This window comes from Actinomycetota bacterium, from assembly GCA_035765775.1.
Classification (GTDB): Bacteria; Actinomycetota; CADDZG01; order JAHWKV01; family JAOPZY01; genus DASTWV01.
Genome location: DASTWV010000002.1, coordinates 1 through 55,477 on the forward strand (window position 1 = coordinate 1; position 55,477 = coordinate 55,477).

The following is a 55,477-nucleotide window of genomic DNA, read 5'->3' on the forward strand; positions in this document are numbered from 1 at the left end:
AGGCCAAAGCCCGCGCCCAGGTGGGGGCTCCAGTGAAGGAGGAGGTGATCGCTCCCGCCAAGCCCTGACCCCCGTAGATGCTCAGGAGGTGGGGACTTTTAGTTGGCCACCAGTGGGGCGCGCGACTTGGCCATTGACACGAGCTGACATGCAGCATCACGCAACCGCCGGTGCTGCCATCGACAGGCCCTGGTGAGCCCCTCCCGCGGGTCAGCCCATCGGACGGGCTATCATCTGAGGGCTTGCCCCAGTGGAGCAGTCTGGAGTGCTCGGGTCCCTGTCAAGGACCAGGTCGCCGGTTCAAGTCCGGTCTGGGGCGCGGGCGGTATTCTCCTCCCTCCCTCGATGGGCCCTGGGCGCTGGCGCATGCAGTGACCCGGGTTCGGGACAGGGCCAGGTAGCTCAGGTGGTAGAGCACTCGGCTGAAAACCGGGGTGTCGCTGGTTCGATTCCAGCCCTGGCCACGCAGGCAGAGCCACGCAGAGCCTGGTTACGTGACCTGGGTCACGTGCAGGATGGCGCTGGTCGGCTCGATGCGGACCGCCATGTTCCGGCCCATCCCCTCCACCGTGCCCCGCCCGTCCACAATGAGGGTGTAGTCCCCCGGCGTCGGCGGCGGCCACAGCAGGGCGACCGCGGCGTTGGTGTTGAGATTGGCCACGGTGCGCCGCCCCACGCCCGCCAGGATGGCGGAGCCCTCCCATTGCACCGACACCGACGTCGCCCGCGGGGTGGACTCGGCACTGACGCTCAGCAGGTAGGGATGAAAGCCGTAGCGCTCCAACACCTGGGGCAGGTCCTCCAGCTTCACGGGGATGGACATGGGACCCCTAGTTCGTCCGCTCGACCGCCCGGACCTGCTCCCACCACTCGCTGAGCTGCTGGTAGCGCCGCCAACTCTCGTCGGTGTCGCCCAGCTCCATCGCCTCCAGGCATGCCCAGATCTCGCCCGCCGAGCGGTCGGCCTCCAACACCTCGGGCGCCACGAGGTTGGCCAGGGTGGCGTAGTCCAGCTCGACGGTGGCGTCCCGGTGGAAGCCCTCCAGCCACTCGGCAAGTTCCTCCACCGGCTCGGAGATCGACTCGTCCATGCCGGCGCACTCCAGGATCCCGTGCGCCCGCCGCAGCCGGCTGACCGCCAGGGGTTGGTCGGTCTCGTACCGCACCCGCACCGCGGCCCGCGGGCGGGCGCCTGCCGGCGCGGGGCGCTCGACGGTCAGGATGCGCTCGGCGTCGTCGAAGGCGGCCAGCCAGCGGAAGGGGACATGCCACGCCGAGATCGCGATGTTGTCCTGGCGCCCCGGGCGCAGGGCTTCGAGACGGTCCAGCTCGCAGCTGGCGGCGCGGATATCCCGGGCGGAGACCAGCACCTCGGCCAGCTCCTCGGGGACCGCTTCGCCGAAGGCCAGGATGCCCCGCAGCACGCTGACCTCCACGCTGCACGGGCACACCAGCCAGGCCCCATGGGTCCGGCGCACATAGGCGTGGCCCGCCCGCAGCGGGTACAGCAGGCCGAGCCGGCCCGACTCCTCCGACGCCGAATCCCGGTAGTCCCAGGTCTCGGGGCGCCCGGCCTCCGCGGCGATGTAGCGCTCCCACCGGCTGCGCTCGGGGTCGGGGAAGGAGTCGAGCGGCTCGTAGACGCGGAGCTGGCTGGACGGGACCATGACCCACCATTCTTCCCGAGGTCGGGAAGTCCTGCATGGACCTACAATGCCGGGGTGGATGTCTTCGAAGCCACTGCCGGCGAGGACTACGAGCAGGTCGTCTTCTGCAACGACAGGGCCAGCGGCCTGCGGGCGATCATCGCCATCCACTCCACCGCGTTGGGCCCGGCCCTGGGCGGCACCCGGTACTGGCCCTTCGAATCTGAGGCTGAAGCCCTCACCGACGTCCTGCGGCTCTCCAAGGCGATGAGCTACAAGAACGCCGCCGCCGGGCTGGACCTCGGGGGCGGCAAGGCGGTGATCATGGCCCCGGAGCCCGGGAGCGGGCCGAAGTCCGAGGCCCTCCTGCGGGCCTACGGACGCTTCATCGACGCCCTGGGCGGGCGCTACATCACCGCCGAGGACGTGGGCACCACCGGGGCCGACATGGACATGATCCGGCGTGAGACCCGCTGGGTGACCGGGATCTCCCCCACCGACGGCGGCTCCGGCGACCCGTCGCCCGCCACCGCCTACGGCGTGATGCAGGGCCTGCGGGCTGTGGCCATCGAGCTGTGGGGCGAGCCCTCGTTGGCGGGCCGCCGGGCGGCCGTGCAGGGTGTGGGCAAGGTGGGCCACGCCCTGGTGGGGCACCTCAAGGAGGCGGGGGCCGAGGTGGTGGTCGCCGACGTCAACCCGGTGCACGTGGAGCAGGCGGTGGCCGACTACGGGGTCGAGGTGGAGGACACCGCCCGGATCCACGCCGTGGACTGCGACCTGTTCTGCCCGTGCGCCCTCGGCGGCGGGCTGAACGATCTGACCATCCCCGAGTTGCGCTGCGCGGCGGTGGCGGGGGCGGCCAACAACCAGCTGCTGCGGCCCCACCATGCCGATGCCCTGGCGCAGCGGGGCATCCTCTACGTCCCGGACTTCATCATCAACGCCGGGGGCGTGATCAACGTGGCCGACGAGCTGAACGGCTACGACGAGCGCCGGGCCCACCAGCGCATCGAGGGGATCTTCGGCAACGTCGCCCGGGTGCTGGAGACGGCGAGGAAGGAGAGCCTGACGCCGTCGGTGGCCGCCAACCGGGTCGCCGAGGAGCGGATCCGGTCGGTCGGGCGGGTGCGCCTGATCAGGGGGGCGCAGGCGGCTACCTTCTAGTCCCAGCCTCACCCGGAACCACGTGTTCCACCGTTTCTGACTCCCGCCGCGGTTTTAGACTCTCCCTATGGGCATCAGGCTCGGCGTGGGCAGGAGCCGCCTCCGGCAGGCTCTGGAATTGGCCGCTGCCGTGGCCCTCGCCGGGCTCGCGACGGTCCTGGCGTCCATCCCGGCGTTCAAGTCGGCCGGCAGCACCACCGACGCCGTCATGATCTACCTGCTGTCGGTGGTGGCGGCCACCCTCGTGGCCAGGCTGCCCGGGGGGCTGGTCGCCTCGGTGCTGTCGTTCCTCGGGCTCAACTTCTTCTTCACGCCCCCGCTCCGCACTTTCGCCGTGGCCAAGAGCGAGGATCTCCTGGCCCTGATCGTGTTCCTCGTGGTGGCGGTGCTGATCGCCACCCTGCTGACCAACACCGTGGCGCAGCGTTCCCGGGCTGAGCGGTCGGCCCGGGAAGCCCAGCTGCTCTACCGGATCTCGTCCCGACTCCTGGGCGGGGCACCGCTCGCCACCGCCCTCGACCTGTTCGTCCGGGACATGGTGGAGCTGTTCTCGCTGGCCGGCTGCGAGGTGGTCACCGAGGGACTCGGCGACCTCCAGCCGGGCGGCGAGCTGCGGGCGGTCGCCGGGGCGCCGCCCGGTCCCACCGCGGGGACGTCGCTGGAGCTGCGCACCGACCGCGGCCTGTTCGGCCACATCCGGGTGGCCCCGGGCGCGACCGGCCTGGGGGAGCCCGAGCTCGGCCTGGCCCGGGCCTTCGCCGGCCAGGTGGCCCTGGCGGTGGAGGCCACCGTGCTGGCCGAGCGCACCCGGCGCTCGCAGGCCGACGCCGAGGCCAGCCGGGTGCGGGCGGCCCTCTTCTCCTCGGTCACCCACGACCTCCGCACACCGCTGGCGGCCATCAAGGCCTCAGCCACCAGCCTGCTGGACGCCGGCGTGCACTTCGACAGCGTGCAGCGGGCCGACCTGCTGGCCACCATCGCCGAGGAGAGCGACCGCCTGAACCGGCTCATCGCCAACATCCTCAGCCTCTCCCGGCTGCGGGCCGGGGCGCTGGTGCTGGAGAAGACCGCGGCGCCGGTGGAGGATGTCATCGAGGCGGCCGTCGCCCGCCTGCGCCGGCGCTGGAAGGATCTGGCGATCCAGGTGCGGGCAGGCGATAGCATCCCGCCTGTGCCCATGGACCTGCTCCAGATCGACCAGGTGGTGTCCAACCTGGTGGAGAACGCGGTGCACTACGCCGGGGCGGCGCAGCCGGTCGAGGTCGGGGTGACCGCCACCCCCGGGTGGGTCGAGGTGCGGGTGGCGGACCACGGCCCCGGGATCCCCGCCGCCGACCGGGAGCGGGTCTTCGAGGAGTTCTACCGCCGGGACACCGCCCGCGGGCAGGGCGGTGTGGGCCTCGGCCTGGCCATCTCCCGGGCGATCGTCGAGGCGCACGGCGGGTCGATGTGGGCGGGCGAGACCCCGGGCGGCGGCGCCACCGTGGGGTTCCGGCTCCCGGTGGCAAGCGCCCCGCCCCCTGCCGAGGCGCCGTCGCCCCGGGTGCGGGTGGCGGAATGAAGGTCCTGGTCATCGAGGACGACCGCCAGATCGTGCGCACACTGCAGACCAGCCTGGAGGCCCGGGGCTACGACGTGGTCTCCGCCCGGGACGGCCAGAGCGGCCTGGGCGTGCTGCGTGGCGAGGGTGCCGACCTCGTCCTGCTCGACCTCGGCCTGCCGGACGTGGACGGCCTGAAGGTGCTGAGCAGCCTGCGCTCCTTCGCCGAGCAGCCGGTGATCGTGCTCACGGTGCGCGACTCCCAAGCGGAGAAGGTGGCCGCCCTGGACACCGGGGCGGACGACTACATCACGAAGCCCTTCGACATGGACGAGCTCCTGGCCCGGATGCGGGCGGCGCTGCGCCGGGTGACCCCCGAGGAGATCCGGCCTTCCGTGCGCACCTACGGCAAGGTGCAGGTCGACCTCGCCCGCCAGCTCGTCACCAAGGAGGGCCACCGGATCCACCTCACCCCGACGGAGTTCGTGCTCCTCCAGGCCTTCGTCCGCAACGCGGGCAAGCTGCTCACCCAGCGCTGGCTCCTGAAGACGGTGTGGGGCCCGGGCTACGAGGAGGAGACCAATGTGCGGGTGCACGTGGGCCACCTGCGGCGCAAGCTCGAGGACGACGCCACCAACCCCCGGCTGATCCTGACCGAGCCCGGGCTCGGCTACCGCTGGTCCGACGAGGCGGGGTAGCGAGTCGGGGGTGGCGGGTTGCGCACCGATCCCGCTACAGGCCCATCCGGTCCAGCACCCAGCCCAACAGGTGGTGCGCCCGGTCCCGCAGCGAGCGGGGCAGCGGGGCTTGGGGAAGCGCATTGGCCATGTCCTGCAGCTCGTCGGCCGGGGAGGCCCCCACCAGCGTGTCGGTATCCGGGCCCGCTTGCCAGGCCACCCCGCGGGGGAAGCCCGACCAGCTGTAGCCCGTGCCCTGGTTCAGGGCGACCGCCGCCGCTCCCGGGGGGAGCGACCGGCGGCCCAGGCGCCCGGGCTGCTGGAACAGGCTGACCTCTTCGAGGCCGTCGGAGAACACCAGCTGGGCGATGCCCGCCCGGCCGACCCGGAACGTGGTGGCCGACCGGAGGGTGTAGCCGTCGGGCAGCGAGGAGGGCAGGTGGACGCTGGCGGCGAAGGCGCCCAGCTGGCCGGCAGCCACCCACTGCTGCGCCGTGGCGGCGGACGGCGCCGGCGTGGCGGCGGGGACCAGGTCGGCTGCGGGCGGGGTGTAGGGCTCCCGGACCGCGGTGAAGGCGATGGAGCGCTCCACCTGCCCGGCGGTGTCGAAGACCTTCCGGGCCAGCAGGAGGCCGGTGGTGGCGTCGACGGTCCACTGCTCGGCCAGCCGGGCGTCCCGGTCCCGGAGGATGCGCAGCACCCAGGCCGGGTGGTCCAGCATTGACACCGCGCCATCCAGGACCACCCGGTACTTGGCCAGCATCTGGTGGACGTCGCTCTGGGGCTCGATGTCTGAGGTCAGGGCCGCCTGGCCGCGGGTTGCCGGCGAGCCGTTGGGGCTCATGGCCGCCCGCTGCGTGCCCTGCTGCTGCAGCACCCACCCGGTGGCGCCGCCGCCAGTCTGGACCTGGATCAGCAGGCGGTCGCCATCACCCCGGGCCACGTGCAGGGTGCCGGTCACCGTGCCCCGCTGGCCCCGGACCACGACCGACTGGGTGCCCTCGTAGTTCACCGAATGCGATCCGCTCACCGCCAGGTTGAGCACCGCCTCGGCGGTCAGGGTGGTTCCCCCCGCGGGACCGGGCAGGGGGGCGAGGAAGGGGCTTGCCGGGGGGCCACCGGCGGGAGTGCCCCCCGGGGAGCCGCCCACCTGGGCCCATACCGCGGCCGGCGCCATGCCGGTCACGGCGAAGAGGGTCAGCAGGGTCAGGACGGCCAGCGCCGCCGCGCGCACCCAGATCATGGCGACCCGGCGTCTACTACGTAGCTGATCTGGTCCGCCATGGGGGCGTCGATCTGTACCAGGTGCTGGCGCACCTCCTGCTGGAACGAGACCGGCGGAGCGGGCGCCGGCGCAATCCACAGGGCGATGCCCAGCATCCCGGTCGCGGTGGCCACCACGCCCAGGCGCCGGCGCAGGGCGTGCTGGGTGCGGTACGAGCGCCGCAGGGCCGCGGCCCGCTCGCCGGTCAACCGTTGGCGCAGCTCGGGCAACCAGGCGGCGGGCGGCTCCGGGGCGCCCAGCACACTCAGGGCTGTCTTGGCCGAGCGCAGCTCGGCCAGCCCGGCCCGGCAGGATGCGCACGCCGCCAGGTGGGCCTCCACAGCCGCAAGCTGGCCCGGCCCCAGTGCCCCGTCGAGGTACGCGCTGAGCTGCTGGCCCTCCGGATGGCCGGCGTGCGGCGTCACGGGCACTCTCCCTGCCCCGTACGAGCGGGCGGCCTCCTACTCGGCCGGGACCCCGACATACGGCCCCAGCCGGTCCCGGAGGAGCGCACGGCCACGGTGGATGCGCGACCGCACCGTCCCCAGCCGCCAGCCCATCGTGGAGCCGATCTCCTCATAGCTCATCTGGTACAGGTCGCACAGCAGCACCGCCACCCGGAACTGGTACGGCAGTTCGCTCAGTGCCTGCTCGACCACGGCCCGGAGCTCGCCCCGCAGGGCGCTGTCCTCGGGGGTGGGCAGCGACGACGCCGGCTCGGGCTCCCCGGATTCGCTCAGCTCGTCCAGCGGCTCGGTGGGGTGGCGGGACCGGTGCCGCATGCGGTCGTAGAAGAGGTTCGTAGTGATGCGCAGCAGCCAGCCCTCCAGCGATCCCGGCCGGTAGCGGGCAAGGGCGGTGCGCACCCGGAGTAGGACGTCCTGGGCAAGGTCCTCGGCATCGGCGGTGCTCCCGGTCAGCCGGTAGGCCAGCGAGTACACGAAGCGACCGTGCTCCGCAGCGACCTCTTCCCATGTCGGCACCCGCTCCGGCGCCGCAGCCTGCGACCCGGTCTTTGCTATCCGGCTTGAACTCATGGGAAACGCCGCCCCTTCCCGTGAGGTTCCCACGCTGCCTGACATTGTGCCTACCCGTGCCCTAGGCCCACGCCACTCACTCGTGGCCTATTTCCCGCTTGGGGTGGCGCAGGCGGTGCCAGAACGAGGTCTCGGCGTGCACCCGGGCCTCCTCCGGGTCCTCCTCCGGGTGCTCGGCTGCCTCCTCCGCCTCCTCGGCGTGTTCGACGGCAGCGGCCACCGGCGGGGGCGCCTGGGTCAGCTCCGGATGGTGCAGGAAGGCCCGGGCGGGGGCTGGCGCGAACTCCACGATGATGGCGTTCAGGGTCCCGGCGATCGGGATCGCCAGGATGGCCCCGGCCACCCCCATCAGCTCCGACCCGGCCAGCACCGCGACCATCACCAGCAGTGCGTTGAGGCGCACGGCCCGCCCCACGGCGATCGGGTACAGGACGTGGTTCTTGACCTGCTGGTAGGCGAACATCACGGCCACCACGATGATTCCCGACACGAGGTTGTGGGCGAAGGCGAAGAGGCCCGCCGGGACGATGCCGATCAGCCCACCGATGATGGGCAGCACGTCGGTCAGGCCGGCCCACACCGACAGCGACGAGATGAAGGGCGTCCCGGTCACCCACAGCACGGCGGCCGTGATGAGGCCATTGAGGATTGCCAGGGCCAGCACGCCCAGCGTGTAGCTGCTGACCACCCGGGAGGTGGTCTGGCCCACCAGGCGGGTCGATTCCCGGCGGCTCTCCGGGATGCCCGCCATGAATGCCGCGATCAACGTCGGTCCCTCGATGAGCATGAAGATGGCCAGGATGGCGACGATGGCCACCGAGAAGGCGGTGGACGCCGCCGAGCGCAGCACGCCGATGATCTGCGAGGGGACCTTGGACAGGATGCGCGAGATCGCCGGTCCCGCCTTGCTCAGCTGGTGCTCGAGGTGGAGCTTGCGGGCGAAGTCGGCCAGGGGTCCCTTGCCCTGCTGCGCCTGCCGGAGGTAGGCCGGGGCATGCTGGGCGAACTGCACCCCCTGGGTGGTGATGGGCGCAGCGATGAGGGCGATGAGGCCCAAGAAGAGCAGGAAGGAGACCGCTGCCACCGCCAGGATCGCCGGTCCCCGGTGCATGCCGGTGCGCTCCAGGCGCTTGACCGCCGGGTTGAGCACCAGGGCGACGAACGCCGCCAGGACCAGGTCGAAGATGAGGGCGCGCCACTCGTAGACCAGGGCGATCCCCGCGGCACTCGCCACGACCAGCCAGATCGAGGCCAGGATCGTGCGGTACGGAACGTTCCGTGGCTCGGTCACCTCGGCGAACCCTATATGCGTGGGGCGAACTCATATGGCGACTCGCAGTCCTTCGACTCGCCGTCCGCCGGGCCGCCCGCCCGTTCCGGCTCCGGCGATCTCGCCGTCGCCAGCTTATTCCTCCCGCCCTCCCGAGCCCTGGAGGGGCACAGGGGGCTCCCAGGCACCGGCCTCCGGGTCGCGTGGGGCGGGATCGCATACCGGGCAGCGGGCCTCATAGCCCAGGGGGTAGATCTGGACCCGGAGGCGGCGGCCGCACCGGGGGCAGATCCTCGGTGGGTCGAGGTCCGGCTGGGTGGCAGTCACGGCCGGGCGTGCGGCTCCAGGCGGGCGACGGGCATGCCCAGGTCCTCCAGCATCCGCAGGTCGTCGGCCACGGTGCGGCCCAGGGTGGTCAGGTAGTTGCCCACGATGAGTGCGTTGGCGCCCGCCAGCATGCCGAGGGCCTGCAGGTCCCGCAGCACCACCTCGCGCCCGCCCGCCGGGCGCAGCACGGCGTCGGGGAGGATGAGGCGGAAGAGGGCGATCATGCGGATGGCCTCCAGGGGGGCCAGCAACGGCCGGCCGGCCAGCGGCGTGCCGGTGCGGGGGTTCAGGAAGTTGATCGGCACCTCCCGGGGCGCCAGCGAGGCCAGCTCGAAGGCCAGCTCGACCCGCTGGCGCAGGGTCTCACCCATGCCGAGGATGCCCCCCGAGCAGATCTCCATCCCGGCTGCCCCCGCCCGCTGGCAGGTGGCGAAGCGGTCCTCCCAGGTGTGGGTGGTGCAGATCGCCGGGAAGTAGGACCGGGCGGCCTCCAGGTTGTGGTTGTAGCGGTGCACCCCGGCGGCGGCCAGGACCTCGGCCTGCCCCTCCTCCAGGAGGCCGAGCGAGCAGGCCACCCGCAGCCCGGTGGCCTCGTGCAGGGCAGCCACCGCCGCCAGCACCTGGTCCATGATCCGCTGGTCCGGGCCCCGCACGGCCAGGACGATGCAAAACTCGCTGGCCCCCAGCTCCTCGCTCCGGCGGGCGGCGGCCACCATCTGCGGGATGTCCACGAAGGGCATGGGCAGGACAGGGGTGGGCCAGTGGCGGGACTGCGAGCAGAAGGCGCAGTCCTCGGCGCACCCCCCGGTCTTCGCCGAGATGATCGACTCCAGCTCCACCCCCGGCCCGCTGCGGGCAAGGCGCACCCGGTTGGCGAGGGCGATGAGAGCGGGGAGCTCGGCGTCCGGCAGCCGGGCGGCGGCGAGCGCCTCCTCGAAGCCGATGGTCTCGCCCGGGTCGGCGAGGCGCTCGAGCCCTCCGAGGAGCCCGTCCGGCGGGCTCACCGCACGGCTCCAGCCAACTCCAGGTGGGTGAGGAAGGTGGCCCGGTCGAAGCTGCCGCCCAGGCTCGCGTCGACCCAGGCCTCGGGTTGGAAGCCCGGGGGGATGCGCCGGCCATCCACGTCGAGGCCTTCGAGGTCGGGCACCACGCCCCGGATGCGGGTGGCTGCCAGGGCCTCGACGGCGGCCGGGTTGGTGGTCTCGGCGAGGCCCCGAGCGGTCCTCGGGAACCGGCAGAGCACGACGCCCAGCACCTCCAGGCCCCGGGCCCGGGCGACCTCGAAGGTCAGGGCGGTGTGGTTGAGCATCCCGAGGCCGGACGGCGCCACCACGATGACGGGCAGGCCCAGGGCGCCCGCCACGCTGGCCATCGTCGTGCCGGCCTCGTCCAGCGGGACCAGCAGGCCGCCGGCGCCTTCCACGACGACGAGGTCGCAGGCCTGCCGGAGGGCCTCGAAGGCTCTCCGGATGGGGTGCAGGTCGATGCGCTCGCCCTCCAGCCGGGCGGCCTCCGACGGGGCCAGCGGCGCCGCGAAGCGGTACGGGGCCAGCGCTCGGCCGGCGGCGAGGCCGGCGGCGAGGCGGATGAAGGCGAGGTCGTCGGCGGCGTCCGCGGTGCCGGTCTGGATTGGCTTCAGCGCCCCCACCGTCCGGCCTTTCGAACCGAAGGTGCAGGCCAGGGTGGCGGCCACCAGGGTCTTGCCCACCCCGGTTCCGGTGCCGGTGACGAAGACGCCCCCCGCCGCAGCGATCGGGTCTCGGGACGCTGCCCGCGGGAACCGGCGGGCCGGTGCCGGGTGCTGCCGATTCTTGGCCCCGGCGAAGGCGGCGACGGCCTGGTCGAGCTGGTCGGGGGTGTGGGCCGCCGACACCGTCACCCGCAGCCGGGCGGTCCCGGGGGGTACCGAGGGCGGGCGGATGGCCGGGACCAGCACCCCGGCCTCCAGCAGGCGGGCGGACAGGGCCAGCGCCCGGTCGGTCTCGCCCACCATCACCGGCACGATGGCGGCCGCCGGGGGCAGCACCCGGTACCCGAGGCCGCCCAATGCGGCTGCCAGGGACTGGGCGGCCCGGAGGACCGACGCCCGGCGCTGAGGCTCCCGGCGCACGACCGCCAGCGCCGCCAGCGCCGCCCCCATCGCCGCCGGCGCCGGGGCGGTGTCGAACACGTAGCTGCGGGCCCGGTTGCGCAGGTACTCGATGAGGGCATGCGACCCGGCAACGAACCCCCCCGACGATCCCAGGGCCTTGGACAGGGTGGCCATCACGGCCATGCCCGGGCCGGTGAGGCCGGCGGCCGCCACCGCGCCGGCCCCGCCCTCCCCCAAGACGCCGGTGGCGTGGGCTTCGTCCACCAGGAGCATCGCCCCGTGGCGCCGGCACGCGGCGTCGATGGCGGTGAGGGGGGCCAGGTCGCCCTCCATCGAGAAGATGCTGTCGGTCACGACCAATTTCTTGGCGGCGGGGGTGGTCGCCAGGCGCTGCTCGAGGTCCTCGGCATCGCCGTGGCGGTACACCTCGACGTGCGCCCCGGAGAGCCGGCACCCGTCGATCATGCTGGCGTGGTTCAGCTCGTCGGAGAAGATGGCATCGCCCCGCCCGGCGAGGGCCGGGATCGTCCCCACATTGGCCAGGTATCCGGATGAGAAGACGAGGGCGTCCTCGGTGCCCTTGTGGGCGGCCAGCGCCCGTTCGAGCGCCCGGTGCAGTTCCAGCGAGCCGCTGACCAGGCGGGAGGCACCGCTCCCGGCTCCCCACTCCAGAGCTCCCCGGGCGGCAGCGGCCTGCACCTCGGGGTGCCGGGCCAGCCCGAGGTAGTCGTTGGAGCACAGGTCGATCACCGGGCGCCCGGCCAGCGTCGTTGCCGGCCCGAGGGTGTGCGGGTGGCGGCGTAGCCCGGCGTCCTCCAGGGCGCCGAGCGCAGCGGCGCACCAGCCGAAGGGGTCGGTCACCACCGGCCGCCGGCTGGGGCGGGTGGTCCCGGGGCCTTCGTGGCGGCCTCGACGGCCTCGACCGTCACCCGGGCCAGGAGGTCCAATTCGTCGAAGGGGATGCCGAGCGGCGGCATGAGGACCACGACATCGCCCAGCGGCCGGATCAGGACGCCGTGCTCGCGGGCCTGGGTGGCCACCCGCCAGCCCATGCCCAGTGCGGGGTCGAAGGGCTGCCGGGTCGCCCGGTCGGCCACCAGCTCGATGCCCACCATCAGGCCCCGGCGGCGCACCTCGCCCACATGCGGGTGGTCCTCGAGCGGCTTCAGGGCCCGCCCCAGGGCCTCACTGCGCTCCCGCACCCCGGCGAGGGTCTGGTTGGCCTCCATGAGGTCCAGGTTGGCCAGCGCCGCAGCACACGCCAGCGGGTTGCCGGTGTAGGTATGGCCGTGGAAGAAGGTGCGGGCGTCCTCCGGCCTGCCGAGGAAGGCGTCGAAGATGGCCTGGGTGGTCATCGTCACCGCCAGGGGCAGGTAGCCGCCGGTCAGCCCCTTGCCGGCCACCAGGATGTCCGGGCTGACGCCCTCCTGCTCGCAGGCGAAGAAGGTCCCGGTGCGCCCCACCCCGGTGGCGACCTCATCCAGGATCAGTAGCACCTCGTACTCCTCGCACAGCTCCGAAAGCTGGCGCAGGTAGCCGGGCGGGGCGGCGATCATCCCGCCCGCCGCCTGCATGAGGGGCTCGACGATGACGGCGCACAGCTCCTCGTGGTGCTCCTCGAGAGCTTCCTCCAGCGGGCGGAGGCACGCCGTCAAGCACCCCGGGTACTGCTTGCCCAGCGGGCAGCGGTAGCAGTAGGGCGAGGGCGCCCGGTGGGCGGGGAAGAGCAGCGGCCGGTAGGCGGCGTGGAAGAGGTCGATGCCGCCCACGGAGACGGCTCCCAGCGTGTCGCCGTGGTAGGCGTTGTCCAGTGAGAGAAAGGTGCGCTTCTCCGGCTTCCCGGTGTGCTGGCAGTAGCCGAAGGCCATCTTGAGGGCGATCTCGACGGCGCACGCCCCGGCCTCGGAGTAGAAGACCTTGGTGAGGCCGGGGCCCATGCTCGGGGGGCTCAGGGCGACGAGGCGGGCGGCGAGCTCAGCGGACGGGGTGTTGGCGAGGCCGAGGAGGGTCGAGTGCGCCACCCGGCCCAGCTGGTCGGTAATGGCCCGGTCGATTTCGGGTACCCGGTGGCCGTGGACGGTGACCCAGAGCGAGGAGACCCCGTCGAGGAAGCGCCGCCCGTCGGCGTCGATCAGCCAGCAGCCCTCGGCGCCGGCGATGACCAGCGGGTCGCCCGCCAGCCAGCCCTCCATCTGCGTGAAGGGGTGCCAGACGTGGGCCTTGTCGAGGTCGACGAGGGCCTGGCGGTCGCCGGGGTCGCGAAGTGGTGGGAGGTGACCGGTCATGGGGTCCTGAATTTAGTCAGAAGCGCGGGGACCGGTTGGGGCCCGGGAGCAGAGTCGGGCGCGAGGTGGGGGACAAGTGTCCCGCCTGCCGGGACAAAAGTCCCCCGCCTCGGCACCACCGGGTAGACGTTTTGAGTGTTGACTCATAGAGTTGACGCTCATGAGATACCGAGTCGACGAGCTCGCCGCCCAGGTCGGGGTCAGCGTGGACACCGTCCGCTTCTACCAGGCCCGGGGCCTGCTCCCCGCCGGCCAGCGGGAGGGACGGGTCTCCTGGTACGGCGACGAGCACCGGGAGCGCCTCCTGCGCATCCGGGAGCTCAAGGAGAAGGGGTTCTCGCTGGCCACCATCCGCCGCCTCATGGCCGGGGAGCTGGACGCCGCCGACGAGGCCCTCGCCGGCGCCCTGCAGGGCGCCTTGGCCACCGCCCCCGGGGACCCGGAGAGCGGTGAGCGCAGCTACACGCTGGAGGAATTCGCCGAGAAGACCGGCATCCCCGAGGCCCTGATCCAGGTGATCGAACGCCAGGGGCTCATCGTGGGGCCGGCGGCCTCCGCGGGCGGCGACGGCTCGGGGCCGCGGGGCTACACCGAAGCTGACGTCCAGGCGGCCTCCGCCGGGCTGGCGCTGCTGGAGGCCGGCCTGCCCCTCGACGAGCTCCTCGCCCTGGCCAAGGAGCACGACCGGGCGGTGCGGGCCACCGCCGAGCGGGCGGTCGGGCTCTTCGACACCTACGTCCGGGCGCCCATCCGCAGCACCTCGCAGAGCGACGAGGAGGCGGCGGCTCGCCTGGTCGAGGCGTTCAAACGCCTTCTGCCGGCCACCACCAGCCTTGTCACCCACCACTTCCAGCAGGTCTTGCTGGCCACCGCCCAGGCCCGTTTCGAGGGGGAGCCGACCGACAAATGAATACCGACGAGCGCTTCCCCGACGGCCTGCCCTCCGGCACCGAGAAGGTCAAGGCGGTGCAGGCGATGTTTGACGCCATCGCCCCGCGCTACGACCTGCTCAACCGCATCCTCACCTTCGGCATGGACGTCGGATGGCGGCGCCGCACGGTCCGGGGCCTGGCGCTGCCCGGGGGCGCGCTGGTGCTGGACCTGGCCTGCGGGACCGGCGATTTCTGCCGCGAGCTGCAGGCGGGCGGCCTGAAGGCGGTGGGGGTGGACAACTCGGCGGGCATGCTCGCCGCCGCCAAGACGTCGGCGCCGCTGGTGCTGGCCGACGCCATGTTCCTCCCGGTGCCCGCAGGGGCGGTGGACGGCATCACGTGCGGCTTCGCCCTGCGCAACGTCGCCGACCTCGCCGCCTTCTTCGCCGAGTGCGCCCGGGTGATCCGCCCCGGGGGCCGGGTGGGGTTGCTGGAGGTGGCCGAGCCCCGCTTCAAGCCCGCCAAGGTGGTGCACGGACTCTACTTCCGCAAGGTGGTGCCGGTGATCGGCGGGCTCCTGTCCGACCGGGCGGCGTACCGGTACCTGCCCGCCTCGACCGCCTACCTCCCGGAGCCGGACGAGATGATGGCGATGCTCCGCGCCGCCGGCTTCCCCGACGCCCAGCGCAAGCTGGTGGGCATGGGCGCCGCCCAGCTCATCGTGGGCACCCGGGAGTGACGCCAGGGTCCGGCCCACCGCCGCTGGTGTGTACCACCGAACCTCTCGAGGCAGCCCCCGATCTCCTCGCCCACCTCCCCGAGACCGGGGGGATCGCCTGGATCCGGCACGGCGTTGGGTTCGTGGGCTGGGGTGAGGCGGCCCGCATCGCGGCCGGGACCGGCCCGGACCGCTTCGGGCAGGCGGCGGGCGCGCTCGCCCGCCTCTTCGAGAAGGCGGAGATCACCAACGCCGTCGGGGGTTGGGGAACGGGCCCGTTGGCCTTCGGCAGCTTCACCTTCGATCCCGACTCCCTGGGCTCTGCCCTGACCATCCCCGAGACGCTCATCGCCTGGGCGGGCGGCCGGGCCTGGGTCACCCGGTGCTCCGGGCCGGCCACAGGCAATCCCCAGCCGCCCGCGCCCACCCCGGCCAGCCCGGGACTGGACAACCGGGCGTTCACCCACGCGGTGACCGATGCCCGCACGGCGATCCGGGCCGGTGGGCTGGACAAGGTGGTCCTGTCGCTCCAGACCGAGGTGATCGGCCCCCACGATTTCTCCGTCCCCGGGGTCGTCCGCCGCCTGGCGGGCGCCTATCCCGACTGCTACGCCTTCGCCCTCGGGTCCTTCGTCGGCGCCAGCCCCGAACTCCTGGTCCGCCGGGAAGGCACCGCCATCTGCTCGGTACCGCTCGCCGGGACCGCCCGGCGGGGCTCCACCCCGGCCGAGGACGAGGCGCTGGGCGCGGCCCTCCTCGCCAGCCGCAAGGACCGCTGGGAACACGACCTCGCGGTGGTGACGGTCGTCGAGTCGCTCCGACCGCTCTGTGCCCGGCTCCGGATCGACCCCGAGCCCTGGCTGCTCCGGCTGGCCAACGTGCAGCACCTGGCCACCCAGGTCACCGGCCAGTTGGCGGGGGCCCAGACCGCGCTCGAGATCGCCGGTGCCGTCCATCCCAGCGCCGCGGTCTGCGGGACGCCGACCCGCAAGGCCCTGGCGGTCATCCGCCAGCTGGAGGGTGCGCATCGGGGCCGGTACGCCGGCCCGGTGGGCTGGGTGGGGGCCGATGGCGACGGGGAGTGGGCGATCGCCCTGCGCTGCGGGGAGCTGCAGGGGGGGCGGGCCCGGCTGTACGCCGGTGCCGGGATCGTGGCAGAGTCGGACCCGGACGCCGAGCTGGAGGAAGCCCTGCTCAAGCTCCGGCCCGTCCTTTCGGCCCTCGACCTGGCCTGACGTCGCGACGTCCGCGTAGATCCCACTGGATTCCACGCCACCGAGGGTGGGCAGCGGAACCACAACAGCTCCCAATACTGAGCATCAGCAACACCATTGCCACGCACCGCGTTGTACACGGAGAGGCCGGTTACACATTAAAGTTCCGACATAATGGGCCGTCGCAGTGCACCGGGTCTCGATTGCGGAGTTGTTTCGCGAGAACACGGCGTGGTTGAATTCGTTGCCCTTGCCTGGGCCCATGACAGAATTGCCGGAAATCGTGGGAAATAGTCGTGGTTGTATTGGGTGGGGTGAGAAGTTCGAGTTGGCGGTAGCCGTCAGGGGAGTCTCGATGCGGGGTGCTTCACAAATCGCCGCCCGGTGGGCATTCGCAGCAGCCACCGTGCTGGTAACCGGGGCAGCACTGACCGCCCCAGCCATAGCCCAGACTCCCCCCCAACCCGCTCCCGCCCCCACCGACGGCCTCGGCGGGCTCCTCAACAACCTGCTCCAGCCCGTGGCGCCCATCCTGAACCCGCAGCCCGCCCAGCCGGCGCCCAATCCCGGGGGGTCGACCTCGGGGGGCACGGCGCCCTCGGGTACCACGGCGAAGGCGGCCACAGCGTCGAACATCCCCAAGACGTCGGTGGAGTCCCCCTGCGGGCCGGCCCCGAGGCCGCTGGTCTTCAACCGGACGCCCGGGCGGACCAGCCAGAACCTGGTCAACGCCGCGGTCAAAGATGCGCCGCCCGGTGTCCCGGTCCAGCAGGAGCTGGTCGCGATCGCGGCGCCGTTCCCGGTCGCCGGATCGGCGCACTACCAGGATGACTGGGGCAACTACCGCTCCACACCGTGCCCCCACCTGCACCAGGGCAACGACATCTTCGCCCCGATGGGCGCGCCCGCCGTGGCGCCCGAGGACGGCACCGTGGTGCGCTTCGACTACGAGTCGGTCGGCGGCAACGCGTACTACTTCGCCGGGGCCGACGGCTACTCGTTCTACGGCGCCCACCTCGAGGGATTCGCCCCGGGCCTGAAAGCCGGCGAGCACGTCACCGCCGGGACCGTGCTGGGCTACGTGGGCAACACGGGGGACGCCGCCGGCGGGGCGACCCATCTGCACTTCCAGCTCTACCCGCCCGGGCACGCCTGGAGCAACCCGGTCGATCCCAAGTTCTGGCTGGACGCCTCGCTGAACACCGCGATCGGCAAGGCCGGCGGCGTGGTCGGCCCCGACGACACGGCCGCCCAGATCGCCGCCGCCCCGATCCAGCCCCCGCTGAGCGCCCAGAGCCTGATGGGCTCGGTGCTGCTGGCGGGTGGGCACATCATCACCCAGCCCACGGTGCCGGTATTGCTGTTTGTTCTCCTGGTGCTCGGGGTCATCGGCATCTCGCAGACCCGCACGCTGCGGGTCGCCCGTGACCTGCGGGCCTCCCGGACCGAGGCCGAGGTGCCCGTCTTCCTGGTCGGGGGCACCGCCGGGCTGGTCGCGGCCCAGGCACCCCCCAAACGCAGGCGAAAGGGCGCCGGTGCGGTGACCAACGGGGTACCCGTCGATCATGGCCTCGGCCAGCCCTCCTGGGCGGTGAGCAAGTCGGTGGCGAACTCCGAGAGCCGCACCGCGTCGCCCGTGTCCCGGAGGATCGAGCGGATCGGCGAGGCGTGGGAGAGGTTCCCGACCACGATGAGCCGGCTCGGCACCCGGGCAGACAGTGCCTCCACCAGCAAGCGGGACTCCGTGGGCGGCGACGCCGGGTCGTCCCGGGCGTGGAGTGCGACCAACGGTACGTCCACCCCGGTGATCGACCGGGCGGGCGAGAAGTCCGCCAAGGCGTTCTGGACCCCGGGCGGCAGCGCCGCCACCAGCGACTCGAAGCGCTCCGGATCCCGGTTCGCCAGCAGGTAGTAGGCGGCCCGCGGCCCCGGCGCCAGCCCGGCGGGGTCCCGCCGGGCCCATGCGGCACCGAGCGCCGCCCCATCGGTTTCCCCCAGCAGGTCGGCAAGCTGCCCGGCCGCGATCCCGAGCGCTGACGGATCCGGCTGCCAGGCCACCATCGCCCCGTGGTAGGGCACGGTATGGGTGGTGGCCCCCTGGAGCAGATCAACGAGCCGGTAGTACGTGCCCAGCGTGGCGACGAAGGTGATCCGGCGCTGGATGGCCGGGTCCTGCTCGATGGCCACCAGGGTCATCCCGCCACCGTAGGAGATGGCGAAGATGCCGACCCTGCCCCCGGAGGAGCGCCCGGCCAGGAAGGCCACCGCCTCCCGCACCCGTACCGGGTCCTGCAGGTCGAGGCGCTGCTCGCGCAGGCCCAGCTGGGGGACCAGCACCTGGCGGCCCACCCGGGCGATGGCCTGGGCGAGGTGGACGATGCGGGGGTCGTCCTTGCCCTCGGGGTTCCCCCCGGGCACCAGGACCACGCCCGGCGCCCTCACCAGCCCGGCCGGCCGGTACAGATCGGCGGTGCCGTCGGCGAGGTGGACGAGGCGCCGGCGGGGCGCCGGCGTGAAGACCGACAGCGGGTGGATGGGCGACGGGATGACCTCGGGCACCAGCAGCATGCCCTTCAGCGCCGCCCGGGCGGGGGGGCTGGCCAGGATGGCGGCGATGCAGAGGGCGGGGAGGAGCAGGCGGAGGCGGTGCCGGTTCACCCGGCGACCGCGGCGGCGACCGCGGCCCACACCCGGCGGTGCAGGGCGACGTTTGCCTCCCGGTTGGTGCGGACCTCCAGCAGGTGGACCCCGCCGCCGGCCAGCGCCTCGCCGATCGCCGGGCAGAGGGCCGCAGGCTCGTCCACGAGGCCGTAGGCGCACCTGGCCTCCCGGGCCATGCCGGCGACGTCGATGCCCTGGGGGGTGCCGAAGAGGCGCTCGAAATGCTCTGGGTGCTCCGCCTGGGGAAGGAACGAGAAGATCCCCCCGCCGTCGTTGTTGACCACGACGAACACCGCCGGGGGGTGTTCCCGGGCCAGGGCCAGGCCGTTGCGGTCGTGGAGCATCGAGAGGTCGCCCGCCAACGCCACCACGGGCACCCCGGTCCCCAGGGCCACCCCCAGGGCGGTGGCGGCGAACCCGTCGATGCCGCTGGCCCCCCGGTTCGCCAGCACCCGGAGCCCGGTCCGGGGCCGCATGAACCACTCCAGGTCCCGCACCGGCATGCTGGAGGCCGCCACCAGGACAGCCCCGTCGGGGCAGGCGGCCGCAGTGTCCCGGGCGACCCGGGGCTCACTGGGGGCGGTCTCGGCGTCCAGGACGGCGTCGATGGCGGCGACCGCCGCGGCTTCCGCCTTCATCCAGGCATCCAGCCAGGTCTCCCCCCTGATCTTCCCGCTCCCGTTGGCCGGGCCCGGGCGGACGGCGCCAGCCAATGCTCCGGCGGTCGCCTGCAGATCGGCGACGATCAACTCGCCGGCCGCCCGCTCGGGGTCCTCCCAGGCGGCGTCGGGGTCGATGCGCACCTGGCGAACGCCGGGGTGCAACGCGGCAGCCAGGGCCTTGGAGGTCCCCAGCGCCCCCACCCGGACCACGAGGTCCGGCGTCATGGCGCGGGCGAAGGCGGGGGTGCGCAGCAGCGCCTCGTAGGCCGACACCGCATGGGGGCCACTCCGCAGCCCGGACAGCGGGTCGGCCAGCACCGGCCAGCCCGCCCGCTCGGCAAGGTCCACGAGGGCTGGGGAGGGGGCAATCCCGCCCCCAGCGACGAGGAGGCCGCGTTCGCTGGCGGCGATCTCGCCCGCCAGCCGGGCGGTCAGGGCGGCATCCGGCGCCGCCGGGGCCCGGGAGATCCGGGTCCAGGGCTCCCCGCCCGCCCGGCCGTCGAGGGGGAGCGGGAACCCGGCGGCGTCCGCCACCGGGACCAGCGGGTCCCGGAAGGCGAGGTTCAGCTGCACCGGCCCGGCGGGCGAGCCGGTGGCGGCCGCCCAGGCCTGGCACGCCGTGGAGCGCCAGTAGCGCACGGACCCGGGGTGGGCCTCGGGGACCCCCACCTCGACGAAGAGGCGGACGGCATCGCCGAAGATCTTCAACTGGTCGATGGTCTGGTTGGCCCCGGTGTGGCGGAGCTCGGGGGGGCGGTCGGCGGTGAGGAGGAGCATCGGCGTGCGGGACTGGTGGGCCTCGATAACCGCCGGGAGCAGGTTGGCCACCGCCGTCCCCGACGTGCACAGCACCGCCGCCGGCACGCCGGTGGCCTTCCCGATCCCCAGGGCGCAGAACGCCGAGGAGCGTTCGTCCACCACCACGCGGGTGGCGATGCCGGGGTGCCCGGCGAGCGCCAGGGCCACCGGGGTGGAGCGCGAGCCGGGCGACACGCACGCGTGGTGCACCCCACAGCGCACCAGCTCGTCCACCAGGACGGTGGCCAGAGCGTGCCCGGCGTTCTCGGCCGTCACCGGGCTGCCCCCGCCGCCGCCCAGGCGGCCTCCAGCTCTGCGGTGCGCCCGGTGCCGGCGGCCCACCGGGCCAGCGCCACCGGGTCCACCGCCGGGCGGCGCACGTCCAGGCAACCGCCGACCGGCAGGAGCGGGTCGGCCACCACATCGCCCTCCAGCAGCAGGGCGGTCCCCAGCCCGCAGGCGTAGGGCAGCTCCGGCAGGGCGGCGGCCAGTGCCAGCCCGGCGGCGAGCCCCACCGACGATTCCACCGCCGAGGAGACCACGGCGGGGAGGCCGAGGGCCTCGGCCACGGCCAGCGCCCGCTCCACCCCGCCCAGGGGCTGCACCTTGAGCACCGCCACGTCCGCCACCCCCCGCATGTCAAGGTGGAGGGGGTCGGGGGCCAGCCGGATCAGCTCGTCGGCGGCCAGCGCCACGTCCACCCGCCGCCGGAGCGCCCGCATATCCTCGGCTGTGGGCACCGGCTGCTCGACGTACTCCAGGTCGAAGGCCGCCAGGCGCCGGATCTGGCGGGCGGCCTCGTCGAGGTCCCAGGCAGCGTTGACGTCCAGGCGGATCCGGCCTCCGGGGCCGAGAGCATCCCGCACCGCCTCGACCCGGGCGGCGTCGTCCCCCTCGCCCACTTTGATCTTGGCGGTGCTGCAGCCCGATGCCCGGACCACTTCGTAGGCCCGCTCGGGCGTGGTGGCCGGCACGGTCACGTTGACCGGGACCGCCGACCGCACCGGAGCAGGCCAGGGCCGGCACGCGGCCTCCTCGGCGGCCGCCCGCCAGCGGGCCGTGAGCGGCGGGCCGTACTCCGGGAAGGGCGAGAACTCGCCCCAGCCGGCGGGGCCGTGGACCAGCAGCCCCGACCGGGCGGTCACGCCCCGGAAGCGCAGCCGGAGGGGCAAGTCGAACGCCCCGGCAACGGTGGCGGTCACCGCCCGATCCACAGCCCGATGGTCAGGAGCCCCCCGTACACGGTCTGCAGCCGGGCGGTGGCCACCAGCGCCTGGATCAACCCGGGGCCGTCGGTCCGGGTGCGGACCAGGCGCAGCGGTTTCAGGGCCAGCGGGGCAGCGAGCAGACCGATGAGGATTCCCCAGGCCCGGAAGCCCAGGGCGGCGCCCGCGGTGATGGCGAATGCCCCGGCGACGATCCCGGTGTAGAGCGCCTGGGCCCGCCGCCGGCCGACGCGGACCGCCAGCGTGGCCTTGCCCGCCGCGGCGTCGGTGTCCACGTCCCGGATGTTGTTGACCAGCAACAGGGCCGCCGCCAGCAGGCCCACCGGCACCGCCGCCACCGACGCCCGGGCGAGGATCTTCTCGGTCTGGACGTAGGCGGAGCCGATGGTGCCCACCAGGCCGAAGAACACGAAGACGAAGACCTCGCCGAGGCCCAGGGAGGCGAGCGGCTTCGGTCCCCCGCTGTAGCCCAGGGCGGCGGCAAAGGAGAGGAGGCCCACGACGATCACCTGCGGGCCGATCCGGGCCGCCAGCGCCAGGCCGGGCACCGAGGCCACCGCCAGGGCGACGCCGGTGGCCAGGCGCATCGCGTTGGGGCTGACGACACCCGCGGCCACCAGGCGCCGGGGGCCGAGCCGGGTGTGGGTGTCCACCCCCTTCACGCCGTCGAAGTAGTCGTTGGCGTAGTTGACGGCGATCTGCACGGCGACCGCCGCCACCAGGGCGGCGAAGAAGCGCCAGGCGATGAAGCGCCCCGCCGCGGCAGTGCCCACGAGCACGCAGACCACCCCCGCCCCGAGCGTCTTGGGGCGGGCGGCCTCGACGAAGGCGCGCCAGCCAGGGCGCACTGGGGGACCGGGCACCGGCTGCGGGTTAGGGGCGCCAGGGAAAGGCGTCGAAGCGGGGCGGCCGCTTTTCCTTGAAGGCGTTGCGACCCTCCTGGGCTTCCTCGTTCATGTAGAAGAGCAAGGTGGCATCGCCGGCGAACTGCTGCAGCCCGGCGAGGCCGTCGGTGTCGGCGTTGAAGGCTGCTTTCAGCATCCTGATGGCGAGCGGGCTCATGATCAGGATGCGCCGGGCCCAGGCCAGCGTGGCCTCCTCCAGCTGCTCCAGCGGCACCACTTTGTTGACCAGGCCCATGGTGAGGGCCTCCTCGGCGCTGTACTGCTCGCACAGGAACCAGATCTCCTTCGCCTTCTTGAGCCCCACCATGCGGGCGAGGAGACCGCAGCCGTAGCCGCCGTCGAAGGAGCCCACCTTGGGGCCTGCCTGGCCGAAGATGGCGTTGTCGGCGGCCACCGTCAGGTCGCACACCACGTGCAGGACATGGCCGCCGCCGATGGCGTAGCCGGCCACCATGGCGATCACCGGCTTGGGGATCCGGCGGATCTGGATCTGCAGGTCCAGCACGTTGAGGCGGCCGACGCCGGCCTCGTCCACGTAGCCGTCGTCGCCCCGGATCTTCTGGTCACCGCCGGAGCAGAACGCCCGGGTGCCCGCTCCGGTCAGGATGACGACGCCCACCGCCGGGTCGTTGCGGGCCGCCTCGAAGGCGGTGGCCATCTCCGACACGGTGCGGGGGCGGAAGGCGTTCAGGACCTCGGGCCGGTTGATGGTGATCTTGGCGATGCCGCCCTCAGGCAATGACGTCTCGTAGAGGATGTCGGTGTAGTCTCCCGACCGCTTCCATTCCATGAGCTTTCACTCCTAAAGTAAACACTCCGATGGTCGAGGGTACCGTAACACGATGAGCAGCCTCGTCGCCCTCCGGCAGGCCCTGACCAGCACCCAGCCTTCGGGTGCGCGGTCTGCCCCCGACTTCCTGGCGGCCCTGCGCCGGGTCTGGGAGGCGGGCGACGCCGTCCTGCCGCTCCCGGTCACCCTCCCGGAGCCCGAGGTGGAGCGCCTGCTGGCCGAGCTGCGCCCGTCCCGGGTGCTGTCTGAGACCGGGGAGCGGCCCCTGCCGGATGGCGTTCCGGTGGACGACGGGACCGCACTGGTCGTGCCCACATCGGGGACCACGGGGGCGCCCAAGGGTGTGGTCCTGACCCACGCCCAGTTGCGGGCCTCGGCGATGGCCACCGCCGCCCGGCTCGGGACCGGCGCCGGCGACCGGTGGCTGTGCTGCGTGCCGCCGAGCCACATCGCCGGGCTGATGGTGCTGGTGCGCTCGGCCCTCGCCGGGAGCGAACCGATCCTGCATCCCCGCTTCGACGTCGGGGCGATCGCCGCCGAGACATCGGCGGCGCTGGTGTCCCTGGTGCCCACGATGCTGCGCCGGCTGCTGGCGGCGGGGGTGGACGTCGCCCGGTTCCGCTGGATCCTGCTGGGGGGCGGGCCGATCCCCCCGTCGCTGGTGGCCGAGGCGGAGGCTGCCGGGGCGCACATCGTGACCACGTACGGCATGACCGAGACGTGCGGCGGGGTCGTGTACGACGGCCACCCGCTCCCCGGTGTGCGGGTGGCGGTGGAGGACGGCGAGATCCGGCTCTCCGGGCCGATGGTGATGTCCGGGTACCGCCTGCGGCCGACCGAGACCGCGGCGGTCCTGCAGGACGGCTGGTTCCGCACCGCCGATGCCGGCGAGCTCGAACCCGGTGGGCGTCTGCGGGTGCTGGGCCGGCGCGACGACCTCATCGTCACCGGCGGCGAGAAGGTCGCCCCGGTGGAGGTCGCCACGGTGCTGGGCGAGCATCCCCGGGTGGCCGAGGCGGCCGTGGTGGGGCAGCCCGACCCCGAGTGGGGTCAAGCGGTGGTGGCGATCGTCGCCCCGCTGGCGGGCGCCGATCCGCCGTCGTTGGCCGATCTCCGGGCCTTCGTGAGCGAGCGGCTGGCGCACTACAAGGCGCCCCGCCACCTCGTGGTGGTGCCCGAGCTCCCCCGGGGGCCGACGGGAAAGCCGGTGGGCCTCCGGGAGCTGGCCGAACGGGCGTTGGCGGAGCGGGGCCTCGCCGAGTAGCCCGGGCCTAGCCCGGGCCCGGTTCCTGTGAGCATGAACCACCGCCACGGTGGTTGAGCGTCACAAGAACGTCCCCGGCGCCGAAATATTTGGAAATCTTGACCGGCCCGGCGGGCGCCCGTCGATGCCGGTCGTTGCGCCCCCCCAGTGAGATGCTTATGGCCATGTCCGAGCGCCGCCGAGCCAGCAGCTCCTTCGGGGGATCACGTCCCACTCCCGCCACCAAACCGATCGAGCCCGAACCTGAGGAAGGCGAGCCGGTCGAGCACTCTGCGCCCGGGGCCCGGCAGCCCGTTGTCCCGGACGCCGCCCGGGAACCGTCCGCGGCCCCGTCGCCGTTCCTCGAGGCCCTGGCCGAGCTCCTCGTCCAGCGGGGCATCGAGGTGCCCAAGGGCCTCGGGGAGGCCCCACCCGCCGCCTATGCGGCCCAGGGGGCGGGGGCGGTCGCCATGCTCGCCCGCCTCAACGACACCGACCTGGCCGAGCGCGCCGCCAAGGTGGCGGGCTGGCAGGCCCGCCAGACCCTCCGGGCGCAGCAGGTCTGGGACTCCTCGCCGCTGATCGGCGAGCTGCGCCGGCGGGGCCTGGACGAGCCCCCGAGGCCCGCCCGGCCGGCCGGGGTGGCGTTCTCGCTCAAGCGCCCGCTCGCCGAGTGGAGCGATGAGGAGTTGCAGGACGCCGCCCGGGAGTGGGCCCGGATCGGGCAGTAGCGCCGAGGCCGGCAAACTCGACCTGGCGGCCCGAACCTAGGGGCTACCCACTGGAAACAGCGACGGGCCAATCGTTCTGCTCGACGCTCACGCCGTCAGTCCGAGTCCTCCAGGAACTCGTCTGCCCAGTGCCGGAAGTTGTGCCGGAAGTGGCCCAGGTCGTAGGTCACCAGCTCGTCGCCCTCCCAGACCGCCCCGCACTCCTGCGCCAGCCGCGGGTCGTCCATGCCGACGGGCTCCTCCCCGGTCCACTGGAAGTCCACCATGCCGTCGGGGGTGCGCCGGCCAAGCAGCACCCGGGGCCCCTGGTTGACGCCGCCGGTGACCATTACGGCGCCACCGCCATGCCCACGATGGGCTTGTTCAGCGGCATCCCGCCCGCCGAGCCGAAGGACGTGGCGCCCTGGCCGTAGTTGAAGACGCCGCCGTCGGAGGCCCCCAGGAAGTAGCCGCTGCCGTCGGGCACCGCCCCGATGCCCACGATGGGCTTGTTCAGGTGCATCCCGCCCGCCGAGCCGTCGAAGGCGGCGTCGCCGTAGTTGAAGATGCCGCCGTCTGCCGCCGCCAGCCAGTAGCCACCGCCGTCGGGCATGGCCGCCATCCCGACGATCGGCTGGTTGAGGTGGACGGACCCGGCCGAGCCCACGAACTGGGCGTCGCCGAAGGCAAAGATGCCGCCGTCGGAGGCCACCAGCCAGTACCCCCCGCCATCGGCCGTGGCTGCCATCCCCACGATGGGCTTGTTCAAGTGGATGGACCCGGTGGAGCCCTGGAACTTGGCGGAGCCGAAGGCAAAGATGCCGCCGTCGGAGGCCACCAGCCAGTACCCGTTCCCGTCGGGCGTGCGGGCCATCCCCACGATGGGCTTGTTCAGGTGGATGGAGCCCGTCGATCCCTGGAAGATGGCGTCGCCGTAGGAGAAGATCCCGCCGTCCGAGGCCACCAGCCAGTACCCGAAACCCGTGGGCGTGGCTGCCATCCCCACGATGGGCTTGTTCAGGTGGATGGACCCGGCCGAACCGGCGAAGGTGGTGCTGGGGCCGTAGTTGAAGATGCCGCCGTCCGAGGCCACCAGCCAGTAGCCCTGCCCGGGCTTGTGCACCCAGTTGATGACCGCCGTGGCCGAGGGGTCGCCCGGGTCCAGGGTGTCGTCGTCCTGCAGGTCCACGAAGGCCACGATCTCATCGAAGCCTATGTTGGCCCCCTGCTCCTGGAACCCCACCTGGCCCTGCTGGTCGCTGCTACCCGAGGAGGTGGTGGACTGGGCGTTCACGCCCAGCACGCTGAAGCGGACCAGGGCGCCGGGGTACGGCGCCCCGAACTGGTCGTTCACCTGGGCGATCAGGTTCTGGGTGTTGCCGATCACCTGCGAGCTCAGTCGGGGCGTCAGGGTGATCGCGCTGGCCACCGGGGTCTGCCAGGTGGCGGTGACCGGGGACGAGGTGATCCCGTGGGCCGAGGCGACGATGGTGGACGTCCCGGTGACGTTGGAGCTGAACTTGAACACGGCGTTGCCCCCCGAGGTGAGTGCCGAACCCGAGGTTGCCCCCGCCCCGGTCACCGTGAAGCTGACCTGGGTGCCGTCGCCCACCGGGATGCTGGCCGAGTCCAGAACGTTGGCGCTGACCACGTCGTTGCCCCCCACCGGTGCCAGGCCGTTGGGGTTCTGCTGGGTGAGGGTGATCGACGCCGGGTCCCCGGCGAACGTGGCGGTGGCCTTGGCGGACAGCGTCCGGCCGCCGGCCCCCTGGGTGGACGCCGTGATGTTCGTCGTGCCGGCTTTGGAGTTGGTGAAGCTGAACCCGGCGTTGCCGTTGGCGTCGGTTGCCTGGTTGCCCGAGGTGGGCGACTCGCCGCCGGTACCCGATAGCGAGAAGGCCACCGTGGCGCCCTGAACCGGGTTGCCCGTGCCATCCACCACCGTGGCGGTGATGCGCACGCTGTCCCCGACGTGGTTGAAGGTGGCGACCGGCGAGACCTGCATTGCCGCCGGGACGCCCAACCACTGCACGGTCACCTGCACCGGGTTCGCCTGCCCCGGTGTGCCCGCGTTGATGGTGTCGGTGCCGGAGAGCTGGCTGGAGTAGCCCTGGGCGCAGGCCGTCTGCAGCAGGCCGCTGACCGTGCACGAGAACTGGAAGCCCTGGTTGGGGCCGGAGACCACCGTGAAGTTCACCGTGACCGGGCCGAGCAGCGTCGGCGAACTGATGGTCGCCGTCAGGTCGACGGTGGTTCCGACCGTCGCCGGGGAGCCGGCCACGGTCACGCCCGTGACCGTCGTGCCCGCCTGGGCCTGCGCCGGGGCCGCCAGGAGCGGGCCCAGCATGGCGCCCACAAAGGTGGCGAGGACGAGGAGGTGTCCGAACGGGGCGAGACGCCCCCCTTGCACTGCCCGACGAGACGCCTTGCCCATTCGAAGCACCGCTGGCTCCTTCGGCTGCTGGGAGGTCCTCCACAGGACCCGCTCACGAGATGGTCGGCGACATAATCGCGCTGCTTGAGGGCGCCAGCCGGGTCCCAAGGCCCGGCACCCAGGAAAGCGGCTATCATTTTCCTGGGCCCGCTCCGGCTGGGAGCACCGTGCGAGCAGCTTGCGAGCAGCTTGGGAGCGGGTTTGTGACGTCCGGCCCCGGTCCGGCCAGCTTGGCCCGGTGCCGGCACCGGTGCAGCCGCCCCCTTAGCTCAGTCGGCAGAGCACGGCCATGGTAAGGCCGGTGTCCGCGGTTCGATTCCGCGAGGGGGCTCCGAGGCCGTCACCTGGTTTGAAGATTCAGGCAGTTCAAGTGGTTCGGGCAGGTCGGCGAGGCTGAAAAGCCCCGTCTGGTAGCATCTGGCGGCGTAGCTCAGTGGCAGAGCAAGCGGCTCATAATCGCTGTGTCGGCGGTTCGAATCCGCCCGCCGCTACCTGGGTCGGAAACGGGTGGGGCAGCGGTTGATCGTGAGAATGCTGAGAGATGAAAGGTGCTGGGAGGTAAGCGATGGCAAAGAAGAAGTTCGAGCGTAACAAGCCCCACGTAAATATTGGTACCATCGGTCACATCGACCACGGCAAGACCACGCTTACCGCGGCCATCACCAAGGTGCTCGCCAGCAAGGGCTGGGCCGACTTCACTCCCTTCGACCAGATCGACAAGGCTCCGGAGGAGCGCGCCCGGGGCATCACCATCGCCATCGCCCACGTGGAGTACCAGACCGCCAACCGGCACTACGCCCATGTGGACTGCCCGGGTCACGCCGACTACATCAAGAACATGATCACCGGCGCCGCCCAGATGGACGGTGCCATCCTGGTGGTCTCCGCAGCCGACGGCCCGATGCCCCAGACCCGGGAGCACGTGCTGCTGGCCCGCCAGGTCGGCGTGCCCTACATCGTCGTGGCGATGAACAAGGTGGACATGGTCGACGACCCCGAGATCCTCGACCTGGTCGAGCTCGAGGTGCGCGAGCTGCTCACCAGCTACGACTTCCCGGGCGACGACGTCCCGGTGGTGCGCATCTCGGCCCTCAAGGCCCTCCAGGGCGACCCCGACGCCGAGGCCGGGATCATGGAGCTGATGGCGGCGTGCGACAGCGCCATCCCCCAGCCGGTGCGAGACATCGACAAGCCGTTCCTCATGCCGATCGAGGACGTCTTCACCATCACCGGCCGCGGCACCGTGGTGACCGGGAGGGTGGAGCGCGGCAAGGTCAGGGTCTCCGACGAGGTCGAGATCGTGGGGATCCGCAACCAGACCCGCAAGAGCGTGTGCACCGGCGTCGAGATGTTCCGCAAGCTCCTCGACGAGGGCCAGGCAGGCGACAACGTGGGCATCCTGCTGCGTGGGGTGGACAAGAACGAGGTCGAGCGCGGGCAGGTGCTGTCCAAGCCGGGCTCGATCACGCCCCACACCGAGTTCGAGGGCCAGGTCTATGTCCTGTCCAAGGACGAGGGCGGGCGCCACACGCCGTTCTTCAACAACTACCGCCCGCAGTTCTACTTCCGGACCACTGACGTCACCGGCCAGGTCGACCTGCCCGAGGGCACCGAGATGGTCATGCCGGGCGACCACACCTCGATGTCGGTGAAGCTGATCCAGCCCATCGCCATGGAGGAGGGCCTCCGATTCGCCATCCGTGAGGGTGGCCGGACGGTGGGGGCCGGTCAGGTCAGCAAAATTAACAAATAGAGCAAACCGGGAAACGGTGGAGTGACCTATGGCTTCTAGCGACAAGCGGCCTCATGTGACCCTGGCTTGCCAGGAGTGCAAGCGGCGCAACTACATCACCACCAAGAACCGCTCGAAGCAGCAGGGGCGGATCGAGATGAACAAGTACTGCCGCTGGTGCCGCTGCCACCGGCTGCACCGGGAGACCCGCTGAGCGGTCGTCTGGCTGACCGCGTCGCCATCGTTACCGGCGCAGGCCGGGGGATCGGCGCAGCCACGGCGAAGCTGCTCGCCGCCGAGGGTGCCTCGGTGGTGGTCAACGACGTGGATGCCGGTCCCGCCGGCGAGGTGGTGGATGCCATCACCGCGGCCGGCGGCACGGCGGTCGCCAACGCCGACAATGCGGTGGAGGGCGCCGGCGCCCAGGCCCTGGTGGGTACCGCCGTGGAGCGCTTCGGCCGCCTGGACATCCTGATCAACAACGCCGGCATCACCCGGGACAAGATGTTCCACACCATGCCCGAGGAGACGTTCAACTTCGTGCTGGACGTCAACCTGCGCACTGCCTTCAACGCCACCCGGGCCGCCGTCGACCACATGCGGGCGGCCGCCAAGGCGGAGACCGCTTCGGGGGGCCACCCCGCCTACCACCGCAAGATCACCTTCACCTCGTCCACGTCCGGGCTCCTGGGCAACGCCGGGCAGTCCAATTACGGGACCGCCAAGATGGCGCTGATCGGCATGGCCCGGACCCTGTGCATCGAGTTGGGAAGCTTCCACATCAACGTGAACGTGGTGGCGCCCGGGTTCATCGAGACCCGGCTGACCGCAGCCAAGGAAACCTCGACCGATCCCGACCTCGGCATCCCCGAGGGCCTCCGCAACCTGGCGATGATGATGATCCCGCTCGGCTACGCCGGGCAGCCCGAGGACGTGGCCAAGGCCCACCTCTACCTCTCATCGCCGGATTCCGACTACATCACGGGCCAGACGCTGGTGGTGGCCGGGGGCCTCGCCCGCTACTGAAGCTTTTCTCATCCCCGGGTAGGTACCAGGTACGTAACCTGAGGGCGCCCGGCGCCGTCCAACCCTACTGAAGGACCAGGTGTGGACGTACCAACCGAAGTCATCGAGGCGTGCCAGCAGGGGCGTTCCGAAGCGTTCGAGGAGCTGGTGCGCCTGACGCAGCGGGATGTCTACACGCTTGCGCTGCGGCTGACCGGCAACCCGGACGACGCGGCCGACGTGACCCAGGAGGTCTACATCCGGCTGCTGCGTTCCATCCGGACCTTCCGCGGCGAGGCCAAGTTCTCGACGTGGCTGTACCGGGTGACCTCGAGCGTCGCGATCACGGCCCTGCGCAAGCGGGCCCGGCGCCGCCACGAAGTCTCCCTGGACGAGCAGCGCTGGGAGGACTGGAAGGGATCGGCATCGGAGGAACCGGGGCCCGAGCTGGACCGGCGGGAGTTGGCGCAGCACCTGGAGGCGGCGCTGGCAACCCTGCCCGAGGGCTACCGCAGCGTCGTGGTGCTGCGGGACGTGTACGGGATGTCGTTGGCGGAGGTGGGTGAGCAGGTGGGCATCAGCGAAGGGGCGGCCAAGGTCCGGCTCTTCCGCGCCCGCCAGAAACTGATGGAACTGTTGAAGGACGAGGAGACGGAAGCGCCCCGCGCCGACCGCCGGAAGCGCCGGGCAGCCCAGGGGGTTGCAAAGGGAGTACGAGCAGGACATGGGAGGGAGTCAAGCAATGGAATGTCGTGAGGCGGCGGAACACCTCCCCGCATACCTGGATGCAGCCGCCGGCCCCGCCGCCACTGCCCTCGAGGCACACCTGGGCACCTGTAGCGCCTGCCGGGCCGACCTCGACCGCTACCGGGCACTGAGCGGCGCCCTGGCCGGGCTGGCCAGCCGGACCGTGGAGCCGCCCGCGTGGCTGCAGCCCGCCATCATCTCCAGCCTGCGGGCGCACTCGGCCCACCGCCTGGCGGTACTGGACCGGACGCCGCTGGCGCTGACCGACCGCCGCCTGGCCGCCGCCGGCGGTGCCCTGGTGCTGGGCGTGGCGAGCGCGGCGGGAGTGGCGGTGCTCGCCCGGCGGAACCGGCGCCGGCGCACCCGCCTGCGGGCCGCCATCGCCTGAGCCGGCTGTAACCTCCCCCCGCTCCGCCTCGTCGAATCAGGTGTAAGGCGGGACCGACCGGCCCGACGGACCGGAAGGGAATCCCGGCAAGCGCCTCCACCTGAGGCGAAGGAGGACGGCAGTGGTCATCGCAGTCGCAGTCGTGATGGGGATCATCGGTGGGCTGGTGGTCAAGGCTCTGTTCCTCAAGGAGTCCAAGCTGGCCTGGGACGCGATCTTCGGCCTGGTAGGCGGCGTCGCGGCCTATTACCTCTACCGCTCGCTCTCGACGGACGTTCTCCGGGCGGTCTTCGCCCTCGGCACCGCCGTCGTGATCGCCGGCCTGCTGCACGAGGCATGGACCCGCTTCTTCTCGAAGACGGCGTAGTTACCCAGTTTCTCGGGAGGCGGGGGCGCTCAGCGCCCCCGCCGCCGCGTCCGGCCCGGGTCCGGCCCGGGTCCGGCCCGCGTCCCGGCCCATGGGGGCGGGACGACGGCACCGATTGCTCGCCCAACAGCCGGTCTCTATACTGGGCCCGGCCGTAGTGGGCGAATGTTGCGCGCAAAGGCCCGTAGCTCAATTTGGTAGAGCACCGGTCTCCAAAACCGGCGGTTGGGGGTTCAAGTCCCTCCGGGCCTGCCAAACCTTAGAGTCCCGACCGAGCCCTGGACGAGCGAAGCATGTGGTAGGGGGAGTTGAGCAGTGAACCGAGAGACCAAGCGGGCGATGAAAAAGCGGGAGGACGCCGCCGACAAGCTGAAGCGGCCGACCCCCCAACAGGTGGCCGCCAAGCGGAAGCGGACCAAGCCCCGCGAGTTCGTGAAGGAGGTCCGCGGCGAGCTGGCCCGGGTGGCCTGGCCGAACCGGACCGAGGTGTTCACCTACACCCTCGTCGTGCTGGTGTCGGTCACCTTCTTCATGGTGGTCATCGGCGGCCTCGACTACGCCTTCACCAAACTTGCCGTGAAGCTGATCTCCGGTGGATGAGCCGGGGCTGGAGGACGAAGAGATGATCACCGATACCGCAGACGTCGAGGCCGAGACCACCACGGAGGAACCCACCGCCGAGGAGGAACCTGCCGAGGAGCTCGCCGAGGAGGAGTTCATCCCGCCCGCCGAGCGGCCGGGGGACTGGTACGTCGTGCACACCTACGCCGGCTACGAGAACAAGGTCAAGGCCAACCTCGACACCCGCATCCGTTCCATGAACATGGAGGACAAGATCTTCGAGGTTGTGATCCCGGTCGAGGACGTGATCGAGTTCAAGGGCGGCAAGAAGCAGGTGGTCCAGAAGCGGGTCTTCCCCGGCTACCTGATGGTGCGGATGTACGTCGACGACGACTCCTGGTACGTCGTGCGCAACACCCCCGGCGTCACCGGGTTCGTGGGCTCAGGGGCCAAGCCGGTCCCGCTGGCGGCCCGGGAGGTCGAGAAGATCCTCCAGGTGAAGCCGGTGGAGCGCCTGAAGCCGCGCCTGGAGTTCGAGATGGGCGAGAGCGTGCGGGTCGTCACCGGGCCGTTCGCCAATTTCACCGGCACCATCTCCGACATCAACGTTGACCAGTCGAAGGTCAAGGTCCTGGTCAACATCTTCGGCCGGGAAACCCCGGTGGAGCTTTCCTTCGAGCAGGTCGCCAAGCTGTAGCTCGCAGGTTCGGCATCCGGAAAGGATCGGTCCCATGGCAGGCCCAGCACCACGTAAGAAGCGCAAGGTCGCAGCCATCGTGAAGCTGCAGATCCCGGCTGGGCAGGCCACCCCCGCCCCCCCGGTGGGCACAGCCCTCGGTCCCCACGGCGTGAACATCATGGAGTTCGTGCGCAGCTACAACGAGCGCACGGCCTCACAGGTGGGCACGGTGGTCCCGGTCCAGGTCACGGTGTACGAGGACCGCAGTTTCGAGTTCGTCCTGAAGACCCCGCCCGCCTCGGTCCTGCTGAAGCAGGCCGCCAAGGCGCCGAAGGGATCGCCCGAGCCGCACAAGACCAAGGTGGGCACCATCAGCCGGGACGACGTGCGCCGCATCGCCGAGCTGAAGCTGCCGGACCTCAACGCCTACGACGTCGACCAGGCAATGCGCATCATCGAAGGGACCGCCCGCTCGATGGGTGTGTCGGTCGAGAGTTAATTTTTCGTTCGCTTTCGTGGGAGATCCCGGCCGTTCGGGCGGGGGTCGCCGGGACCACTGGAGGTCTGAGATGGCACCGAAGGGCAAGCGGTACGAGTCTGCGGCGAAAGCCTTCGAGCGGGACACGTTCTACGGCGCCGCTGAGGCGCTGACCCTGGCCAAGTCGCTGGCCACGGCGAAGTTCGACGAGACCATGGAGCTGAACCTCCGCCTCGGCGTCGATCCCCGCAAGGCCGACCAGGTGGTCCGGGGCTCGGTGAGCCTGCCCAAGGGCACCGGCAAGCAGGTGCGGGTGGCGGTCTTCGCCCAGGGCGACAAGGCCCGCGAAGCCGAGGAGGCGGGGGCCGAGATCGTAGGTGCCGCCGACCTGGTGGACCGCGTGCAGAAGGGCTTCACCGACTTCGATGTGGCCATCGCCACCCCCGACCTCATGCCGCAGGTGGGCAAGCTGGGCAAGATCCTCGGTCCCCGGGGCCTTATGCCCAACCCGAAGTCGGGCACGGTGACCCCGGACGTGGCCAAAGCAGTGGGCGAGGTGAAGGCGGGCAAGATCGAGTACCGCACCGACCGCCAAGCCAACGTGCACACCGTGATCGGCAAGGCCTCGTTCCCCGTCGAGGCGCTGACCGAGAACTACCTGGCCGTGATCGACGAGGTCACCCGGGCCAAGCCGGCAGCGGCCAAGGGCAAGTACATCAAGTCCGCAACGATCTCCTCGACGATGGGCCCGGGCGTGCGCATCGACACCGCCCGGATCAAGGAGCTGGCCGGCGAGGGAGCCGCAACCGCCAGCTGAGCCGCATCTCGCTCGCTGGCTACTGGCCGACCGGCCAGTGCTCGATGACGATTCCGGGCATGGGAAAGTCCTTCACATTGCCGGTGGCGAGCCGTGCCCCAACGCCGGCTGCCGCGGCCGCCACGAGGCAATCGGCTTGACTGAGCGTTGTCCCGTGGGCGGCGAAGGTTCGTCGCCATGCCGCGGCTTGTTCCGCCACCCGGCGGCCCAGGACAGCCAGCCGGAGTCCGTCGAGGAGTAGCGCCACCGCCGCTTCCTCTCCGGGGTGGCATCCTCGCAGCAATTCTTCGATATTGATGGCCGAGGTGAACGGCGTGTCGCCCGCGGCCCGGAGACTGCGCAGGCGGCCTCCAGCGGGCCGCCCACGGAGCGCGTCGATGAGGACCGTGGTGTCGAGCAGGATTGCGCCCACGCGGCCCCGGGTCAGCCGACCCGGCGCTCGTCGCCCCTGCGCTGGGCGTGGACCCAAGCGCCCGGATCCTCATCCCAGTCGTGGTCGCGGTCGGGGATGCCACCCAACGCAGCGATCACGTCGTCCCAACGTCGCTCGTCCTCCAGCACGCGCCGGATGGTCTCGGAGATGAACGCGCTGCGGTGCCGGGGACCGACGCGCTCATCAAGCGCCGCGACCAAGTCGTCCTCAAGTACAATGTGTAGACGCACGCCCACAAGCTAGCACACACATCTCGGTGTGCGCCCGCGACGCGGATACTGCCCTTCGCAGCAGAGAAGAGAGTTCCGGATAAGTCTGTGAGTGTTTAGGGGTGCTATAGGATACTGAGCACTCACAGACTATGTCACCGTGTAGCGAGATGCCTAAAGTGGCCGGGAATATGCTTCTGATTGGCCCTCCGGCGCGGCGGAAGCCCGGGCCCGCCCTCTGGTACCATGACCCCGCCGTAGACCGCCGGTGGCCCGCCAGCTTAGGGCCCGAAATCGTCCGGGACCGCCCGGAGAGCCTGCCGAGGCGCACGAGGAGTCGATCATTCGCGCGGCCTGCCGTCTCCGGCGGGCCGTTTTTTTGTTCCGGCGACAGGAAGGTCGAAACGCTATGCCCAAGCCAGAGAAGGTCGAGGCGATCGAGGAGCTGGTGGGCGACTTCACCAGCTCGCAGGCCGCCCTGCTCGCCTCGTTCCGGGGCCTGAAGGTCGCCGAGCTCACCGAGCTCCGGCGGGCACTCACCCCCACCCAGACCGAGTTCAAGGTGGTCAAGAACACCCTGGCCCGCATCGCCGCCCGGGAGGCCGGCATGGAGGCCCTGGTGCCGCTGCTCGAAGGCTCCACCGCCATTGCCTTCGTCAAGGGCGACCCGGTGGCCGCCGCCAAGGGCTTGGACGAGGTGGCCAAGAAGTACCCGGCCCTCGTCGTCAAGGGCGGCCTGATGGACGGCAAGGTGCTGACCCCGGAGCGTGCCCTCGCCCTGGCGAGCGTGAAGCCGCGGGAGGTGCTCCTCGCTGGCCTCGCCGGGGCCATCAAGTCACCGGTGGCCACCGTGGTGGGCATGGTGGCCGCCCCGGTCCGCAGCCTGGCCTACGCCTTCGGTGCCTACCGGGACAAGCTGAGTGGCGGCGACACCCCGCCCGCCGCCGAGCCCGAAGCGGCATAACCACTAACCAACCAACAAGAACAACCAGAGAGGAGAACACCATGGCCAAGCTTTCGACCGACGAGCTGCTGGACGCGATCGGCTCGCTGACCCTGCTCGAGGTCTCAGACTTCGTAAAGGCCTTTGAGGAGCGCTTCGGCGTCTCCGCCGCTGCGCCGGTTGCGGTTGCCGCGGCGGGCGGCGGGGCTGGGGCAGCGGCCGAGCCCGAGGAGGAGAAGGACGAGTTCGACGTCATCCTCCTGGCCGCCGGCGAGAAGAAGATCCAGGTCATCAAGGAGGTCCGTGCCCTCACCCAGCTCGGGCTGAAGGAAGCCAAGGACCTGGTGGACGGTGCCCCCAAGCCGGTGCTCGAGAAGGTCAACAAGGAGACGGCCGAGAAGGCCAAGGCCCAGCTCGAGTCCGCCGGAGGGTCGGTCGAACTCAAATAGGCGGTGCACCCGGCCCGGCCGCCCGCAGGTTGGGAAGTCTTGACAACCTCGGGCGCCCGGGCCTACCATGCCTAGGTCTTCTCAAAACTGGATACGAGTCTGCGACTTCGGCCAACGATTTAGGTTGACGGGCGGTAGCCATGGTGCTACTATGCCCGTTTGCTGTGTTTCTGCACTCATTTCAGCGGACCCAGACCACCAGCAGGCGCGCAATGGGGGAAATCTCGCGCTCGCCAACCGGCCAAGTGAACGTTCTCGTAGTTTGATCGCGTACGTGACCCACACGTCGTACCAGCCGTAGAAGGAGGCACTGCTTGCCCAGCTCTTCCTCGCGCCAGCGACTTTCGTTTGCCCGCTTCCCCGAAATCCAGCCCGTGCCCGACCTCGTCGCCATCCAGCGGGAGTCGTTCGACTGGTTCCTGCACGAGGGTCTCCGGGAGACCTTCCGGGACATGTCACCGGTGGAGGACTTCACCGGCAACCTCCAGCTCGACTTCGGCGAGCACCGCTTCGATGAGCCCAAGCACACCGTCCAGGAGTGCAAGGAGAAGGACATGACCTTCTCCGCGCCTCTGTTCGTGACCGCTACGTTCATGAACAAGGAGACCGGGGAGATCAAAGAGCAAACCGTCTTCATGGGCGACTTCCCCATGATGACGAACAAGGGCACCTTCGTCATCAATGGGACGGAACGGGTCGTGGTCTCGCAGCTGGTCCGCTCCCCGGGCGTGTACTTCGACCGGACGCTGGACAAGACCTCGGACCGGGAGATCTTCGCCGCCAAGGTGATCCCCGCCCGTGGCGCCTGGCTGGAGTTCGAGACCGACAAGAAGGACACCGTCGGGGTGCGGATCGACCGCAAGCGCAAGCAGAACGTCACCGTGCTGCTGAAGGCGATGGGGCTGTCCTCCGAGGAGATCCTCTGGCTGTTCGACGACGCCGAGTCGATCCGCATCACCCTGGAGCGGGACCACATCGAGACCGCCGACGAGGCCCTCATGGACATCTACCGCAAGCTGCGGCCGGGCGAGCCCCCGACGCCGGACTCGGCGCGCACGCTGCTGGAGAACCTGTTCTTCAACTGGAAGCGCTACGACCTGGCCAAGGTGGGCCGCTACAAGGTGGACAAGAAGCTGGGCACCTCGAACGAGGCGATGACCACGGTCCTCAACCGGCTGCACGAGGAACTGACCGCCAATGACAAGCCCGGCAAGGAGCCGCAGGAGCAGGAGCGCTGGCGGGTCTTCGCCACCAACGACGAAGTGGTCCCCCGGGGCGCCCGGGCGCCCGGCTACAAGTCGATCCTGTCCTACGAGGACATCATCAAGGCGGTGGCCTACCTGGTGAAGCTGCACCGGGGCGATGAGGGCTACGAGGTGGACGACATCGACCACTTCGGCAACCGCCGGATCCGTTCGGTGGGCGAGCTGATCCAGAACCAGGTGCGGGTCGGCCTCTCCCGGATGGAGCGGGTGGTGCGCGAGCGCATGACCACCCAGGACGTCGAGGCGATCACGCCCCAGACCCTGATCAACATCCGCCCGGTGGTCGCCGCCATCAAGGAGTTCTTCGGCACCAGCCAGCTCAGCCAGTTCATGGACCAGACCAACCCGCTGACCGGGCTCACCCACCGCCGGCGCCTGAGCGCCCTGGGCCCCGGCGGTCTCAGCCGGGAGCGGGCCGGGTTCGAGGTCCGCGACGTGCACCCCAGCCACTACGGCCGGATGTGTCCCATCGAGACCCCGGAGGGGCCGAACATCGGCCTCATCGGATCGCTGGCCTCCTACGCCCGGATCAATGAGTTCGGTTTCATCGAGACCCCGTACCGGCGCATCGAGGCCGGCCACGTAACCGATGACGTCAACTACCTGACCGCCGACGAGGAGGACCGCCACGTCATCGCCCAGGCCAACGCGCCGCTGGACGACGCCGGGCGCTTCAGCGAGGACCACGTCCTGGTGCGCCGCAAGGGCGGCGAGCTGGACTTCGTGCCCGCCGAAGAGGTCGATTTCATGGACATCTCGCCGAAGCAGATCGTGTCGATCTCCGCCGCGCTGATCCCCTTCATCGAGCACGACGACGCCAACCGGGCCCTCATGGGCGCCAACATGCAGAAGCAGGCGGTGCCGCTGGTCCGCTCGGAGGCGCCGCTGGTGGGCACCGGGCTCGAGGGGCGCACCGCCCTGGACGCCGGCGACATGGTGCTGGCCGAGGCCCCGGGCGTGGTCGAGGAGGTCTCCGCCGACTATGTCATCGTCAAAGGCATCGACGGTGCCCGCAAGGAGTACCGGCTGCACAAGTTCCAGCGCTCCAACCAGGGCACGTGCATCAACCAGAAGCCCATCGTCTCCGAGGGTGACTCGGTGCAGCGGGGCTCGGTGATCGCCGACGGCCCCTCCACCGACCATGGCGAGCTGGCGCTCGGCAAGAACCTGCTGGTGGCCTTCATGCCCTGGGAGGGATTCAACTTCGAGGACGCCATCATCCTCTCGGAGCGCCTGGTGAAAGAGGACGTGCTCACCTCGGTCCACATCGAGGCCCACGAGGTGGATGCCCGGGACACCAAGCTGGGCGCCGAGGAGATCACCCGAGACATCCCGAACCTGGGCGAGGAGGTCCTGAAGGACCTCGACGAGCGGGGCATCATCCGCATCGGCGCCGAGGTCGCCACCGGCGATGTGCTGGTGGGCAAGGTCACCCCCAAGGGCGAGACCGAGCTGACCCCCGAGGAGCGCCTGCTCCGGGCGATCTTCGGCGAGAAGGCGCGCGAGGTGCGGGACACCAGCCTCAAGGTCCCCCACGGCGAGACCGGCAAGGTGATCGACGTCCGGGTGTTCTCCCGGGAGAACGGCGATGAGCTGCCCCCGGGCGTGAACCAGTTGGTGCGGGTGTACGTCGCCCAGAAGCGCAAGATCCAGGAGGGCGACAAGCTGGCTGGCCGCCACGGCAACAAGGGCGTCATCTCCAAGGTGCTTCCCGAGGAGGACATGCCCTTCATGGCCAACGGCACGCCGGTGGACATCATCCTCAACCCCCTGGGCGTGCCCTCCCGGATGAACCTGGGCCAGGTGCTGGAGAGCCACCTGGGCTGGGCCGCCAAGTACGGCTGGGAGTCCGAGCGGTTCAAGGACCACCCGGCCGACCCGGACGGCACCACCTGGGTGTCCACGCCGGTGTTCGACGGCGCCCGGGAGGAGGACATCATGGCCGCCCTCAAGGCCGCCAACCTCACCGGGCGGGCGCAGGTGCTGAACGAGGACGGCAAGGCCCAGCTGTACGACGGCCGCTCGGGCGAGCCCTACGACCACCCGATCACCGTCGGCTACCTGTACATCCTGAAGCTGCTCCACCTGGTGGACGACAAGATCCATGCCCGCTCCACCGGCCCCTACTCGATGATCACCCAGCAGCCCCTCGGCGGCAAGGCGCAGTTCGGCGGCCAGCGCTTCGGGGAGATGGAGGTGTGGGCGCTGGAGGCCTACGGCGCCGCCTACGCCCTGCAGGAGCTGCTGACCATCAAGTCGGACGACGTGCTGGGCCGGGTGAAGGTCTACGAGGCCATCGTCAAGGGCGAGAACATCCCGGAGCCCGGCATCCCGGAGAGCTTCAAGGTGCTGATCAAGGAAATGCAGTCGCTGTGCCTGAACGTCGAGGTGCTCTCGGCGGAGGGCAAGGAAATCGAGATGAAGGAGATCGACGAGGACGTGTACCGCACCGCAGAGGAGCTGGGAATCGATCTCTCCCGCAGGGAGCCCTCGAGCGTGGACATGGAGGCCTAGGTTGCTGGACGTCAACTACTTCGATGAGCTGCGTATCGGCCTGGCAACGGCCGATCAGATCCGCATGTGGTCCAACGGCGAGGTCAAGAAGCCGGAGACCATCAACTACCGCACGCTGAAGCCCGAGAAGGACGGCCTCTTCGACGAGCGCATCTTCGGGCCCACCAAGGACTGGGAGTGCTACTGCGGCAAGTACAAGCGGGTGCGGTTCAAGGGCATCATCTGCGAGCGGTGCGGCGTCGAGGTCACCCGGGCCAAGGTGCGCCGGGAGCGCATGGGCCACATCGAGCTCGCCGCCCCCGTCACCCACATCTGGTACTTCAAGGGCGTCCCCAGCCGCTTGGGCTACCTGCTGGACCTGGCGCCCAAGGAGCTGGAGAAGGTTATCTACTTCGCCGCCTACCTCATCACCCACGTGGACGAGGCCAAGCGGTCGCGCGACCTCGCCACGCTCGAGACCGCCATCCGCAAGGAGATCGAGCAGGTCGAAACCGATGCCGAGACCCGGCGCAACCGCTACGCCGAGGAGCTGGAGGCCAAGCTCGCCGACCTGGAGTCCAAGGGCGAGAAGGCTGCCACCCTCAACCGGGCGCGCAAGGACACCGAGCGGGCCATCAAGGAGCTCGACGCCCGGCGGGAGCGTGACGTCGCCCTGCTGGAGCAGACCTGGAACACCTTCCGGAGCCTGTCGCCCCGCCAGCTGGTGGACAACGAGATCATCTGGCGGGAGCTGCGCGACCGCTTCGGCGACTACTTCCGGGGCGGCATGGGGGCCGAGGCGGTCAAGGAGCTGCTCCACGGACTCAACCTCCGGGAGGAGGAGGAGTCCCTGAAGGAGACCGTGCGCTCGGGCAAGGGCCAGCGCAAGGCCCGGGCCATCAAGCGGCTGAAGGTCATCTCCCCGTTCACCACCGAGGGCGGCAAGAACTCGCCGATGGGCATGGTGCTGGACGCGGTGCCCGTCATCCCGCCGGACCTCCGCCCCATGGTCCAGCTGGACGGCGGCCGCTTCGCCACCTCGGACCTCAACGACCTCTACCGCCGGGTGATCAACCGGAACAACCGCCTGAAGCGGCTGCTGGACCTCGGCGCCCCGGAGATCATCGTCAACAACGAGAAGCGCATGCTGCAGGAGGCGGTCGACGCCCTGTTCGACAACGGGCGCCGCGGCCGGCCGGTCACCGGGCCGGGCAACCGCCCGCTGAAGAGCCTCTCGGACATGCTGAAGGGCAAGCAGGGCCGGTTCCGCCAGAACCTGCTGGGCAAGCGGGTGGACTACTCGGGCCGGTCGGTCATCGTCGTCGGCCCGCAGCTCAAGCTGCACCAGTGCGGCCTGCCCAAGGTCATGGCCCTGGAGCTGTTCAAGCCCTTCGTGATGAAGCGCCTGGTGGATGCCGGCATCGCCCAGAACATCAAGTCCGCCAAGCGGATGGTCGAGCGCGCCCGGCCGCACGTGTGGGACATCCTCGAGGAGGTCATCCGGGATCACCCGGTGATGCTGAACCGGGCGCCCACCCTGCACCGCCTCGGCATCCAGGCCTTCGAGCCGATCCTGGTGGAAGGCAAGGCCATCAAGATCCACCCGCTGGTGTGTGCGGCCTTCAACGCCGACTTCGACGGCGACCAGATGGCGGTGCACGTGCCCCTGTCGGCCGAGGCGCAGGCCGAGGCCCGGCTGCTGATGCTGTCCACCAACAACATCCTGTCGCCGGCGCACGGCACCCCGATCGTCACGCCCACCCAGGACATGATCCTGGGCACCTACTACCTCACGATGGACCCGTACGGGCGGGCCCTCGCCCGGACGCATGAGGGCAAGCCCAAGCGGGCGTTCGCGTCGGTGGCCGAGGCATTGCTGGCCTACGACTTCCACACCGTGGTGCTGCAGGAGCCCGTGCTGGTGCGCCTCAAGGGCAAGCTGGGCCCGGGCGAGACTCTGGAGGAGACCGAGGCCACCGCGGCGGTCCCCGCCAACGAGGACGACGAGGACGCCGAGGGCGGGCCCCGGGCCATGCCGCTCATCGAGACCACCGTCGGCCGGCTGATCTTCAACGAGGCCATGCCGGGCGACTTCCCGTACGTCAACCGGGTGGTGGGCAAGCGGGAGCTCAACCAGATCCTGGAGAACCTCTCCGAGCGCTACGACAAGGTGGACATCGCCCGGACGCTGGACGCCATCAAGGGCATCGGCTTCCACTACGCCACCAAGGCGGGCGTCACCATCGGGGTGACCGACGCCACCCCGGCGCCGCGCAAGCCGGCCATCCTGGCCGAGTACGAGCGCCAGGCGGACAAGGTCGAGACCCAGTACCGGCGGGGCATCATCACTGACGACGAGCGGCGCCAGGAACTCATCGAGATCTGGACCAAGGCCACCGACGAGGTGAAGGAAGACATGGAGCACGCCTTCCGGAGCCAGGACCTGAACCCGATCTACATGATGGCCAACTCCGGCGCCCGAGGGAACATCATGCAGGTCCGCCAGATCGCCGGGATGCGTGGCCTGGTGGCCAACCCCCGGGGCGAGATCATCCCGCGGCCCATCAAGGCCAACTTCCGGGAGGGCCTGACCGTCCTCGAGTACTTCATCTCCACCCACGGCGCCCGCAAGGGCCTGGCCGACACCGCCCTGCGCACCGCCGACTCCGGGTACCTCACCCGGCGCCTGGTGGACGTCTCCCAGGAGCTCATCGTCCGGGAGATCGACTGCGGCACCGAACGGGGCATCCCGGTGTACGTCACCGTGACGCACCCGATCAGCGGGCTGCGGGTGGAGGGCCCATCGCTGGACACCAAGCTGTTCGGCCGGACCTCCCTGGAGACGGTCACCGGGGCGGACGGCGAGGTGATCGTCACCGCCGGCGAGCAGGTCGACCGGCCGAAGGAGCGCCGGCTGGCCGCCGAGGGCATCGACTCGATCCGGGTCCGCTCGGTGCTGACCTGCGACGCCAAGTACGGCGTCTGCCTCATGTGCTACGGCCGCAACATGGCCACCGGTGCCCTGGTGGACATCGGCGAGGCGGTCGGCATCATCGCCGCCCAGTCGATCGGTGAGCCGGGCACCCAGCTCACCATGCGCACGTTCCACACCGGTGGCGTCGCCGGTGAGGACATCACCCACGGCCTCCCCCGGGTCGTCGAGCTCTTCGAGGCCCGCACGCCCAAGGGCAAGGCGACCATCGCCAAGATCCCAGGCCGGGTGGAGATCGAGGAGGCGGAGACCAAGAAGATCGTGCGGGTCGTCGGCGAGGATGGCCGGGAGGAGGAGTACCCGGTGTCCCGGCGCCAGCGCCTGCGGGTCGACAACGGCGACCTCGTCGAGCCCGGCGACCAGATCACCGAGGGCTCGATCGACCCCCACGACATGCTGGAGGTCGGCGGCATCCGGGCGGTGCAGCTGTACCTGGTCCAGGAGGTCCAGCAGGTCTACAAGTCCCAGGGCGTGCCGATCCACGACAAGCACATCGAGCTGATCGTGCGCCAGATGCTGCGCAAGGTCAGCGTGATCGAGCCCGGGGACACCGAGTTCCTGCCCGGCGACCTGGCGGACCGCAAGCTGTTCGAGGCGGCCAACCAGGAGGTCATGGCGTCGGGCGGCGAGCCCGCCACCGCCCGGCCGATCCTCATGGGGATCACGAAGTCGTCCCTGGCCACCGAGAGCTGGCTGTCGGCGGCGTCCTTCCAGGAGACCACCCGGGTGCTCACCGACGCCGCCATCAAGGGCAAGTCGGACTCGCTGCTCGGCCTGAAGGAGAACGTGATCATCGGCAAGCTGATCCCGGCCGGCACCGGGATGACCCGGTACCGCTCGATCCAGGTGACCCCGGCGGCCGAGGTCGCCCAGCTCCTGGAGCTGCTGCGCCGGGAGGACGAGGAGCGCCGCGCCCAGCGGGAGGCCGAGATGGCCAACCGCCCGGTGTACGACGAAGAGGAAGAGGTCAGCTTCTAGCTTCTCCGGGTTCGGTTGCGGTCTGGGGCCGCCCTTCGGGGCGGCCCCGGCGCGTTTGGACGAATGGCTCAAGGGCATAAAGAAACCCTCATTTGACCGTCGTTCGTACGCTAGATAGTCTGGAAGTTCTCAAGCGGGTCTTAAGGTCGACTGTCTGGTCGGACCGGCCCGCCGGCAGGACCAGGGGAACGGGGGCCCAGGGTGCTCGATGTCCTTCGTGGTGTCTCGGAGGAGATGCTGCGGGCGGCCTCGCCTGCCTCGGGGCATCTGAACGTCCTGTCGTACGTTCGAGGGCCGGCAATCCTCATCGTCGGGGTGCTGGCCGTCCTGGCCGTGCGGTCCACCGGGCGCCGGCGGGCGATGCGGGAGGCGCGAGCGGAGCTGCCCGGCCCCGTTGAAGGGAAACTTGTGGAAACCGCCGCCACTATGGCGGTCCAATCCACAAGTTTTGCCTGGGGCGAGCCTGAACCCGATCTTGGACCCGATCTTGGACCCGATCTTGGGCCCGAGCCCGGTGCACCGGCTGGTCCCAACGGGGTCTCTGCGCCCTGGGCACCAGCCCCGGCGCCCGACGCCCTGCCGCTGGTCCTCCTGGACGGCACCACCCCCACCGCGGTGGTCAGCTCCACCCGGGCCTCGCGCCGCTCCACCGAGGAGCCTCCCGCCCGGGAACGCAGGGCGAAGGCCAGGACCAGGGGCCCCGACCCGCAACCCCAGAACAAGCCCGAGAAGCACGCCGGCAGGAAGGCCAGGAAGGCCGCCCCCGAGCTGTCCATGGCGCCCTACACCCCGCCGCCCGAGCCCCCCGCCGATCATCAGGCCCCCGCCGGCAAGCCCCGCCGGGCCGACCGCCCGCGCAGCCCGGCGAAGACGCTGCGCCGGTTCCTCCGGCCCTACCGGTGGCGTCTCGGGGTGGCGTCCGTCCTGTCGGTCATGGAGACCACGCTGGAGGTGCTCCGCCCGTGGCCCCTGGCGCTGGCGGTGGACTATGCCATCGGGGGCAAGCGGCTGACCGGCTGGCTGGCCCCCCTGCGCCCGCTCACGCCCGGGCAGCTGGCCGGGGTGGCGGCGCTCAGCCTGCTGGTGATCGTCGCGGTGGGCGGCCTGATGAAATACCTCATCGAGTGCCTGATCGGGTCGGCCTCCGAGCGCATCGGCGCCGACATCCGGGTGGCCGCCTTCGCCAAGCTCACATCCCTCTCCCTGCGCTTCCACGACCGCAACCGCACCGGCGACCTCGTCACCCGCCTGACCTCCGACGTCAGCCGGGTGCAGGACGCCACGGTGGCCTGGTTCGAGACCCTGGTGCCCGAGGGGCTCTCGCTGCTCGGCATGATGGGGGTGCTGTTCGTCATCGACCGGGAGCTCGGGGCAGCCGCTCTCGTGGTCATCCCCATCCTGAGCGTCCTCGGGGTGGTGTCCCGGCGGCGGATCCGGGAGGTGCAGCGCCAGACACGCACTCTCTTCGGCAACATGGCAAGCCGGGCCACCGACTCGTTGCGCAACGTCCGGGTGGTGCAGGCCTTCGCCCGGGGGCACCATGAACAGCGCCGCTTCCGCTCCGCCTCCGACGACGCGGCCGGCAGTGCGGTCGAGGCGGTCGAGGTCATGGCGCGGTTCGCGCCGCTCACCGAGTCTGTTCTCGCCGCCGGCTCCGGCCTGGTGCTCTTCGTCGGGGTGCTCCGGGTCATCGACCACCGGCTCTCCGTCGGGACGCTCCTGGTGGTGCTGACGTACGTCACTGGGATGTACGGCCCCATCGGCGCCCTGACCCGGATGGTGTCGATGATGGCGAAGGGCACCGCCAGCCGGGAGCGGCTCGCCGAGATCCTGAACTGTGACGAGGTGGTGAGCGAGAAGCCGAATCCCGCCGAGATGCCGGCCGGGATGCTGGGGCTGTCCTTGGACGGCGTCAGCTTTGCCTACCGGGACGGGAGCCCGGCGGTGTCCGATCTGAGTTTCCAGGTGCTGCCCGGCGAGGTCGCCTGCGTGGTCGGGGCGAGCGGTGCGGGCAAGTCCACCCTGCTCTCCCTCCTGCTGCGCCTCTACGACCCCGACGAGGGCACGATCCGGGTCAACGGCCAAGACCTGCGCAACATCCGGCTCGCGGGCCTGCGCGACCGCCTGTCGCTGGTCCCCCAGGACCCCTGGATCCTCGACGGCACCGTCGAGGACAACATCATCTTCGGCCAGCCCAACGCCACCCCGGGCGACGTCCGGCAGGCGGCCGCCCTGGCCCTGGTGGACGAGTTCGTGGACCGGATGCCCGACGGCTACGCCACCGAGGTGGGCGAAGGGGGCGGCCAGCTCTCGGGCGGCCAGCGCCGGCGCCTGGCGCTCGCCCGGGCCATCGTCCGGGACTGCTCGTTGCTGCTGCTGGACGAGCCCACCAACGGCCTGGACGCCGAGTCCGAGGCCACCGTGATGGCCGCCCTGCGCCGGGCGATCGAGGGCCGCACGGCGATCATCGTCTCGCACGCCCTCAGCGTGGCGGCGGGGTCCGACTGGGTGATCGTCCTCGAGGGAGGCCGGATCGCCGAGCAGGGGCGCCCGGTGGACCTGCTGGCGGCCGGCGGGGCCTTCGCCCGCCTCTGGTCGTTCCAGGGGCTGCCGGACGTGGCCACCATCGTCGCCCGCTCGGACGCCCTGGCGCCTAAGCGTTCGGGAGGATTCGGCCGCCGGCGCACCGGGGCCATGGCTTCATGATGAAGTTTTTTTAAGGAGAAATGGAGACGTTCGCGCACGCATCGGTTTCGATACGGGGTAACAAACCAATAGTATCCATGACAGGGCTGCACTCTGAGACGAGAGTGCCAACGGGGGAAAGGGGAAAGAAATGATCAAGGACGCACCTCTGGGCTGGCACCACGACGACGATGACGACGACGACGGTGGCGAGGGCGGCGGCGGCCTTCTCGGCGGCGGCATCTTCATCGGGCTGGTCATTCGCCTGTAGCTCCCGCGCACTGTAAGGAGGCGGGCCGGCCACCGGCTCGCCTCTTTTGTTTTCCGGTTAGGCGGCGCAGCTGTCGAGGCTCGCGAAAATGCGGGCAACGTGACCCCAACCCTGCGGGCATCTGCCGGAGACGAGGCGGGGGAGCCTCAGGGGGCTGGGTTGACCGGCTGCGCTTCTGGTGATACGTTCATCCCTCGCGCCTCAGCCTGCCTGGTGGAAAGCCAGGGTCTCAGGCTGGGATGCGAGTCCGATCGGCCACCCGATGCAGCACGATCCCCGGGTGCCACGCGCCACAGACGGTCAAGGAAGGACGAAGAGTGCCCACGATCCAGCAGCTCCTGCGGGACGGCCGCGAGACGCAGGTCACCAAGACCAAGACGCCCGCCCTCCGCGGGTGCCCGCAGCGCCGCGGGGTGTGCACCCAGGTGAAGACCACCACCCCCAAGAAGCCCAACTCGGCCCTGCGCAAAATCGCCCGGGTGCGGCTCACCACCGGGGTCGAGGTGACCGCCTACATCCCGGGGATCGGCCACAACCTCCAGGAACACTCCATCGTGCTCGTCCGGGGGGGCCGCGTGAAGGACCTGCCCGGTGTGCGCTACAAGATCGTCCGGGGCACGCTGGACACCGCCGGCGTCCGCAACCGCAAGAAGGCCCGCAGCCGCTACGGGGCCAAGAAAGAGAAGAAGTAGATGCCGCGCAAAGGACCAGCCATCAAGCGGGAGCCCGCGCCGGACCCCATCTACCACAATCCCCTCGCCACGCAGTTCATCAACCGCATCATGCTGCGGGGCAAGAAGTCCCTGGCCGAGAAGATCGTGTACGGGGCACTCAAGATCATCTCCGAAAAGACCGGGGGCGACCCCACCCAGACGCTGCGCAAAGCGGTGGAGGGGGCCCGGCCACTCATCGAGGTCAAGTCCCGGCGGGTCGGTGGCGCCACCTACCAGGTGCCCATGGAGGTGCCCTCGCGGCGCTCAACCACCCTGGCAATCCGGTGGATCGTCAACTACTCGCGGGTCCGCCGGGAGCGCACCATGGCCCAGCGCCTGGCCGGCGAATTGATGGATGCAGCCAACGGGGTCGGGGCGTCGGTGAAGCGGCGGGAAGACCTGCACAAGATGGCAGAGGCAAACAAGGCATTCGCACACTATCGGTGGTAAATAGCCGTACGAGGGAATAAGAGGGAGTCCCTCGCCGGTGAGGTAGGCTGTGGTGTCCGAACTTCGAGCGTAGACAGGCGTGGGCACGGCCGCAGCGTCAAAACGGCCCAGCCATCTGGCGTACAGGAGGAGGCGGCATTGCGCAGAGGCAAATGGGAGGTGTCGCAGAGGTAGCTCTGTGCACGCTGCGATACCGCCCGGCCGGGAGCAGAATGCCCGGCCGTTTTGCTGCCAGGAAACAAGTGGCGCCCAGAAGCAAAGGTTCGAAGAAAACTAGGGGGTAGTGAAGGGTTGGTGGTACGAGCGATGGCAACAGAACCTGAGGTCCTCCGGAACGACAAGCCGGCGCTGCGCGCCGTCGAGGGCACCGGCAAGGGCGGCGCGCCCTTGATCCGGGAGTACCCGCTCGGCCGGACCCGCAACATCGGGATCATGGCCCACATCGACGCGGGCAAGACCACGACCACCGAGCGCATCCTCTATTACACCGGCCGCACCTACAAGATGGGCGAGGTCCACGAGGGCGCCGCGGTGATGGACTGGATGGTCCAGGAGCAGGAGCGGGGCATCACCATCACCTCCGCCGCCACCACCTGCCGGTGGAAGGACCACTGGATCAACATCATCGACACCCCGGGCCACGTGGACTTCACCGTCGAGGTGGAGCGCTCGCTGCGGGTGCTGGACGGGGCCGTGGCCATCTTCGACGCCGTCGCCGGGGTCGAGCCCCAGACCGAGACCGTCTGGCGCCAGGCCGACCGCTACCGGGTGCCCCGCATGTGCTTCATCAACAAGATGGATCGCCTCGGGGCAGACTTCGACATGACGGTGGACATGATCCGGGACCGCCTCGGAGCCCACCCGCTCCCGGTGCAGATCCCGTGGGGCAAAGAAGCCGACTTCCACGGTGTTATCGACCTCATCGAGATGAAGGGCCGCTACTGGACCACCGACAAGGGTGATGTCTGGGAGGACCGCGAGATCCCCGCTGAACTCAAGGACGAGGCCGAGCACTGGCGTCACGAGCTCTTCGAGGCCCTGGCCGAGTTCGACGACGAGGTCATGGAGGCCTACGTCCACGGCGGCGAGCCCAGCCCGGAGCACCTCCGCAGCGCCGTGCGCAAGGCCACCCTGGCGGGCGAGGCGACACCGGTTCTGTGCGGCACCGCCTTCAAGAACAAGGGCGTGCAGCCGCTGCTCGACGCCATCGTGGCCTACCTGCCCTCCCCGCTCGACGTGCCGCCGGTCGTGGGCGAGAACCCCCGGGGCGAGGGCACCATCGAGCGCAAGGCGGAGGACACTGCGCCGTTCTGCGCCTTGGCCTTCAAGATCATGTCCGACCCCCACGTCGGCCGGCTGACCTACTTCCGGGTGTACTCGGGCACGGTGCGGGCCGGCGGCGCGGTCTCCAACTCCACCCGGGACCGAAAGGAGCGCATCGGGCGCATCCTGCAGATGCACGCCAACCACCGGGAGGACAAAGAAGCCGCCTTCACCGGCGACATCGTGGCCGTGGTGGGACTGAAGCAGACCTTCACCGGCGACACGCTGTGCGACCCCAACCAACCGATCATCCTCGAGGCACCCACCTTCGCCGCCCCCGTGATCTCCATGGCCATCGAGCCCAAGACCAAAGTGGACCAGGAGCGCCTGGCCACCGCGCTCCAGCGGCTGGCCGAGGAGGACCCCACCTTCCAGATCCGCACGGACCTGGAGACCGGGCAGACCATCATCTCGGGCATGGGCGAGCTGCACCTCGAGGTGCTGGTGGACCGCCTCACCCGGGAGTTCAAGGTGGATGCCAACGTCGGCAAGCCGCAGGTGGCCTACCGGGAGACCGTCCGCAAGCCCGCCCACCACGTGGTGCTGCGCTACGTCAAGCAGACCGGTGGCAAGGGCCAGTTCGCCCACGTGGTGCTGGACCTGGAGCCCCTGGGGCCGGGCGGCGGCTTTGAGTTCGTCAGCCAGATCAAGGGCGGCGCCATCCCGGTCGAGTACATCCCGGCGGTGGACGAGGGCGTCCAGGACGCCATGGCCGGCGGTGTGCTGGCCGGCTACCCGATGGTGGACATCCGGGTCACCCTCGTGGACGGCTCCTACCACGAGGTGGACTCCTCGGAGATGGCCTTCAAGATCGCCGGGTCCATGGCGCTGAAGCAGGCGGCCGGCCAGGCGGGCCCCACGTTGCTCGAGCCCGTGATGGAGGTCGAGGTTGTGACCCCGGAGGACTTCATGGGCGAGGTCATCGGCGATGTCAACAGCCGCCGGGGCCGCATCGAGAAGTTGGATAACCGGGGCACATCCCGTATCATCCGTGCCTTCGTGCCTCTCGCCGAGATGTTCGGCTACGCCACGGACCTACGCAGCCGCACCCAAGGCCGGGCGACGTACACGATGCAGTTCCACTCGTACCAGGAAGTGCCCGCATCCCTGTCGGAGCAGATCGTCAAGCGGGTCCGGGGTTACTAGCGAGTAGTCGGCGAGAAGAGAACCGTAGCCGCAGGGCGGAGCGACAGACGTAGCCGCGGAGCGAAAGAAAAAAGGGGCACATGGCCAGCCAGAAGATCCGCATCAAGCTCAAGGCGTATGACCACGAGGTCATCGACCAGAGCGCGCGCAAGATCGTGGACACGGTGACCCGGACGGGAGCCGGCGTGCACGGTCCCATCCCCCTCCCGACGCGGATCGAGCGGGTCACGGTCATCCGGTCCCCACACAAGGACAAGGACTCCCGCGAGCACTTCGAGATGCGGACCCACAAGCGGATGATCGACATCTTGGACCCGACGCCCAAGACCGTGGACAGCCTGCAGCGGCTGGACCTCCCGGCTGGCGTCGATATCGAGATCAAGCTGAACCTCTAGGAATGCACGGCAGCACCGAGCAGTGAGGCGCGAGATATGGCGGCAGTAACTTGGCTCTAGTTACAAAGGGCATCTTCGGCGTGAAGGTCGGGATGACCCAGGTCTTCGACGAGTCGTCGCGGGTGATCCCCGTGACAGTGGTGCGCGCCGGGCCGTGCACGGTCTCGGCCCTCCGCACGCCGGAGAAGGACGGCTACACCGCCATCCAGCTCGCATTCGGCGAGGTCCCCCCCCGCAAGCTCAACAAGCCGGAGATGGGGCACCTGAAGGCGGCCTCCATCGCGCCGATGCGCCACCTCGGCGAGGTGCGCGTCGAGTCCTCGGAAGGGTTCACGGTCGGCCAGGAAATCCTGGCCGATGTCTTTGCCAAGGGGGAGCGGGTGGACGTCGTGGGCACCTCCAAGGGCAAGGGCTTCAGCGGCGTCATGCGCCGCCACGGGTTCAAGGGCCTGTCCGCCAGCCACGGCACCGAGCGCAAGCACCGCTCGCCGGGCTCGGTGGGCGCCAGCGCCACCCCGTCCCGCATCTTCAAAGGCGTCCGGATGGCGGGCCAGTTGGGCCACTCCCGGGTGACCATGCTGAACCTCGAGGTGGTCGAGGCTGACCCCAAGCGCAACCTCCTGCTGATCCGGGGCGCGGTGCCGGGCCCGGACGGGGGCGTCGTGCTGGTGCGCTCCTCGGTCAAGGCCAAGGCCAACAAGGCGGGTGCATCATGAGCGTGGCCGCGTTTGTCGATGCCGACGGCAAGGCCACCGGTCAGGTCCAGCTCCCGGACGACATCTTTGACGTCGACCCCAACGTGCCGGTCATGCACGCGGTGGTGCGGGCACACCTCGCCGCAGCCCGAGCGGGGACGCACTCCACCAAGACCCGGGCCGAGGTCCGGGGGGGCGGCAAGAAGCCCTGGCGCCAGAAGGGGACCGGGCGTGCGCGCCACGGCTCCTCCCGGGAGCCGCAGTGGGTGGGCGGCGGCGTCGCCCACGGGCCGAAGCCCCGCGACTACACGTTCCAGCTGACCAAGAAGACCCGCGCCCTCGCCCTGCGCTGCGCCTTGAGCGACCGGGCGCGGGAGGGCAGCCTCATCGTGGTGGACGCCCCGGTCTTCAGCGAGCCCAAGACCAAGAAGGGCGCCGAGTTGCTGAAAAGCTGGGGTGCCTCGGGCAAGGTCCTGCTGGTCACCGGCCGGCTGACCGGCGACGGCGACGCCCGGTCGGACACCTGGAAGTCATTCCGCAACCTGCCCCAGGTCCTGATGGTGCGCGTGCCCACCACCTACACGGTGCTGGCGGCCGACGTGGTGGTCCTGACCCGGGAGGCGCTGGCCCAGATCACCAAGGCCGATATCGCCGTCGATGCGGCGCCGGCCGCTGCCGAGGCCGAGCCGGTTTCTGCCGAGCAGGCAAAGGCGGAGACCGAAGTTGCCGCCGAGGCGCAGGAAATCGCGGACGACGCGGCGGATGAAGAAGCAATGGACGAGGCCGTGGTGGTGGCCGAGGCCCAGGAGATCGCCGATGAAGCCTCCGATGGCGAGGCGGATGGCGACGAGGAGGAGGCCGAATGAGCGTCTCGCCCCGCGACATCATCCTGCGGCCCGTGGTCTCGGAGAAGTCCTACGGCCTGATCGACCACGACACCTACACGTTCATCATCCCCCGCTCGGCCACCAAGACGGACGTCCGCCAGGCGGTGGAGAAGATCTGGGGGGTCAAGGTCTCGTCGGTCAACACCATCAACCGCAAGGGCAAGACCAAGCGCACCCGCAATGTCGCCGGCCAGCGTGCCAGCTCCAAGCGGGCCATCGTCAAGCTCGCCGAAGGCGACAAGATCGAACTCTTCGAGACGAGATAAGGGATCACTAGGCGCCCATGACCGTACGCAAAGCCAAGCCCACCACCCCCGGACGCCGCGGGGCGTCGTTTGCCGACTTCTCCGGCCTGACCAAGACCAAGCCGGAGCGGTCCCTCACCGTCCCGAAGCCGAAGAAGGCCGGCCGCAACGTCCACGGGCGCATCACTGCCCGGCACCAGGGCGGCGGCCACAAGCAGCAGTACCGGATCATCGACTTCCGCCGGGACAAGGACGGGATCCCCGCCAAGGTCGCCACCATCGAGTACGACCCCAACCGCAACGCCCGTATCGCACTGCTGCACTACGTGGATGGGGAGAAGCGGTACATCATCTGCCCGGACAAGGTGGCCGTGGGCGACATGCTGCAGAGCGGCGTGGGATCCGAGATCCGACCGGGCAACGCGCTGCAGCTCAGGAACATCCCCGTGGGTACCGTGGTACACAATATTGAGATCAAGCCCGGCGGCGGGGCGAAAATTGCCCGGTCCGCAGGGGCCTCGGTCCAGTTGGTTGCCAAAGAGACCACGGCCGGAGACACGGCCATGGCCACACTGCGCCTCCCCTCGGGTGAGGTGCGGCTGATCCCGGTGATCTGCCGGGCCACGGTGGGCGAGGTGGGCAACAAGGAGGCCGAGCTGGTTTCGATCGGCAAGGCAGGCCGCAGCCGGTGGCAGAACCGCCGGCCCAGCGTCCGTGGCGTGGCCATGAACCCCGTCGACCACCCCCTGGGTGGTGGCGAGGGCAAGGCCTCGGGCGGGCGCAACCCCGTCTCACCATGGGGCAAGAAAGAAGGACGGACGCGCAAGAAGGGCAAGTACTCGGACGCATACATCGTGCGCCGTCGCGGAGCAAAGCGGGGAGGGTGAAGCACCAGTGCCAAGATCGTTAGCCAAAGGCCCGTTTGTCGACGACCACCTTCTCAAGAAGGTGGACGATCTGAACCGGCGCGGGGACAAGCGGGTCATCAAGACCTGGTCCCGCCGCTCCACCCTGATCCCCGACATGGTCGGGCACACCATCGCGGTCCACGACGGGCGCAAGCATGTGCCGGTCTACGTGACCGAGGCCATGGTGGGCCACAAGCTGGGCGAGTTTGCGCCCACCCGGACCTTCCGCACGCACGGCCACCACACCGAGCGAAGCTCGAGGCTCAAGTAATGGCTCCTCCCAAGAGCGCTCCCCGGACCGCACACGCCGGCGCCCGCTACCTGCGGCTCAGCCCCACCAAGGTCAACCAGGTGGCGGCGCTGATCCGCAACACCCACGTGGACGAGGCCCGCCGGGTGCTGGCCTTCATCCCCAAGAACGCCAGCCGGGAGCTGTCCAAGGTGCTGGAGGCGGCCATCGCCAACGCCGAGCACAACCACGACCTGCACGCCGACGAGCTCTACGTCAAGACGGTGACCGCCGATGAGGGCCCCACCCTCAAGCGGTTCCGCCCCCGGGCGCAGGGCCGGGCGTACCGGATCCGCAAGCGCACCAGCCACATCAACATCGTCCTGGAGCGCCGGGTGGCGGAGTCCGACTCCCGCAGCGCCGCCGACAAGGCCGCCAGCAGTGAGAAGGCCGCACGGCGCTGGCGCCGCAACGCCGAGGCCGGCGAGGCAGCTACCGCAGGTGGTACCAAGGCCAAGACCGGCAGGACCGGACCCACCGAGGGTTCCAGGAAGGGGCCCATTTCGCGCTCCGGGAGGGGCTCCCTGGCCCGCTCCAAGAAGTCGCCGACGTCCGGCAAAGGAGGCCAGCGTGGGTCATAAAGTTCATCCCTACGGGCTACGCCTGGGGATTGTCACCGACTGGAAGTCCCGCTGGTACGCAGAGGGCAACCAGTACCGCCAGTACGTCCTGGCGGACGACCGCATCCGTGAATACCTGAAGAACCTGCTGCCGCACGCCGCGATCAGCCGCATCGAGATCGAGCGGACCCGGGAGCGGGTGCGCGTGGACGTGCACACCGCCCGGCCGGGCATCGTCATCGGCCGCCGCGGTGTGCAGGCCGACGAGATCCGCGCCGCCTTGGAGTCCATGGAGACCAAGGCCGCCCGGGCCGTCGTGGGCAAGGACGTCAACATCCAGGTGCAGCTCAACATCATCGAGGTCAAGGCCCCGGACCTGGACTCCCAGCTCCTGGCCCAGGCCGTCGCCGAGCAGCTGAGTTCCCGGGTGTCGTTCCGCCGGGCCATGCGCAAGGCCGTGAACACCGCCATCAAGGCCGGTGCCCAGGGCGTCAAGATCTCCTGCGCCGGCCGCCTTGGTGGAGCTGAGATGAGCCGCCGCGAGGGCTATCACGAGGGCAAGGTGCCGCTGCACACGCTGCGGGCGGACATCGACTACGGCTTCACCGAGGCCCGCACCACCTTCGGCCGCATCGGTGTCAAGGTCTGGATCTACAAGGGCGACATCGTCCCGGTCCGTGAGTCCGCCCGCCGGCGTGCCGAGGCGGAGGAAGGTGCCGCGGCGATCGCTGCCGAGGCATCCGCTCGCCCGGGTTCCTCCGAGCGCCCGCCCGGCCGTGACGCCCGCCCGCCCCGCCGCTCCGCACCTCCCGCCTCCCGCGGCGGTGGCCCTGCCGGCC

At 70.5% G+C, this 55,477-nt stretch carries 52 protein-coding genes and 5 tRNA genes; 40 read left to right on the plus strand and 17 right to left on the minus strand.

Features of this window, described 5'->3' with window-relative positions; genetic code table 11:
- Positions 1-244 precede the first annotated feature (244 nt).
- Positions 245-319 (plus strand) — tRNA-Asp (locus VFW71_00120).
- A gap of 72 nt (positions 320-391) precedes the next feature.
- Positions 392-464, plus strand: a tRNA-Phe gene (locus tag VFW71_00125).
- A gap of 26 nt (positions 465-490) precedes the next feature.
- On the opposite strand, the gene VFW71_00130 is transcribed toward VFW71_00125, so the two are convergent.
- Positions 491-823, minus strand: a complete 333-nt coding sequence (locus VFW71_00130; GenBank protein HEU5001173.1) for a hypothetical protein — start codon at positions 821-823, stop codon at positions 491-493.
- A gap of 7 nt (positions 824-830) precedes the next feature.
- Positions 831-1,667: a hypothetical protein gene (locus VFW71_00135; protein ID HEU5001174.1), complete on the minus strand. Its 837-nt coding sequence runs from the start codon at positions 1,665-1,667 to the stop codon at positions 831-833.
- 54 nt (positions 1,668-1,721) lie between these two features.
- On the opposite strand from VFW71_00135, the gene VFW71_00140 reads away from it, so the two are divergent.
- The 3 genes from VFW71_00140 to VFW71_00150 all read left to right on the plus strand — a co-directional run bounded on the left by VFW71_00140 (position 1,722) and on the right by VFW71_00150 (position 5,048).
- Complete coding sequence (locus tag VFW71_00140; protein HEU5001175.1) at positions 1,722-2,810, plus strand: Glu/Leu/Phe/Val dehydrogenase; 1,089 nt, start codon at positions 1,722-1,724, stop codon at positions 2,808-2,810.
- Between the two features lie 67 nt (positions 2,811-2,877).
- Entirely contained in the window at positions 2,878-4,371 is a 1,494-nt protein-coding gene (locus tag VFW71_00145; GenBank protein ID HEU5001176.1) for an ATP-binding protein, read from the plus strand.
- Positions 4,368-5,048, plus strand: coding sequence for a response regulator transcription factor (locus VFW71_00150; GenBank protein HEU5001177.1), 681 nt, complete (start codon positions 4,368-4,370; stop codon positions 5,046-5,048). Before VFW71_00145 ends, VFW71_00150 begins: the two co-directional genes overlap by 4 nt.
- A gap of 34 nt (positions 5,049-5,082) precedes the next feature.
- On the opposite strand, the gene VFW71_00155 is transcribed toward VFW71_00150, so the two are convergent.
- From VFW71_00155 to bioA, 7 genes are all read right to left on the minus strand, one after another.
- On the minus strand, positions 5,083-6,270 hold the full coding sequence (locus VFW71_00155; GenBank protein ID HEU5001178.1) for a sigma-E factor regulatory protein RseB domain-containing protein: 1,188 nt from the start codon (positions 6,268-6,270) through the stop codon (positions 5,083-5,085).
- Entirely contained in the window at positions 6,267-6,716 is a 450-nt protein-coding gene (locus tag VFW71_00160) for an anti-sigma factor (GenBank protein ID HEU5001179.1), read from the minus strand. The genes VFW71_00155 and VFW71_00160 overlap by 4 nt, the downstream gene beginning before the upstream one ends.
- A 36-nt stretch (positions 6,717-6,752) precedes the next feature.
- A complete protein-coding gene (locus VFW71_00165) occupies positions 6,753-7,328 on the minus strand; it encodes a sigma-70 family RNA polymerase sigma factor (GenBank protein HEU5001180.1) in 576 nt (191 codons plus the stop codon).
- 76 nt (positions 7,329-7,404) lie between these two features.
- Positions 7,405-8,619: an AI-2E family transporter gene (locus VFW71_00170; GenBank protein HEU5001181.1), complete on the minus strand. Its 1,215-nt coding sequence runs from the start codon at positions 8,617-8,619 to the stop codon at positions 7,405-7,407.
- Positions 8,620-8,921: 302 nt separating this feature from the next.
- Positions 8,922-9,929, minus strand: a complete 1,008-nt coding sequence (bioB, locus tag VFW71_00175) for a biotin synthase BioB (GenBank protein ID HEU5001182.1) — start codon at positions 9,927-9,929, stop codon at positions 8,922-8,924.
- Positions 9,926-11,881, minus strand: a complete 1,956-nt coding sequence (gene bioF, locus VFW71_00180) for an 8-amino-7-oxononanoate synthase (protein HEU5001183.1) — start codon at positions 11,879-11,881, stop codon at positions 9,926-9,928. Before bioF ends, bioB begins: the two co-directional genes overlap by 4 nt.
- Positions 11,875-13,302 (minus strand): adenosylmethionine--8-amino-7-oxononanoate transaminase, encoded by a 1,428-nt coding sequence (gene bioA / locus VFW71_00185; GenBank protein ID HEU5001184.1) that lies wholly within the window; start codon positions 13,300-13,302, stop codon positions 11,875-11,877. The genes bioF and bioA overlap by 7 nt, the downstream gene beginning before the upstream one ends.
- 160 nt (positions 13,303-13,462) lie before the next feature.
- Here bioA and VFW71_00190 point away from each other — a divergent pair, with 160 nt between their 5' ends.
- The 4 genes from VFW71_00190 to VFW71_00205 all read left to right on the plus strand — a co-directional run bounded on the left by VFW71_00190 (position 13,463) and on the right by VFW71_00205 (position 18,018).
- Entirely contained in the window at positions 13,463-14,212 is a 750-nt protein-coding gene (locus tag VFW71_00190; protein HEU5001185.1) for a MerR family transcriptional regulator, read from the plus strand.
- Positions 14,209-14,913 carry a ubiquinone/menaquinone biosynthesis methyltransferase gene (locus tag VFW71_00195; GenBank protein ID HEU5001186.1) on the plus strand — a complete coding sequence of 235 codons (705 nt, stop codon included), beginning with the start codon at positions 14,209-14,211 and terminating at the stop codon, positions 14,911-14,913. Before VFW71_00190 ends, VFW71_00195 begins: the two co-directional genes overlap by 4 nt.
- Positions 14,910-16,127, plus strand: a complete 1,218-nt coding sequence (locus VFW71_00200; protein HEU5001187.1) for an isochorismate synthase — start codon at positions 14,910-14,912, stop codon at positions 16,125-16,127. The genes VFW71_00195 and VFW71_00200 overlap by 4 nt, the downstream gene beginning before the upstream one ends.
- Before the next feature lie 334 nt (positions 16,128-16,461).
- Positions 16,462-18,018, plus strand: a complete 1,557-nt coding sequence (locus VFW71_00205; protein HEU5001188.1) for a M23 family metallopeptidase — start codon at positions 16,462-16,464, stop codon at positions 18,016-18,018.
- A 742-nt stretch (positions 18,019-18,760) separates the two neighbouring features.
- Here VFW71_00205 and menD read toward each other — a convergent pair.
- The 4 genes from menD to menB are packed head-to-tail and all read right to left on the minus strand — an operon-like array spanning position 18,761 to position 23,148.
- Positions 18,761-20,503 (minus strand): 2-succinyl-5-enolpyruvyl-6-hydroxy-3-cyclohexene-1-carboxylic-acid synthase, encoded by a 1,743-nt coding sequence (gene menD, locus VFW71_00210; protein ID HEU5001189.1) that lies wholly within the window; start codon positions 20,501-20,503, stop codon positions 18,761-18,763.
- Positions 20,500-21,429: an o-succinylbenzoate synthase gene (locus VFW71_00215; protein HEU5001190.1), complete on the minus strand. Its 930-nt coding sequence runs from the start codon at positions 21,427-21,429 to the stop codon at positions 20,500-20,502. Before VFW71_00215 ends, menD begins: the two co-directional genes overlap by 4 nt.
- Complete coding sequence (locus VFW71_00220; GenBank protein ID HEU5001191.1) at positions 21,426-22,316, minus strand: 1,4-dihydroxy-2-naphthoate polyprenyltransferase; 891 nt, start codon at positions 22,314-22,316, stop codon at positions 21,426-21,428. The genes VFW71_00215 and VFW71_00220 overlap by 4 nt, the downstream gene beginning before the upstream one ends.
- A gap of 10 nt (positions 22,317-22,326) precedes the next feature.
- Positions 22,327-23,148, minus strand: a complete 822-nt coding sequence (gene menB / locus VFW71_00225; protein ID HEU5001192.1) for a 1,4-dihydroxy-2-naphthoyl-CoA synthase — start codon at positions 23,146-23,148, stop codon at positions 22,327-22,329.
- 52 nt (positions 23,149-23,200) lie between these two features.
- Between menB and VFW71_00230 the strand changes: the two genes are divergently transcribed.
- Positions 23,201-24,412 (plus strand): AMP-binding protein, encoded by a 1,212-nt coding sequence (locus tag VFW71_00230; protein ID HEU5001193.1) that lies wholly within the window; start codon positions 23,201-23,203, stop codon positions 24,410-24,412.
- Between the two features lie 164 nt (positions 24,413-24,576).
- Positions 24,577-25,122: a hypothetical protein gene (locus tag VFW71_00235; protein ID HEU5001194.1), complete on the plus strand. Its 546-nt coding sequence runs from the start codon at positions 24,577-24,579 to the stop codon at positions 25,120-25,122.
- Positions 25,123-25,217: 95 nt separating this feature from the next.
- Here the strand turns inward: VFW71_00235 and VFW71_00240 are convergent, their stop codons facing one another.
- Both VFW71_00240 and VFW71_00245 read right to left on the minus strand, forming a co-directional pair.
- Complete coding sequence (locus VFW71_00240; protein ID HEU5001195.1) at positions 25,218-25,451, minus strand: hypothetical protein; 234 nt, start codon at positions 25,449-25,451, stop codon at positions 25,218-25,220.
- Positions 25,451-27,511 carry an Ig-like domain-containing protein gene (locus VFW71_00245; GenBank protein HEU5001196.1) on the minus strand — a complete coding sequence of 687 codons (2,061 nt, stop codon included), beginning with the start codon at positions 27,509-27,511 and terminating at the stop codon, positions 25,451-25,453. Before VFW71_00245 ends, VFW71_00240 begins: the two co-directional genes overlap by 1 nt.
- A gap of 282 nt (positions 27,512-27,793) precedes the next feature.
- Between VFW71_00245 and VFW71_00250 the strand changes: the two genes are divergently transcribed.
- From VFW71_00250 to rplA, 13 genes are all read left to right on the plus strand, one after another.
- Positions 27,794-27,866 (plus strand) — tRNA-Thr (locus tag VFW71_00250).
- Between the two features lie 88 nt (positions 27,867-27,954).
- Positions 27,955-28,026, plus strand: a tRNA-Met gene (locus VFW71_00255).
- 74 nt (positions 28,027-28,100) lie between these two features.
- Positions 28,101-29,288: an elongation factor Tu gene (tuf, locus tag VFW71_00260; GenBank protein HEU5001197.1), complete on the plus strand. Its 1,188-nt coding sequence runs from the start codon at positions 28,101-28,103 to the stop codon at positions 29,286-29,288.
- A gap of 28 nt (positions 29,289-29,316) precedes the next feature.
- Positions 29,317-29,481: a 50S ribosomal protein L33 gene (rpmG, locus tag VFW71_00265; protein ID HEU5001198.1), complete on the plus strand. Its 165-nt coding sequence runs from the start codon at positions 29,317-29,319 to the stop codon at positions 29,479-29,481.
- Positions 29,445-30,293 (plus strand): SDR family oxidoreductase, encoded by an 849-nt coding sequence (locus VFW71_00270; GenBank protein ID HEU5001199.1) that lies wholly within the window; start codon positions 29,445-29,447, stop codon positions 30,291-30,293. The genes rpmG and VFW71_00270 overlap by 37 nt, the downstream gene beginning before the upstream one ends.
- 81 nt (positions 30,294-30,374) lie before the next feature.
- A complete protein-coding gene (locus tag VFW71_00275) occupies positions 30,375-31,028 on the plus strand; it encodes a sigma-70 family RNA polymerase sigma factor (GenBank protein HEU5001200.1) in 654 nt (217 codons plus the stop codon).
- Entirely contained in the window at positions 31,015-31,407 is a 393-nt protein-coding gene (locus VFW71_00280; GenBank protein HEU5001201.1) for a zf-HC2 domain-containing protein, read from the plus strand. The genes VFW71_00275 and VFW71_00280 overlap by 14 nt, the downstream gene beginning before the upstream one ends.
- A 121-nt stretch (positions 31,408-31,528) precedes the next feature.
- Entirely contained in the window at positions 31,529-31,774 is a 246-nt protein-coding gene (locus VFW71_00285; protein ID HEU5001202.1) for a hypothetical protein, read from the plus strand.
- Between the two features lie 178 nt (positions 31,775-31,952).
- A tRNA-Trp gene (locus VFW71_00290) sits at positions 31,953-32,029 on the plus strand.
- Positions 32,030-32,089: 60 nt separating this feature from the next.
- The gene (secE, locus tag VFW71_00295; GenBank protein ID HEU5001203.1) at positions 32,090-32,374 is read left to right on the plus strand and encodes a preprotein translocase subunit SecE; all 285 of its coding nucleotides are present in this window, start codon (positions 32,090-32,092) and stop codon (positions 32,372-32,374) included.
- Positions 32,367-33,032: a transcription termination/antitermination protein NusG gene (gene nusG / locus VFW71_00300; GenBank protein ID HEU5001204.1), complete on the plus strand. Its 666-nt coding sequence runs from the start codon at positions 32,367-32,369 to the stop codon at positions 33,030-33,032. Before secE ends, nusG begins: the two co-directional genes overlap by 8 nt.
- A 34-nt stretch (positions 33,033-33,066) precedes the next feature.
- Positions 33,067-33,513, plus strand: coding sequence for a 50S ribosomal protein L11 (gene rplK, locus VFW71_00305; protein HEU5001205.1), 447 nt, complete (start codon positions 33,067-33,069; stop codon positions 33,511-33,513).
- A gap of 70 nt (positions 33,514-33,583) precedes the next feature.
- Positions 33,584-34,309: a 50S ribosomal protein L1 gene (gene rplA, locus VFW71_00310; GenBank protein ID HEU5001206.1), complete on the plus strand. Its 726-nt coding sequence runs from the start codon at positions 33,584-33,586 to the stop codon at positions 34,307-34,309.
- A gap of 19 nt (positions 34,310-34,328) precedes the next feature.
- On the opposite strand, the gene VFW71_00315 is transcribed toward rplA, so the two are convergent.
- Both VFW71_00315 and VFW71_00320 read right to left on the minus strand, forming a co-directional pair.
- Complete coding sequence (locus tag VFW71_00315; protein HEU5001207.1) at positions 34,329-34,721, minus strand: PIN domain-containing protein; 393 nt, start codon at positions 34,719-34,721, stop codon at positions 34,329-34,331.
- 11 nt (positions 34,722-34,732) lie between these two features.
- Positions 34,733-34,972 (minus strand): hypothetical protein, encoded by a 240-nt coding sequence (locus VFW71_00320; protein HEU5001208.1) that lies wholly within the window; start codon positions 34,970-34,972, stop codon positions 34,733-34,735.
- A 388-nt stretch (positions 34,973-35,360) separates the two neighbouring features.
- On the opposite strand from VFW71_00320, the gene rplJ reads away from it, so the two are divergent.
- The 16 genes from rplJ to rpsC form a co-directional block, all read left to right on the plus strand.
- Positions 35,361-35,915, plus strand: coding sequence for a 50S ribosomal protein L10 (gene rplJ / locus VFW71_00325; GenBank protein ID HEU5001209.1), 555 nt, complete (start codon positions 35,361-35,363; stop codon positions 35,913-35,915).
- Between the two features lie 41 nt (positions 35,916-35,956).
- Positions 35,957-36,343, plus strand: a complete 387-nt coding sequence (gene rplL / locus VFW71_00330; protein HEU5001210.1) for a 50S ribosomal protein L7/L12 — start codon at positions 35,957-35,959, stop codon at positions 36,341-36,343.
- A 314-nt stretch (positions 36,344-36,657) separates the two neighbouring features.
- Positions 36,658-40,122 (plus strand): DNA-directed RNA polymerase subunit beta, encoded by a 3,465-nt coding sequence (gene rpoB / locus VFW71_00335; GenBank protein HEU5001211.1) that lies wholly within the window; start codon positions 36,658-36,660, stop codon positions 40,120-40,122.
- A 1-nt stretch (position 40,123) separates the two neighbouring features.
- Positions 40,124-44,071 carry a DNA-directed RNA polymerase subunit beta' gene (locus VFW71_00340; GenBank protein HEU5001212.1) on the plus strand — a complete coding sequence of 1,316 codons (3,948 nt, stop codon included), beginning with the start codon at positions 40,124-40,126 and terminating at the stop codon, positions 44,069-44,071.
- A 201-nt stretch (positions 44,072-44,272) separates the two neighbouring features.
- Entirely contained in the window at positions 44,273-46,777 is a 2,505-nt protein-coding gene (locus VFW71_00345; protein HEU5001213.1) for an ABC transporter ATP-binding protein, read from the plus strand.
- A gap of 567 nt (positions 46,778-47,344) precedes the next feature.
- The gene (rpsL, locus tag VFW71_00350) at positions 47,345-47,719 is read left to right on the plus strand and encodes a 30S ribosomal protein S12 (GenBank protein HEU5001214.1); all 375 of its coding nucleotides are present in this window, start codon (positions 47,345-47,347) and stop codon (positions 47,717-47,719) included.
- A complete protein-coding gene (gene rpsG / locus VFW71_00355) occupies positions 47,720-48,190 on the plus strand; it encodes a 30S ribosomal protein S7 (protein ID HEU5001215.1) in 471 nt (156 codons plus the stop codon).
- Positions 48,191-48,622: 432 nt separating this feature from the next.
- Entirely contained in the window at positions 48,623-50,659 is a 2,037-nt protein-coding gene (fusA, locus tag VFW71_00360; GenBank protein HEU5001216.1) for an elongation factor G, read from the plus strand.
- An 80-nt stretch (positions 50,660-50,739) separates the two neighbouring features.
- On the plus strand, positions 50,740-51,054 hold the full coding sequence (gene rpsJ, locus VFW71_00365) for a 30S ribosomal protein S10 (protein ID HEU5001217.1): 315 nt from the start codon (positions 50,740-50,742) through the stop codon (positions 51,052-51,054).
- A gap of 50 nt (positions 51,055-51,104) precedes the next feature.
- On the plus strand, positions 51,105-51,770 hold the full coding sequence (rplC, locus tag VFW71_00370) for a 50S ribosomal protein L3 (protein HEU5001218.1): 666 nt from the start codon (positions 51,105-51,107) through the stop codon (positions 51,768-51,770).
- A complete protein-coding gene (gene rplD / locus VFW71_00375; GenBank protein HEU5001219.1) occupies positions 51,767-52,615 on the plus strand; it encodes a 50S ribosomal protein L4 in 849 nt (282 codons plus the stop codon). Before rplC ends, rplD begins: the two co-directional genes overlap by 4 nt.
- On the plus strand, positions 52,612-52,902 hold the full coding sequence (rplW, locus tag VFW71_00380) for a 50S ribosomal protein L23 (GenBank protein ID HEU5001220.1): 291 nt from the start codon (positions 52,612-52,614) through the stop codon (positions 52,900-52,902). The genes rplD and rplW overlap by 4 nt, the downstream gene beginning before the upstream one ends.
- A 17-nt stretch (positions 52,903-52,919) precedes the next feature.
- Complete coding sequence (gene rplB, locus VFW71_00385) at positions 52,920-53,768, plus strand: 50S ribosomal protein L2 (GenBank protein ID HEU5001221.1); 849 nt, start codon at positions 52,920-52,922, stop codon at positions 53,766-53,768.
- Between the two features lie 7 nt (positions 53,769-53,775).
- Positions 53,776-54,060 carry a 30S ribosomal protein S19 gene (gene rpsS / locus VFW71_00390; GenBank protein HEU5001222.1) on the plus strand — a complete coding sequence of 95 codons (285 nt, stop codon included), beginning with the start codon at positions 53,776-53,778 and terminating at the stop codon, positions 54,058-54,060.
- Positions 54,060-54,659: a 50S ribosomal protein L22 gene (gene rplV / locus VFW71_00395; GenBank protein ID HEU5001223.1), complete on the plus strand. Its 600-nt coding sequence runs from the start codon at positions 54,060-54,062 to the stop codon at positions 54,657-54,659. Before rpsS ends, rplV begins: the two co-directional genes overlap by 1 nt.
- Positions 54,649-55,477 (plus strand): 30S ribosomal protein S3 (rpsC, locus tag VFW71_00400; GenBank protein ID HEU5001224.1); only part of this gene is annotated, 829 nt, incomplete at its 3' end. The genes rplV and rpsC, both read left to right, overlap by 11 nt.

Excerpts from the sequence above, each read along its gene's own strand:
- VFW71_00130 (HEU5001173.1), bottom strand. The coding sequence starts at position 823 with ATGTCCATCCCCGTGAAGCTGGAGGACCTGCCCCAGGTGTTGGAGCGC.
- VFW71_00135 (HEU5001174.1), bottom strand. The coding sequence starts at position 1,667 with ATGGTCCCGTCCAGCCAGCTCCGCGTCTACGAGCCGCTCGACTCCTTC.
- VFW71_00145 (HEU5001176.1), top strand. The coding sequence starts at position 2,878 with ATGGGCATCAGGCTCGGCGTGGGCAGGAGCCGCCTCCGGCAGGCTCTG.
- VFW71_00150 (HEU5001177.1), top strand. The coding sequence starts at position 4,368 with ATGAAGGTCCTGGTCATCGAGGACGACCGCCAGATCGTGCGCACACTG.
- VFW71_00155 (HEU5001178.1), bottom strand. The coding sequence starts at position 6,270 with ATGATCTGGGTGCGCGCGGCGGCGCTGGCCGTCCTGACCCTGCTGACC.
- VFW71_00165 (HEU5001180.1), bottom strand. The coding sequence starts at position 7,328 with ATGAGTTCAAGCCGGATAGCAAAGACCGGGTCGCAGGCTGCGGCGCCG.
- bioA (HEU5001184.1), bottom strand. The coding sequence starts at position 13,302 with ATGACCGGTCACCTCCCACCACTTCGCGACCCCGGCGACCGCCAGGCC.
- VFW71_00190 (HEU5001185.1), top strand. The coding sequence starts at position 13,463 with ATGAGATACCGAGTCGACGAGCTCGCCGCCCAGGTCGGGGTCAGCGTG.
- VFW71_00195 (HEU5001186.1), top strand. The coding sequence starts at position 14,209 with ATGAATACCGACGAGCGCTTCCCCGACGGCCTGCCCTCCGGCACCGAG.
- VFW71_00205 (HEU5001188.1), top strand. The coding sequence starts at position 16,462 with ATGCGGGGTGCTTCACAAATCGCCGCCCGGTGGGCATTCGCAGCAGCC.
- menB (HEU5001192.1), bottom strand. The coding sequence starts at position 23,148 with ATGGAATGGAAGCGGTCGGGAGACTACACCGACATCCTCTACGAGACG.
- VFW71_00230 (HEU5001193.1), top strand. The coding sequence starts at position 23,201 with ATGAGCAGCCTCGTCGCCCTCCGGCAGGCCCTGACCAGCACCCAGCCT.
- VFW71_00235 (HEU5001194.1), top strand. The coding sequence starts at position 24,577 with ATGTCCGAGCGCCGCCGAGCCAGCAGCTCCTTCGGGGGATCACGTCCC.
- VFW71_00240 (HEU5001195.1), bottom strand. The coding sequence starts at position 25,451 with ATGGTCACCGGCGGCGTCAACCAGGGGCCCCGGGTGCTGCTTGGCCGG.
- tuf (HEU5001197.1), top strand. The coding sequence starts at position 28,101 with ATGGCAAAGAAGAAGTTCGAGCGTAACAAGCCCCACGTAAATATTGGT.
- rpmG (HEU5001198.1), top strand. The coding sequence starts at position 29,317 with ATGGCTTCTAGCGACAAGCGGCCTCATGTGACCCTGGCTTGCCAGGAG.
- VFW71_00280 (HEU5001201.1), top strand. The coding sequence starts at position 31,015 with ATGGAATGTCGTGAGGCGGCGGAACACCTCCCCGCATACCTGGATGCA.
- rplK (HEU5001205.1), top strand. The coding sequence starts at position 33,067 with ATGGCAGGCCCAGCACCACGTAAGAAGCGCAAGGTCGCAGCCATCGTG.
- rplA (HEU5001206.1), top strand. The coding sequence starts at position 33,584 with ATGGCACCGAAGGGCAAGCGGTACGAGTCTGCGGCGAAAGCCTTCGAG.
- rplJ (HEU5001209.1), top strand. The coding sequence starts at position 35,361 with ATGCCCAAGCCAGAGAAGGTCGAGGCGATCGAGGAGCTGGTGGGCGAC.
- rplL (HEU5001210.1), top strand. The coding sequence starts at position 35,957 with ATGGCCAAGCTTTCGACCGACGAGCTGCTGGACGCGATCGGCTCGCTG.
- rpsG (HEU5001215.1), top strand. The coding sequence starts at position 47,720 with ATGCCGCGCAAAGGACCAGCCATCAAGCGGGAGCCCGCGCCGGACCCC.
- fusA (HEU5001216.1), top strand. The coding sequence starts at position 48,623 with ATGGCCCACATCGACGCGGGCAAGACCACGACCACCGAGCGCATCCTC.
- rpsJ (HEU5001217.1), top strand. The coding sequence starts at position 50,740 with ATGGCCAGCCAGAAGATCCGCATCAAGCTCAAGGCGTATGACCACGAG.
- rplD (HEU5001219.1), top strand. The coding sequence starts at position 51,767 with ATGAGCGTGGCCGCGTTTGTCGATGCCGACGGCAAGGCCACCGGTCAG.
- rplW (HEU5001220.1), top strand. The coding sequence starts at position 52,612 with ATGAGCGTCTCGCCCCGCGACATCATCCTGCGGCCCGTGGTCTCGGAG.
- rplB (HEU5001221.1), top strand. The coding sequence starts at position 52,920 with ATGACCGTACGCAAAGCCAAGCCCACCACCCCCGGACGCCGCGGGGCG.
- rplV (HEU5001223.1), top strand. The coding sequence starts at position 54,060 with ATGGCTCCTCCCAAGAGCGCTCCCCGGACCGCACACGCCGGCGCCCGC.